At 72.4% G+C, this 56,274-nt stretch carries 51 protein-coding genes, 1 tRNA gene and 1 riboswitch (2 of these 53 only partly in view); of the genes, 19 read left to right on the forward strand and 33 right to left on the reverse strand.

Annotated features, from left to right (window positions below; all coding sequences use genetic code 11):
• The 4 genes from ACFYE3_RS09395 to ACFYE3_RS09410 all read right to left on the reverse strand — a co-directional run.
• Positions 1–826 carry the 5' portion of a Gfo/Idh/MocA family protein gene (locus ACFYE3_RS09395; RefSeq protein WP_387608353.1) on the reverse strand. 239 nt of this gene lie to the left of the window's left edge, so only the first 826 of its 1,065 coding nucleotides appear in the window; its start codon is at positions 824–826; the stop codon falls past the left edge of the window.
• 82 nt (positions 827–908) lie between these two features.
• Positions 909–1,829, reverse strand: coding sequence for an ATP-binding cassette domain-containing protein (locus tag ACFYE3_RS09400; RefSeq protein ID WP_387608355.1), 921 nt, complete (start codon positions 1,827–1,829; stop codon positions 909–911).
• On the reverse strand, positions 1,830–2,930 hold the full coding sequence (locus ACFYE3_RS09405) for an ABC transporter permease (protein WP_387608358.1): 1,101 nt from the start codon (positions 2,928–2,930) through the stop codon (positions 1,830–1,832).
• A gap of 29 nt (positions 2,931–2,959) precedes the next feature.
• A complete protein-coding gene (locus tag ACFYE3_RS09410; RefSeq protein ID WP_387608360.1) occupies positions 2,960–3,988 on the reverse strand; it encodes a substrate-binding domain-containing protein in 1,029 nt (342 codons plus the stop codon).
• A gap of 190 nt (positions 3,989–4,178) precedes the next feature.
• On the opposite strand from ACFYE3_RS09410, the gene ACFYE3_RS09415 reads away from it, so the two are divergent.
• From ACFYE3_RS09415 to ACFYE3_RS09430, 4 genes are all read left to right on the forward strand, one after another.
• Complete coding sequence (locus ACFYE3_RS09415) at positions 4,179–4,919, forward strand: GntR family transcriptional regulator (RefSeq protein ID WP_387608362.1); 741 nt, start codon at positions 4,179–4,181, stop codon at positions 4,917–4,919.
• A 65-nt stretch (positions 4,920–4,984) separates the two neighbouring features.
• On the forward strand, positions 4,985–5,902 hold the full coding sequence (gene iolB, locus ACFYE3_RS09420) for a 5-deoxy-glucuronate isomerase (RefSeq protein ID WP_387608364.1): 918 nt from the start codon (positions 4,985–4,987) through the stop codon (positions 5,900–5,902).
• 8 nt (positions 5,903–5,910) lie between these two features.
• Positions 5,911–7,398, forward strand: a complete 1,488-nt coding sequence (locus ACFYE3_RS09425; protein ID WP_387608365.1) for an MFS transporter — start codon at positions 5,911–5,913, stop codon at positions 7,396–7,398.
• Positions 7,395–8,225, forward strand: a complete 831-nt coding sequence (locus ACFYE3_RS09430) for an aldo/keto reductase (protein WP_387608366.1) — start codon at positions 7,395–7,397, stop codon at positions 8,223–8,225. The genes ACFYE3_RS09425 and ACFYE3_RS09430 overlap by 4 nt, the downstream gene beginning before the upstream one ends.
• Positions 8,226–8,303: 78 nt before the next feature.
• On the opposite strand, the gene ACFYE3_RS09435 is transcribed toward ACFYE3_RS09430, so the two are convergent.
• Positions 8,304–9,311, reverse strand: a complete 1,008-nt coding sequence (locus ACFYE3_RS09435; protein WP_387608367.1) for a sugar phosphate isomerase/epimerase family protein — start codon at positions 9,309–9,311, stop codon at positions 8,304–8,306.
• Positions 9,308–10,486: a Gfo/Idh/MocA family protein gene (locus tag ACFYE3_RS09440; RefSeq protein WP_387608368.1), complete on the reverse strand. Its 1,179-nt coding sequence runs from the start codon at positions 10,484–10,486 to the stop codon at positions 9,308–9,310. The genes ACFYE3_RS09435 and ACFYE3_RS09440 overlap by 4 nt, the downstream gene beginning before the upstream one ends.
• Positions 10,487–10,677: 191 nt before the next feature.
• Between ACFYE3_RS09440 and ACFYE3_RS09445 the strand changes: the two genes are divergently transcribed.
• Positions 10,678–11,685: a LacI family DNA-binding transcriptional regulator gene (locus tag ACFYE3_RS09445; RefSeq protein ID WP_387608369.1), complete on the forward strand. Its 1,008-nt coding sequence runs from the start codon at positions 10,678–10,680 to the stop codon at positions 11,683–11,685.
• 102 nt (positions 11,686–11,787) lie between these two features.
• Here ACFYE3_RS09445 and ACFYE3_RS09450 read toward each other — a convergent pair whose 3' ends face one another.
• The 7 genes from ACFYE3_RS09450 to ACFYE3_RS09480 all read right to left on the reverse strand — a co-directional run bounded on the left by ACFYE3_RS09450 (position 11,788) and on the right by ACFYE3_RS09480 (position 20,315).
• Positions 11,788–12,825 carry a Gfo/Idh/MocA family protein gene (locus ACFYE3_RS09450; RefSeq protein ID WP_387608370.1) on the reverse strand — a complete coding sequence of 346 codons (1,038 nt, stop codon included), beginning with the start codon at positions 12,823–12,825 and terminating at the stop codon, positions 11,788–11,790.
• A gap of 166 nt (positions 12,826–12,991) precedes the next feature.
• The gene (locus ACFYE3_RS09455; RefSeq protein ID WP_387608372.1) at positions 12,992–14,527 is read right to left on the reverse strand and encodes a CoA-acylating methylmalonate-semialdehyde dehydrogenase; all 1,536 of its coding nucleotides are present in this window, start codon (positions 14,525–14,527) and stop codon (positions 12,992–12,994) included.
• Positions 14,528–14,539: 12 nt separating this feature from the next.
• The gene (gene iolD / locus ACFYE3_RS09460) at positions 14,540–16,495 is read right to left on the reverse strand and encodes a 3D-(3,5/4)-trihydroxycyclohexane-1,2-dione acylhydrolase (decyclizing) (protein ID WP_387608374.1); all 1,956 of its coding nucleotides are present in this window, start codon (positions 16,493–16,495) and stop codon (positions 14,540–14,542) included.
• Positions 16,492–17,430, reverse strand: coding sequence for a Cgl0159 family (beta/alpha)8-fold protein (locus tag ACFYE3_RS09465; protein ID WP_387608376.1), 939 nt, complete (start codon positions 17,428–17,430; stop codon positions 16,492–16,494). The genes iolD and ACFYE3_RS09465 overlap by 4 nt, the downstream gene beginning before the upstream one ends.
• Entirely contained in the window at positions 17,427–18,413 is a 987-nt protein-coding gene (gene iolC / locus ACFYE3_RS09470) for a 5-dehydro-2-deoxygluconokinase (protein ID WP_387608378.1), read from the reverse strand. Before iolC ends, ACFYE3_RS09465 begins: the two co-directional genes overlap by 4 nt.
• Positions 18,410–19,321, reverse strand: coding sequence for a sugar phosphate isomerase/epimerase family protein (locus tag ACFYE3_RS09475; RefSeq protein ID WP_387608381.1), 912 nt, complete (start codon positions 19,319–19,321; stop codon positions 18,410–18,412). The genes iolC and ACFYE3_RS09475 overlap by 4 nt, the downstream gene beginning before the upstream one ends.
• 34 nt (positions 19,322–19,355) lie before the next feature.
• Complete coding sequence (locus ACFYE3_RS09480) at positions 19,356–20,315, reverse strand: sugar phosphate isomerase/epimerase family protein (RefSeq protein ID WP_387608384.1); 960 nt, start codon at positions 20,313–20,315, stop codon at positions 19,356–19,358.
• Between the two features lie 458 nt (positions 20,316–20,773).
• Between ACFYE3_RS09480 and ACFYE3_RS09485 the strand changes: the two genes are divergently transcribed.
• A complete protein-coding gene (locus ACFYE3_RS09485) occupies positions 20,774–21,166 on the forward strand; it encodes a tautomerase family protein (protein ID WP_387608387.1) in 393 nt (130 codons plus the stop codon).
• 110 nt (positions 21,167–21,276) lie between these two features.
• Here the strand turns inward: ACFYE3_RS09485 and sucD are convergent, their stop codons facing one another.
• Entirely contained in the window at positions 21,277–22,194 is a 918-nt protein-coding gene (gene sucD, locus ACFYE3_RS09490; RefSeq protein WP_387608389.1) for a succinate--CoA ligase subunit alpha, read from the reverse strand.
• 39 nt (positions 22,195–22,233) lie between these two features.
• A complete protein-coding gene (gene sucC, locus ACFYE3_RS09495) occupies positions 22,234–23,403 on the reverse strand; it encodes an ADP-forming succinate--CoA ligase subunit beta (protein ID WP_387608392.1) in 1,170 nt (389 codons plus the stop codon).
• Between the two features lie 261 nt (positions 23,404–23,664).
• Between sucC and ACFYE3_RS09500 the strand changes: the two genes are divergently transcribed.
• Together ACFYE3_RS09500 and ACFYE3_RS09505 are read left to right on the forward strand one after the other, a co-directional pair.
• Complete coding sequence (locus ACFYE3_RS09500; RefSeq protein WP_387608394.1) at positions 23,665–24,417, forward strand: hypothetical protein; 753 nt, start codon at positions 23,665–23,667, stop codon at positions 24,415–24,417.
• A gap of 357 nt (positions 24,418–24,774) precedes the next feature.
• Entirely contained in the window at positions 24,775–26,223 is a 1,449-nt protein-coding gene (locus ACFYE3_RS09505; protein WP_387608397.1) for a sugar porter family MFS transporter, read from the forward strand.
• Between the two features lie 178 nt (positions 26,224–26,401).
• Here ACFYE3_RS09505 and pcrA read toward each other — a convergent pair whose 3' ends face one another.
• Entirely contained in the window at positions 26,402–28,873 is a 2,472-nt protein-coding gene (pcrA, locus tag ACFYE3_RS09510) for a DNA helicase PcrA (RefSeq protein WP_387608400.1), read from the reverse strand.
• 55 nt (positions 28,874–28,928) lie between these two features.
• On the reverse strand, positions 28,929–29,657 hold the full coding sequence (locus ACFYE3_RS09515; RefSeq protein WP_368832393.1) for an integrase: 729 nt from the start codon (positions 29,655–29,657) through the stop codon (positions 28,929–28,931).
• 151 nt (positions 29,658–29,808) lie between these two features.
• Here ACFYE3_RS09515 and ACFYE3_RS09520 point away from each other — a divergent pair, with 151 nt between their 5' ends.
• Positions 29,809–30,489, forward strand: coding sequence for a hypothetical protein (locus ACFYE3_RS09520; protein ID WP_387608403.1), 681 nt, complete (start codon positions 29,809–29,811; stop codon positions 30,487–30,489).
• Positions 30,490–30,604: 115 nt separating this feature from the next.
• On the opposite strand, the gene ACFYE3_RS09525 is transcribed toward ACFYE3_RS09520, so the two are convergent.
• Positions 30,605–30,677, reverse strand: a tRNA-Arg gene (locus ACFYE3_RS09525).
• 63 nt (positions 30,678–30,740) lie between these two features.
• Between ACFYE3_RS09525 and ACFYE3_RS09530 the strand changes: the two genes are divergently transcribed.
• Entirely contained in the window at positions 30,741–32,132 is a 1,392-nt protein-coding gene (locus ACFYE3_RS09530) for a DUF4031 domain-containing protein (protein ID WP_387608406.1), read from the forward strand.
• On the opposite strand, the gene ACFYE3_RS09535 is transcribed toward ACFYE3_RS09530, so the two are convergent.
• From ACFYE3_RS09535 to ACFYE3_RS09550, 4 genes are all read right to left on the reverse strand, one after another.
• On the reverse strand, positions 32,050–32,316 hold the full coding sequence (locus ACFYE3_RS09535) for a hypothetical protein (protein ID WP_387608408.1): 267 nt from the start codon (positions 32,314–32,316) through the stop codon (positions 32,050–32,052). The two genes, ACFYE3_RS09530 and ACFYE3_RS09535, sit on opposite strands and share 83 nt — an antisense overlap.
• Before the next feature lie 131 nt (positions 32,317–32,447).
• Positions 32,448–33,344 (reverse strand): C40 family peptidase, encoded by an 897-nt coding sequence (locus ACFYE3_RS09540; protein ID WP_387608411.1) that lies wholly within the window; start codon positions 33,342–33,344, stop codon positions 32,448–32,450.
• A gap of 274 nt (positions 33,345–33,618) precedes the next feature.
• Positions 33,619–34,275: a C40 family peptidase gene (locus tag ACFYE3_RS09545; protein WP_387608413.1), complete on the reverse strand. Its 657-nt coding sequence runs from the start codon at positions 34,273–34,275 to the stop codon at positions 33,619–33,621.
• A gap of 5 nt (positions 34,276–34,280) precedes the next feature.
• Positions 34,281–34,429: riboswitch (cyclic di-AMP (ydaO/yuaA leader) on the reverse strand.
• Positions 34,430–34,859: 430 nt separating this feature from the next.
• On the reverse strand, positions 34,860–35,546 hold the full coding sequence (locus ACFYE3_RS09550; RefSeq protein ID WP_387608416.1) for a metal-dependent transcriptional regulator: 687 nt from the start codon (positions 35,544–35,546) through the stop codon (positions 34,860–34,862).
• Between the two features lie 234 nt (positions 35,547–35,780).
• Between ACFYE3_RS09550 and serC the strand changes: the two genes are divergently transcribed.
• Positions 35,781–36,920: a phosphoserine transaminase gene (gene serC, locus ACFYE3_RS09555; RefSeq protein WP_387608419.1), complete on the forward strand. Its 1,140-nt coding sequence runs from the start codon at positions 35,781–35,783 to the stop codon at positions 36,918–36,920.
• Here serC and ACFYE3_RS09560 read toward each other — a convergent pair.
• The 3 genes from ACFYE3_RS09560 to ACFYE3_RS09570 form a co-directional block, all read right to left on the reverse strand.
• Positions 36,917–38,137, reverse strand: coding sequence for an MFS transporter (locus tag ACFYE3_RS09560; RefSeq protein WP_387608421.1), 1,221 nt, complete (start codon positions 38,135–38,137; stop codon positions 36,917–36,919). The two genes, serC and ACFYE3_RS09560, sit on opposite strands and share 4 nt — an antisense overlap.
• Before the next feature lie 53 nt (positions 38,138–38,190).
• Complete coding sequence (locus tag ACFYE3_RS09565) at positions 38,191–38,742, reverse strand: DUF3027 domain-containing protein (protein ID WP_387608424.1); 552 nt, start codon at positions 38,740–38,742, stop codon at positions 38,191–38,193.
• A gap of 80 nt (positions 38,743–38,822) precedes the next feature.
• Complete coding sequence (locus ACFYE3_RS09570; RefSeq protein WP_368822676.1) at positions 38,823–39,206, reverse strand: cold-shock protein; 384 nt, start codon at positions 39,204–39,206, stop codon at positions 38,823–38,825.
• Positions 39,207–39,360: 154 nt separating this feature from the next.
• Between ACFYE3_RS09570 and ACFYE3_RS09575 the strand changes: the two genes are divergently transcribed.
• From ACFYE3_RS09575 to ACFYE3_RS09595, 5 genes are read left to right on the forward strand one after another with little or no spacing between them, the layout of a single operon-like run.
• The gene (locus tag ACFYE3_RS09575) at positions 39,361–39,618 is read left to right on the forward strand and encodes a hypothetical protein (RefSeq protein ID WP_387608428.1); all 258 of its coding nucleotides are present in this window, start codon (positions 39,361–39,363) and stop codon (positions 39,616–39,618) included.
• A gap of 3 nt (positions 39,619–39,621) precedes the next feature.
• On the forward strand, positions 39,622–41,736 hold the full coding sequence (locus tag ACFYE3_RS09580; protein WP_387608431.1) for a helicase-associated domain-containing protein: 2,115 nt from the start codon (positions 39,622–39,624) through the stop codon (positions 41,734–41,736).
• Positions 41,724–43,400: a DNA repair helicase XPB gene (locus ACFYE3_RS09585; RefSeq protein ID WP_387608433.1), complete on the forward strand. Its 1,677-nt coding sequence runs from the start codon at positions 41,724–41,726 to the stop codon at positions 43,398–43,400. The genes ACFYE3_RS09580 and ACFYE3_RS09585 overlap by 13 nt, the downstream gene beginning before the upstream one ends.
• Positions 43,401–43,436: 36 nt before the next feature.
• Complete coding sequence (locus tag ACFYE3_RS09590; protein ID WP_387608436.1) at positions 43,437–44,159, forward strand: response regulator transcription factor; 723 nt, start codon at positions 43,437–43,439, stop codon at positions 44,157–44,159.
• Between the two features lie 12 nt (positions 44,160–44,171).
• Entirely contained in the window at positions 44,172–45,638 is a 1,467-nt protein-coding gene (locus tag ACFYE3_RS09595) for a sensor histidine kinase (RefSeq protein ID WP_387608438.1), read from the forward strand.
• A gap of 9 nt (positions 45,639–45,647) precedes the next feature.
• Here the strand turns inward: ACFYE3_RS09595 and ACFYE3_RS09600 are convergent, their stop codons facing one another.
• The 7 genes from ACFYE3_RS09600 to ACFYE3_RS09630 form a co-directional block, all read right to left on the reverse strand.
• Complete coding sequence (locus ACFYE3_RS09600; protein WP_387608440.1) at positions 45,648–46,634, reverse strand: RNase H family protein; 987 nt, start codon at positions 46,632–46,634, stop codon at positions 45,648–45,650.
• Positions 46,635–46,678: 44 nt separating this feature from the next.
• A complete protein-coding gene (locus ACFYE3_RS09605; protein WP_387608443.1) occupies positions 46,679–47,386 on the reverse strand; it encodes an MgtC/SapB family protein in 708 nt (235 codons plus the stop codon).
• A gap of 151 nt (positions 47,387–47,537) precedes the next feature.
• A complete protein-coding gene (gene groL / locus ACFYE3_RS09610) occupies positions 47,538–49,169 on the reverse strand; it encodes a chaperonin GroEL (RefSeq protein WP_368822666.1) in 1,632 nt (543 codons plus the stop codon).
• A 250-nt stretch (positions 49,170–49,419) separates the two neighbouring features.
• The gene (locus tag ACFYE3_RS09615; protein WP_387608445.1) at positions 49,420–50,019 is read right to left on the reverse strand and encodes a GNAT family N-acetyltransferase; all 600 of its coding nucleotides are present in this window, start codon (positions 50,017–50,019) and stop codon (positions 49,420–49,422) included.
• Between the two features lie 131 nt (positions 50,020–50,150).
• Positions 50,151–50,369, reverse strand: coding sequence for a hypothetical protein (locus ACFYE3_RS09620; protein WP_387608448.1), 219 nt, complete (start codon positions 50,367–50,369; stop codon positions 50,151–50,153).
• Complete coding sequence (locus ACFYE3_RS09625; RefSeq protein ID WP_387608450.1) at positions 50,366–50,698, reverse strand: DUF3263 domain-containing protein; 333 nt, start codon at positions 50,696–50,698, stop codon at positions 50,366–50,368. The genes ACFYE3_RS09620 and ACFYE3_RS09625 overlap by 4 nt, the downstream gene beginning before the upstream one ends.
• A gap of 14 nt (positions 50,699–50,712) precedes the next feature.
• Positions 50,713–51,420, reverse strand: a complete 708-nt coding sequence (locus tag ACFYE3_RS09630) for an SDR family oxidoreductase (protein WP_387608452.1) — start codon at positions 51,418–51,420, stop codon at positions 50,713–50,715.
• Positions 51,421–51,530: 110 nt separating this feature from the next.
• Between ACFYE3_RS09630 and ACFYE3_RS09635 the strand changes: the two genes are divergently transcribed.
• From ACFYE3_RS09635 to ACFYE3_RS09645, 3 genes are all read left to right on the forward strand, one after another.
• A complete protein-coding gene (locus ACFYE3_RS09635) occupies positions 51,531–52,628 on the forward strand; it encodes a YihY/virulence factor BrkB family protein (RefSeq protein ID WP_387608455.1) in 1,098 nt (365 codons plus the stop codon).
• Positions 52,629–52,722: 94 nt separating this feature from the next.
• The gene (locus ACFYE3_RS09640) at positions 52,723–53,400 is read left to right on the forward strand and encodes a uracil-DNA glycosylase (protein ID WP_387608458.1); all 678 of its coding nucleotides are present in this window, start codon (positions 52,723–52,725) and stop codon (positions 53,398–53,400) included.
• Between the two features lie 33 nt (positions 53,401–53,433).
• Complete coding sequence (locus ACFYE3_RS09645) at positions 53,434–54,369, forward strand: siderophore-interacting protein (protein WP_387608459.1); 936 nt, start codon at positions 53,434–53,436, stop codon at positions 54,367–54,369.
• A 159-nt stretch (positions 54,370–54,528) separates the two neighbouring features.
• Here the strand turns inward: ACFYE3_RS09645 and ACFYE3_RS09650 are convergent, their stop codons facing one another.
• Positions 54,529–56,274, reverse strand: the 3' portion of a protein-coding gene (locus ACFYE3_RS09650; protein ID WP_387608462.1) for a threonine/serine exporter family protein. The gene runs 198 nt beyond the window's last position; only the last 1,746 of its 1,944 coding nucleotides appear in the window; its start codon lies off the right edge, out of view; it ends in the stop codon at positions 54,529–54,531.

Consider the following 56,274-nt stretch of genomic DNA (forward strand, 5'->3'; position numbering starts at 1 on the left):
GTCCGGCCGGGAACCCGACCCCGGGCTCGGCCGAGCGCAGGGCCATGTGCTCGTCCATCCCCACGGCCACCGAACCCTTCGAGCCCTGCAGCTCGAGCCGCACGTCGTGGCCCGCGCCGTTGTAGCGGGTCGCGGCCACGGTGGCCACCGTGCCGTCGTCGAGGGTGAGCACGGCCAGCGCGGTGTCGACGTCGCCCACCTCGCCGATCCGAGGGTCCCCGCGGTTGGACCCGCGGGCGTACACCTCGACGACCTCGCGGCCGGTGATCCACCGGAGGACGTCGACGTCGTGCACGGAGCAGTCCCGGAACAGCCCGCCGGACGTCGCCAGGAACTCGACGGGCGGCGGGGTCATGTCACCGGTCACGGCGCGCACGGTGTGCAACCAGCCCAGCTCGCCGGCCGCGTAGAGCTCCCGGGCGCGGACGTAGCCGGGGTCGAAACGGCGCTGGTGACCGATCTGGACCACGCCCTGCGCTCGTTCGATCTCGTCGAGCAGGGGCAGCGCCTCCGCCACGGACAGCGCCACCGGCTTCTCGCAGAAGACCGGCAGCCCCGCCGCCAGGCCGACCTGGATCAGCTCCGGGTGCGTGGCCGTGCCGGTCGCGACGACGAGGCCGTCCACGCCGTCGTCGAGCAGCGCCCGGACCATGGGCATCGGCACCGCACCCGTCCGGCCGGCCACGGCGACCGCCTGCTCGGGCACGGCGTCCGTGAGGCTCAACCGCACCGCCGGCTCGCCCCCGGGATCACGCAGGGCGGCGAGGTGGGCGGCGTGCATGGCGCCGATGCGGCCGGCGCCGATCAGCCCGATCCGGACGGTCATGGCAGAGTTCCTCTCGACAGGGGGCTGTGCTGTGGGACCGGTCCCGCACCCCGAGCCGTCAGGGTGCGGGACCGGGGTCTGTTCAGGCGCGGGGGCGGGCTTGGGACTCGGCCATGTCGGCCTTCACCTGCTGCATCTGGGTGGTGTGCCCGCCGAGCTGCTCGAGCTCGTGGGTGAGTTCCTCCAGTTCCGCGCCACCGGCCATCTGGGCGGTGAGGTCTCCGAGCAGGATGTCCTTCTTCTCGTAGTAGCCGATGGACCGCCCGCGCTTGAGCAGCAGGAACCGGTCCCCCACCGGGTACGCGTGGTGCGGGTTGTGGGTGATGAACACCACCCCGAGGCCGCGTTCCTTGGCCTGGAGGATGTAGCGCAGCACCACCCCGGACTGCTTCACGCCCAGGGCCGCGGTGGGCTCGTCGAGGATCAGCACCTTCGCCCCGAAGTGCACCGCCCGGGCGATGGCCACGCACTGGCGCTCACCACCGGACAGCGTGCCGATGGGCTGGTCCACGTCGCGCAGGTCGATGCCCATGTCGGCCAGTTCCTGCTTGGTGATCTCCTTCATCCTCGCCACGTCCAGGCGCTTGAACGGCCCGAACCCGGTGGTGAGCTCGGAGCCGAGGAAGAAGTTGCGCCACACCGGCATCAGCGGGACCACGGCCAGGTCCTGGTACACGGTGGCGATCCCGGCGTCGAGGGCCTGCCGGGGGGAGGTGAAGGTGGTCTCCTGCCCGTTGACCCGCAGGGTCCCGTCGGTGTGCTGGTGCAGACCGGCGATGATCTTGATCAGGGTGGACTTGCCGGCCCCGTTGTCACCGAGCACGCAGGTGACCTTCCCGGCCTCGACGGTCATGGTGACCTCGCGCAGGGCGATGATGTTGCCGTAGCGCTTGCCGACGTCCTGGAGCTCGACGAGGGCGGTCGAGCCCGGTGCGCCGTTCGGGGCGGCGGGGCGGGGGCCGGGGGTGGGTTCGGTGGGCTGGTGCGTCGTCACGGCGGTCACCTATTTCCTCTCGACGCGCTTGCGCACGTACATGTTCACGATGGTGGCCAGCAGCAGCATCAGGCCGAGGAAGAACTTGAACCAGTCCGGGTTCCACTCCGCGTAGACGATCCCGCGCGAGGCGATGCCGAAGATCAGCGCGCCCAGGGCCCCGCCGATCGCGGAGCCGAAGCCGCCGGTGAGCAGGCACCCGCCGATCACCGCGCCGATGATGTAGAGGAACTCGTTGCCCACGCCCTCCCCGGACTGCACGGAGTCGAAGGCGAAGAGGTTGTGCATGCCCAGTAGCCACCCGCACAGGCCCACGCCCATGAACAAACCGATCTTGGTGCGCGCCACCGGCACGCCCACGGCGCGGGCGGCGTTCTCGTCCCCGCCCACGGCGAAGATCCAGTTGCCGATCTTCGTCTTGAGCAGGATGAACGTGGCGACGGCCACCAGGGCGATCCAGTAGAAGACGGTGATCCGCACGTTCACCCCGGCGATGTTGACCGAGGAGGCGAAGATCGCCTTGGCGGAGGCGAACCCGTCCATGGTGCTGATCGACGGGGAGGACACCGAGCCGCCGATCAGCCGGGTCAGGGCCAGGTTGAGCCCGGTGAGCATCAGGAAGGTCGACAGGGTCACGATGAAGGAGGGCAGCTTGGTGCGCATCAGCAGCCAGCCGTTGATCAGCCCGATCGCCAGGGAGGTCAGCAGGGCGATGCCCACCCCGACCCAGACGTTGACGGCGAAGAACCAGCTGAACATCGAGGCGGCCAGCGCGGAGGTGATCACGGCCACACCGGTGGAGAGGTCGAACTCCCCGCCGATCATCAGCAGGGACACCCCGACCACCATGATCCCGATGGTCGAGGCCCCGTAGAGCACGGTGGAGATGGACTGGGCCTGGGTGATCGAGGGGGCGGCGACGGCGAAGAACAGCGCCACCACGATCGCCCCGACCAGCGCCCCGATCTCGGGGCGGGCCAGGAAGGTGCCCAGCAGGCCCTTGGTCTGGATGCGCTCGTCGGCCGGGGCCGCGGCGGTGGGCGTGGAGGGGGCTCCGGAGGAGCCGCGGTCCGGCGCCGGTGCGGCGGCCGGTGTACGGGTGGAGGTCATGGTCTTCTGCTCCTGGTTCCCGGGCCCGCTCAGCGGACGCCTTCCTGGGCGTACTGGAGGACCTGCTCGGCATTGGACGAGTCCACGACGGCGGGACCGGTGAGCGTCGGCTGGCCGCCGCCGATCTTGAAGGCGCCCCGGTGGTTCTGCCACAGGGAGTCCACGGACAGGTACCCCTGCAACCACGGCTGCTGATCGATGGTGAACAGCACGTCGCCGTCGACGACGGCCTGGGCGAGGTCGCCGTTCATGTCGAAGGACGCCACGGTGACGTCGCTGCCGGCCGACTCCTTCGCCTCGAGCAGGGTCATGGTGATCGGAGCGCCGAGGCCGATGATCGCGTCCGCCTCTTGAGAGGCCTGCAGCTTGGCCGTGGCGGTGGAGGACACCTGGGTCATGTCGGTGCCCTGGACGTAGAGGATCTCCGTCTCCGGCAGCGCCTCCTTCACACCAGCACACCGGGCCTCCAGCCCCACGTGGCCCTGAGCCTGGATGACGCAGATCGGGTGCTGAATGCCCTCCTCCTTCAGCCGCTGACCGGCCGTCTCCCCGGCCAGCTGCTCGTTCGAGCCGAAGTGGGCGAAGGCGCCGAGCTCCTGGAATTCGTTCTCTCCCGCATTGAGGGAGACTACGGGGATCCCGGCCTCCTCGGCGTTGGCCAAGACATCGCGCATCGCGTCAGGCGTAGCCAGGGTTACGGCGATGCCGTCGACGTCCTGGTCGATGTACTGCTGCACGAGCTGGGCCTGGCGGCCTGCTTCGGCGTCGGAGGCGTAGAGCAGCTCGACGTTGTCTTTGGCGGCGGCCTCCTCTGCACCTGTCCGGATGGTGTCCCAAAACGTGTCCCCGGGAGGAGCGTGGGTGACCATCGCAATTTTCATCGACTCGGTCTGAGCCACCTGGCCACCCCCGCCCTCGCCCTCGGCCGCGGTCTCCCGGCCGCCCTCGGACGAGCAGCCGGCGAGCACCAGGGCCGGGGCGAGCAGTGCGGCGGCCGCCAGGAGGCGTCGGGGCGCCCTCGGCCGCGGGATCTCGGGGGAAACGCGTCGTGCAGTCATGGGAGTTCTCCTCGTGTCACTGCGGGGCCGCGCGCCTCCAGGCGCCGCCTCGGCCGTCCGCTTGGGGATCATCCTGGGTGACCCGGATCACAGATGTCAATAGAATGTATGGACATATTCACATCTCTGCGTTCACAATTGAGGAAGTCGGCGGTCCCGCCCGCTCGGATCCACCCCTTGGAGGTCCACCATGTCCGGCCCACTCCGTCTCACGGTCGACAAGACCTCCCCCGTGCCCCTCTACCACCAGGTGGCGCAGGGGCTCGAGGACGCGATCCGCAGCGGTGAGCTGCCCCCGGGAACCAAGCTGGACAACGAGATCGACCTCGCCAACCGGCTCAACCTGTCCCGCCCCACCATGCGCAAGGCCATGGACCAGCTCGTCCGTGCCGGCCTGCTGGTGCGCAAGCGCGGCGTGGGCACCCAGGTGGTGGGCAGCCAGGTCCGCCGCTCGCTGGAGCTGACCAGTCTGCACGAGGACCTCCAGCGCAGCGGAGGCAGTCCCAGCACGGACGTGCTGGACTTCGCACGGGTCCCCGCCGACGACGAGGTGGCGCTGCTGCTCGGCATCGCGCCGGGCGACGAGGTCTACCACCTCGTGCGCCTGCGGAGCACGGACGGCGAGCCGCTGGCCCTCATGGAGAACTGGATCCCCTGCTCGCTGTGCGAGCTCACGCGCGAGCAGCTCGAGCAGGAGGGGCTGTACTCCCTGATGCGCGGCCAGGGCGTCAACTTCCAGCTGGCCCACCAGCGGGTGGGCGCCGTCTCGTCGGATGCGTTCCAGGCGGAGCAGCTGGGCGTCGAGCCGGGTGCCGCGCTGGTCAGCATGCACCGCACCGCCATGGACGACCTCGGCCGGCAGGTGGAGACCGGCCGGCACGTGTACCGGGCCGACAAGTACACCTTCGAGCTGACCCTCGTCCAGCGCTGAGCGCCGGACCACCGCCGCGGCCCGAGACCACCGCACGACGACGACACCGGAAGGCACACCGACCCATGCACATCGACAGCTCCCGCCCCGAATGGGTCCACCCCAAGGACTCCGCCGCCCAGGACGGCTGGTTCGTCTCCCTGGGCGGCCACGACTCCGCCACCGAGGTCCCCGGCTGGGCCCACACGGGCCTGCGCGTGGCCGACCTCGCCCCGGGCGGACGGATCCACCTGGACGCCGCCGAGGAGGAGCGCATCGTGGTGCCCCTGGCGGGGAGCTTCACCGCCGAGACGAACGGTGAGAGCTACGACCTCGCCGGCCGCGCCTCCGTCTTCGCCGGCCCCACCGACGTCCTCTACACCGGGATCCGCCGGGACCTGACCGTGTCCACCGCGACCGGCGGCCGGGTCGCCGTGGCCTCGGCGCCGGCCCGCGCGGAGCACCCGACGCGGCTCGTGACCCGCGACGAGATCCCGGTGGAGCTGCGCGGGGCGGGCAGCTGCTCGCGGCAGGTGCACAACTTCGGGACGCCCGCCGCGCTCGAGGCCGACCGGTTCATCGTGTGCGAGGTGCTCACCCCCGCCGGCAACTGGTCCTCCTACCCCCCGCACAAGCACGACGAGGAGAAGGACGGGGAGACGGCGCTGGAGGAGATCTACTACTTCGAGACCCAGCTCGCCGAGGGCATGCCCGCCCCGGAGTCCGGCGGCACCGACCCCATGGGCTACCAGCGGGTCTACGCCTCGGACGACCGCCCCATCGACGTCAGCGCCGAGGTGCGCTCGGGCGACGTCGTCCTGGTGCCCTACGGCTGGCACGGACCCGCCATGGCGACCCCCGGCTACGACATGTACTACCTCAACGTCATGGCCGGCCCGGGCCGGGTGCGGGAGTGGCTGATCAGCGACGACCCCCACCACGGCTGGATCCGCCGGACCTGGGACGAGTCGGCCGTCGACCCCCGGCTGCCCTTCGGCCGCTGACCGGTTCCGTGCCGATCCGTCCGGGCGACCGCACCCGGAGTCGTCCCCCGGACGACGGGACCGCCCGCACGTGGAGCCGCCGGCTCGCGCTGCTCGTGTCCACCGTGCTGTTCATGGAGCACCTCGACGGCACGATCCTCGTCACCGCGGCGCCGAGCATCGCGGCCGATCTCGGCGTCGGCAGCGCCGAAATCAGCCTCGCGATGACCGTCTACCTCATCACGGTGGCCACGTTCATCCCCGTGGGCGGCTGGCTCGCCGGCCGGTTCGGGCCCCGGCGGGTGTTCTGCGCATCCATCGTCGTCTTCACGCTCGCCTCCCTCCTGTGCGCCGCCGGCGGCAGCCTCCCGGCACTGGTGGCCGCGCGGGTCCTTCAGGGCCTCGGCGGGGCCATGATGGTCCCGGTCGGGCAGCTCATCGTCCTGCGCGCCACGGACCGGCGCGATCTGCTGCGGGCCATCGCCTGGATCACGTGGCCGGCGCTGCTCGCGCCCGTGCTGGCCCCGCTCGTGGGCGGGCTGCTGACCTCCTGGGCGAGCTGGCATTGGATCTTCCTGATCAACGTCCCGGTGGGCGCGGCGGCCCTCGTCGCGGCGCTGCGGCTCGTCCGCGACACGGAGACCGAACACCGGTCCCTCGACGTGCCGGGGCTGCTGTGGTGCACGGTCGCCGTGTTCGGCCTGGTCGCCGGTCTGCAGCTCGTCCCGCACGCCGGGTGGGCCGGCACCGCGGTCGGGCTGCTGTGTGTCGCGGCCCTCAGCGGGGCCGTCGCCGTGCGCTGGCTGCTGCGCACCGCGAACCCCCTGCTGGACCTGCGGGTCTACCGGATCGCTGGCTACCGGGCGGCGAACTCGGGCGGCTTCGTCTACCGGGCGGTCGTCAGCTCGGTCCCGTTCCTGCTGCCGCTGCTGCTCCAGGACGGCTTCGGCCGGTCGCCCGTGGAGTCCGGTCTGCTCGTCACGGCGGTGTTCCTCGGCAACGTGGGCGTCAAGCCGGCCACCACCCCGCTGCTGCGCCGGTTCGGGTTCCGCACCGTCCTCATCGCCTCCGTGTCCGGCGGCGCGGTCTGCATCGCGGCGTTCCTGCTCCTGGCTCCGGGCACGCCCCTGTGGCTCGTCGCCATGCTGCTGCTGGCCAGCGGGGCGCTGCGCTCGATCGGGTTCACCGCCTACAACTCCCTGCAGTTCGCCGACGTGGAACCGGCGCAGATCTCCTCAGCGAACACCCTGTCCGCCACCAGCGCGCAGCTGGCCACCGGGCTGGGGATCGCCGTGGGAGCCCTCGTCCTGCAGCTGGCCTCGGCCGGTGCCGGAATTCTCCCCGAGGCCGGGGCCCTGCTCCCGTACCGGGCGGCCTTCGCCGTCATGGCGGCCCTGCTCCTGCTGCCCCTGGTCAGTGCGCTGCTGCTCCCACCTTCGGTGGCCGAGCACGTCAGCGGGCACGCCACCACCGTCCCGGCGCCACCCCGCCCCCCTTCAGGAAAGAGGACACCATGACCGCTCTGCCCGAACGCCCGCTCAGCGACGCCACGACCCTGCCGGCCCTCGGCTTCGGCACCTTCCCGCACGAAGAGGTGGACTCCGCCGCAGTCACCGAGCACGCCTTGCATCTGGGCTACCGGCTGCTGGACACCGCCCTGAGCTACGGCAACGAGCAGGCCGTGGGCCGCGGCATCGCCCGCTCGTTCGTCCCGCGAGAGGAGATCGTGGTGACCACCAAGATCCCCGGCCGCCACCACGGCTACGAGGGGGCTCGGGAGTCCGTGCGCACCTCTCTGGAGCACCTCGGCCTGGAGCGCATCGACCTGCTGCTCATCCACTGGCCCCTGCCCCGGCTCGACCGCTACGTCGACACCTGGCGGGCCATGATCGAGATGCGCGAGGAAGGACTGGTCCGCTCCATCGGCGTCTCCAACTTCACCTCCGCCCACATCACCCACCTGCAGGAGGCCACCGGGGTGACCCCGGCGGTGAACCAGATCGAGATGCACCCCTATTTCGGACAGCGCCCGCAGCGGCAGTTCCACGCCGAGCACGGCATCCTCACGCAGAGCTGGAGCCCGCTCGGGCGGGGCGGGGCCCTGCTGGCCGAACCGGCGCTGGAGGAGATCGCCCGCGCCCATGGCGTCGGGACCGGTCAGGTCGTGCTGCGCTGGCACGTCCAGCAGGGGGTCGTCCCGATCCCCACCTCCGCGAATCCGGAGCGACGCCGCGTCAACCGGGAACTGAACTTCGAGCTCAGTCCCGAGCAGGTGGCCGCCGTCGACAGGTTGGAGCAGGGTCGCATCTGGGGCCAGGACCCCGAGGAGTACGAGGAGTTCTGAGCCCCCGCTCCACCGGCCCAGGTGCGCGACAGGGCCCCCTCCACCCGGAGGGGGCCCTGTCGTCGTCCGTGGACGGTGTCAGCGCAGGGCGCCGACGGACGCAGCGGCGTCCTTCAGGACGCCGGCGGCGATCTCGAGACCCTCGATGCGGCCCAGGGAGACGTCCTCGTGCTCGATGTTGACCGCCATGTCCGGGTCCACCTCGTGCAGGGCGGTGAGGAACTCGGCCCAGTACGCGGTGTCGTGGCCGCGGCCCAGCGCCACGAAGTCCCAGGCGGAGTTCTTCGGCCACTCGTTGGCCCACTCGTCGCCACCAAGGTTGGTACGGTCCTCCTCGGGCGCGAGGCGGCGGAAGCTGTTGTCCAGCACACCGTAGAGCGCGGCGTTCTCCGTGTTGATCCGCACGTCCTTCGCGGCCGCGTGGAAGATCAGCGGGCCGAGTTCGCGGACCACGGCGACCGGGTCCATCTGTTGCCAGAACAGGTGCGAGGCGTCGAGCTCGACGCCCACGTGCGTGGCGCCGGTCAGGTCGATGAGCTTGCGGACATCGGCGGTGTTGAACACGACGTTCTGCGGGTGCAGCTCCAGGGCCACCTTCACGCCGTGGTCGGCGGCCAGGCGGTCGGTCTCCCGCCAGAAGTCGGCGACGAGACCCCACTGGTAGTCCAGGATGTCCAGGGCGCCGGAGTTCCAGGCGTTGACTACCCAGTTGGGCACGGTGGCCCCCGGCTCCCCGCCGGGCAGCCCGGACATGGTGACCACCCGGGTCTCACCCAGGCGCTCGGCCAGCTGGATGGAGCGGCGGATGTCCTCGGCGTGCTTCTCGCCGATCTCCGGCTTGGGGTGCAGCGGATTGCCGTTGCAGTTGAGGCCGGCGATCGAGACGCCGGTGCCCTCAAAGATCGCGAGATAGTCGTCGCGGGCCGCGTCGCTCTCCAGGATCTGATCCATGTTCGGCACGTGGACGGCCGGCAGGAACCCGCCGGTGTTGATCTCGATGCCGGTCAGACCCAGGTCCGCGATGACCTTCAAAGCCTCGGGCAGGGGTCGGTCGTGCAGGATCGCGTTGTAGACACCGAGCTTCACAGGACGACCTTCTTTCCGTGATTGGCAGCCGAATCCACAGCGGCCGCCAGGATCTCCATGTTGTGCACACCCTCGTCGAAGGAGGCGTTGCGCGGCAGCGAGACGGACTCGTCAACACCGGCGACCTCCTCGAGGAAGGCGCGGGCCTGGTAGCCGAAGGCGTCGTTCTGGCCGAACCCGACGCCGGGGGCGTCCATGGCCAGCCCCTGCGACAGGTAGGCATGGCCGGGGCCCAGGTTGACGGTGCGGTAGCCGTTGGTGGCCTCCGCTCCCTCGTGGAGGAACAGCTCGATCTCGGCCGGGCGCAGCTGGTTGAACCGCGCCGCGCCCTTCTCGCAGAACACCTCGAAGGTCAGGGTGTTCGGGTGCCCGGCGGCCACCCGGGAGACCTCGAGGCTGCCGGCGCCGGAGGCGAACTCCGCCGAGAACGCGGCGTAGTCGTCGTTCTCCACCGGCTCGAACGTGTCGCTGACCTCCACCAGGTGGTGGCCGGTCACCGCGCCCAGCGGCAGCGGCCGCTCGGTAACGGCCGTGGCCAGCCGGCCGCCGGACACGGAGGCGATGTCGCCGCAGAGGAACTCCGCGACGTAGGCCAGGTGGCTGCCGACGTCGGCCAGGGCCCCGGAGCCGGGACCGCCCTTGTAGCGCCAGCTCATCGGGGCCTTCGGGTTGAACCCGTAGTCGGTCCAGTAGCGGCCGCTGAAGTGCAGGACCTTGCCCAGGGTGCCGTCCTGGATGAGATCGCGGATCGCGGCGATGCCGGGCGTGCGCCGGAAGGTGAAGCCGATCCGGGCGATGGATTCGGCCCGCTCGGCGGCGCGGGCCATGGCCTGGGCGTCCTCGAGGGTGTCGCTGAGCGGCTTCTCGCACAGGACGTGCTTGCCGGCCTCCAGCAGCCCCTCGACGGCCCGGCGGTGGAAGCGGTTCGCGATGACGACGCTGACCACGTCGATCTCCGGGTCCTCCGCGACCGCCTCCCAGGACCTCAGGGCCTTCTCGTAGCCGTAGCGGCGGGCCACGTGAGCCCCCAGCGTCTCGTTGACGTCGCCGATGGCGACGTAGCGCAGCGGCGGCAGGACGGGGTCGTAGAGCGTGGGGGCCACGCGGTAGGCGGCCGCGTGGGCCTGGCCTGCCATGCCGGCGCCGATGACGGCGATGCCGATGCTGTCGGTCATGTTTTTCTCCTGGACTGGGGACGGGACGAGGACGGTTCGGGAACGGGAGGAACACGAAGGAAGAGCGGCCGTCGTGCCGGGCCCTGTGGCACCGGTCACGATTGGAGCGCTCCAACGAGCGTAGAATCTTCCTCGGACCGGGTCAAGAGATTTGTCAGGACAAATTCGGGAGAGCGATCGGGGAGAATGCTGTGGTGAACACTCGACCGCCCACCATCTACGACGTCGCCCGGAGCGCGGGCGTCTCCAAGTCCTTGGTGTCCCTCGTCCTGCGCGGCTCCCCCAGCGTCTCGGAGGCCCGGCGGACCGCCGTCCTGGAGGCGGTGGAGCGGCTGGGCTACCGCCCCAGCCAGGCCGCCGCGGCGCTGGCCGGGGCGACGACGCGCACCATCGGGGTGGTCATCGACGACTGGCGGAACCTGTGGTTCGTGGAGCTGCTGCGCGGTCTGCAGGAGGGCCTGGGGCCGCACGGGCTGCGGATCGCGGTCGCCGACCACACGCTCAACGCGCACGTGGAGGCGCACCCGCTGGACGGCTTCCTGTCGATGCGCGTCGACGGGCTGGTGATCGCCACCGAACCGACCGGGGCCATGCGCGTGCCCGAGGGGCTGCCCGTCGTGGTGGCCGGCCACCGGGAGGGCGTGGTGCCGGGTGCCGAGGTCGTCGCTAACGACGACCGACTCGGCGCGCGCCTGGCGACGGAGCACCTGATCGGCCTCGGCCACCGCGGCATCGGCCACCTCACGGGCGGCGGCGGAGCGGCCCGGCTGCGGGCGGAGGGCTTCGCGGCGGCGATGGCCGCGGCCGGCCTCGACCCCCGCACCGTCGCCGGACACGGTGCCACCACGGAGGAGGACGGCTACGTCGCCGCGGTGCGCCTGCTCGACGCCGCTCCGGAGACCACGGCGGTCTTCGCCGCCAACGACACCATGGCCATGGGGGCGCTCGCGGCGGCCGGTGAGCGCGGAATGCGCGTGCCGCAGGAGCTCTCGGTGGTCGGCTACGACGACTCCCCCATCGCCTCCACCCACCTCCTGCGGCTGACCACCGTCGACAGCCGCAACGCGGAGATCGGCGCGGTGGCCGCCGAGCGGCTGGTGGCCCGGATCGGCGGGGGCCCGGACACGGGGGCGGCGGTCCTGCTCGAGCCCGAGCTGGTCGTCCGCGGCTCCACGGCGGCACCCCGCGCGACCGGGTGACGGCGGGGCCCTGCCAGCGCCCCGCCGCCGCGCCGGGGAAACGCGTCAGGGCGCGGCGGGGCCGTCGCCCCGCCGCGCCCTGACGCCGGCCCCCGCTGCCGCTCAGGCGCGGGCGGCCACCGGTGCCGTGCTGTAGAGCTCCGGCCTGGGCTGCATCCGCACGGGCACGATCTCCCCGCTGGTCTGCGCCCGGACGCCGGCCTCGCAGCACGCGGCCGTGGCGTAGCCGTCCCACGCCGAGGGACCGCCGATCTGCCCGCGCGCAGCCGCGTCGACCCACGCCTGGATCTCCCGGTCGTAGGCCTCGACGAAGCGCTCCTCGAAGCCCGGGGTGACGCTGCCGCCCCAGGTGCCGGCCGTGCGGACGTAGGGCTCGGTGTCGCCGCCGATGCCCACCACGCCGGTCTCGAAGGACGCCTGCGTGGCGACCTGATAGCCGAACTGCGCGTTGACGTAGGCCTCCACCTGGGCGAGGATCCCGGACTCGGTCTCCATCAGCACCAGCTGCGGGTCCTTCTGGCCCTCCGGGGCGTTGCGGGTGGAGCGCCCGATCCGGACCTGGACCGAGGTGATCTCCTCCCCGGTGAAGAAGCGCACGGCGTCGAACTCGTGCACCACGGAGTCGTTGATGATCATCTCGTTGGTGAACCCGGGCGGGGTGGTCGGGTTGCGGTGCTGGTGGTGCAGGGTCAGCAGCTCCCCGTAGGTCTGCTCCTCGATCATCCGGCGCAGGGCGAGATAGCCCGCGTCGAAGCGGCGCATGAAGCCGACCTGGATCAGCTGCCGGCCGGCGGCCACCTCGGCCTCGACCACGCGCCAGGAGGACTCCGCGTCCGGGGTCAGCGGCTTCTCGCACAGCGTGGGCAGCCCGTGCTCGATCGCGGACAGCAGCACCTGCTCGTGCAGGAACCCCGGGGTGGCGATCAGGGCGGCGTCGACGTCGTCCCGGTCGAGCACCTCCTGGAAGTCCGTGTGGGCCACCGCGCCGGGGATGTGGGCGACGGCGGCCTCGGCCCGGTCCCGGTCGATGTCGACGACGGCGGCGATCTCGGCGCCGTTGATCCGGTGGTGGATCCGCTCGATGTGGTCGGCGCCCATGCGGCCTGCTCCGACCACGGCTACGCGCAGAGTCTTGGTCATGATGAATCTCCTTCCGCCCGCTGGGGGCGTGTGGACCCGGTCGGTCCGGATGGTGGTGAAAGCTGCGTCGCTCCGTCCCTGCCGCACCTTCGCGGGCGGGACGGGGACGGAGACCCGAGGTCCAGGCACAGCGGCTGGGAGCCGCTGTGCCTGGGACGGGCTGGACTCAGTGGTCGGAGGAGGACGGGAAGGCGAAGGACGCCCCGGACTCGTGGTGCGGCTCGGGCCACCGCTCGGTGACGGCCTTGCCACGGGTGTAGAAGCGCACCCCGTCGGGTCCGTAGATGTGGTGGTCGCCGAACAGGGAGGCCTTCCAGCCGCCGAAGGAGTGCCAGGCGACGGGCACGGGGATCGGGACGTTGATCCCGATCATGCCCACGGTCACCTGCCGCTTGAACTGGCGGGCGTAGGCGCCCGAGGAGGTGAAGATGGCGGTGCCGTTGCCGTACGGGTTGGCGTTGATGACCTCGATGCCCTCGTCGAGGGTGTCCACGCGCAGCACCACGAGGACGGGCCCGAAGATCTCCTCCTCGTAGGCCTGCATGTCCGTAGCCACCTTGTCGAGGACGGTGGGGCCCACGAAGAAGCCGTCCTCGTGGTCGGCCACGATCAGGTCACGGCCGTCCACGACGACGGCGGCGCCGGCCTCCTCGGCGTCGGTGACGATCCGGCGCACGCGGTCCCGGGAGGCGGGGGTGATGACCGGGCCCATGTCGGAGGAGGCGTCCATGCCGTTGCCGACGGTGATGTCCTTGGCCCGGGCGGCGAGCTTGTCCACCAGCAGGTCCGCGGCCTCGCCCACGGCCACGGCCACGGACACGGCCATGCAGCGCTCCCCGGCGGAGCCGAAGGCGGCCGCCGTGAGGTTGTCGGCCGCGGAGTCCATGTCCGCGTCCGGCAGCACGATCGCGTGGTTCTTCGCCCCGCCAAGTGCCTGGACGCGCTTGCCGTGCTTGGTCGCGGTCTCGTGCACGTACTGGGCGATCGGGGTCGAGCCCACGAACGAGATGCCGTCCACGTCCGGGTGGGTCAGCAGCCCGTCCACGGCCTCCTTGCCGCCGTGCAGGACCTGGAACACGCCGTCCGGCAGGCCGGCCCGCTGCCACAGCTCGGCGATCAGCAGGGCCGGGGAGGGGTCGCGCTCGGAGGGCTTGAGGATGAACGCGTTGCCGGTGGCGATGGCGACGGGGGCCATCCACAGCGGCACCATGACGGGGAAGTTGAACGGGGTGATGCCCGCGACCACGCCGAGGGGCTGGCGGAAGGAGTAGACGTCGATGCCGGTGGAGAACTGGTCGGAGAACTCCCCCTTGAGCTGCTCGGCGATGCCGCAGGCGAACTCGACGACCTCGAGGCCGCGGCCCACCTCGCCCTTGGCGTCGGAGAGCACCTTGCCGTGCTCGGCGGTGATCAGCCGGGCGAGGTCGTCGGTGTGGGCGGCCACGAGCTCCCTGAACTTGAACAGCACGGCGGTGCGCTTCGAGAGGGACACGTCGCCCCACGAGTCCGCGGCCTTCCGGGCCGCGGCCACCGTGGTCTGCAGGTCCTCGTCGGTGGCCAGGTGCAGGATGCCGGACACCTCGCCGGTGGCGGGGTTGTAGATCTCCTGGGTGCGGTCCCCGGTGCCGGGGGTGCGCTTGCCGTTGATGAAGTGCTCGACGTGCTGGATCTGCTGGTCGGTCTTGTCGATCTGCTGAGTCATGGGATTCCTCCTTCAGTTGCCGAGCAGCGGACGCTGCCGGGCCTTGTGCTGCTGGTAGACCTCGTAGGCCTCGTTCGTGGACCCGAGGGTGGCGGTGCCGGTGACGGGCACGTCCCACCAGGACTCGGAGCTGGGCGCGTCGATCAGCGGGTCGGACTCCACGTGCACGAGCACGGGACCGGAGCCCTCGGGCACGGCCTTGGCCTGCGCCACGGCGGCCTTCAGCCGGTCGATGACGCCCTCGCCGGGCTCGACGCGCAGCACCCGCACCCCGAGGGACTCCGCGTTGGTGGCGAGGTCGATCGGCAGCGTCGAGCCGTCGTCGAAGCTGTGCCGCTGCCCGTCCAGGTAGCGGTACTTCGTGCCGAAGCGCTGGGACCCCAGCTGCTCCGACAGGGCACCGATGGAGGCGTAGCCGTGGTTCTGGATCAGCACGACCACGAGCTTGAGCCCCTCGGCCACGGCCGTGACGAGCTCGGTGTGCATCATCAGGTAGGAGCCGTCGCCGACCATGACGACGACGTCGCGCGCGTCCTGCGGTGTCCCGGCCCGTTCGGCCTCGGCCACGGCGGCACGCTTGACCCCGAGCCCGCCGGCGATCTCGTAGCCCATGCAGGAGAACGCGTACTCGACGTGGTAGCCGTAGGCGTCCTTGACCCGCCACATCTTGTGCAGGTCGCCGGGCAGCGAGCCCGCCGCGCACACGACGACGTCGCGGTCGTCCATGGCCTCGTTGACGGCCCCGATGATCTCGTTCTGGCTGGGCAGCGGCAGGTGCCGCTCGGCGAACGCCGCGTCCACCGTGGTGTCCCAGCGCTGCTTCTCGGCCTCCACGGTCTCGGCGAGGTCCGCACCGACCCGGTACCCGCCCAGCGCCGTGGTCAGTTCGACGAGCGTCTTGCGCGCGTCGGCGACGATCGGCACGGCGGTGCCCTGCTTGTACGCGTCGAACGCCGCGACGTTGATGTTGACGAAGCGCACGTCCGGGTGCTGGAAGGCGGTGCGGGACGCGGTGGTGAAGTCCTCGTACCGGGTGCCGATGCCGATGACCAGGTCGGCGTCGGCGACCACGGCGTTGGACGCCGTGGAGCCCGTGGACCCGACGGCCCCGAGGCACAGCGGGTGGTCCCAGTCCAGGACGCCCACCGCCGCCTGGGTGTAGGTCACGGGGATCCCGGTGGCCTCGGCGAACTCCCGGAGCGCCTCGGTCGCGAAGGCGTAGTGCACCCCGCCGCCGGCGATGATCACCGGCCGCTCGGCCGCGCGGATGGCCGCGACGGCGGCGCGGACGTCCTCCTCCTCCGGGGCGGGCCGGCGGATCCGCCACTCCCGGGGCGCGAGGAACTCCTCGGGCACCTCGAGCGGCTCGGCCTGCACGTCCTGCGGGAGCGCGATCGTCACGGCACCGGTCTCGGCCGGGTCCGTGAGCACCCGCATGCCGTTGAGCAGCGCGGAGAAGAGCTGCTCGGGCCGCCAGACGCGGTCGAAGTAGCGGCTGACCGGCCGGAAGACGTCGTTGACGGTGATGTCGTTGGCGTCGGGGCGCTCGAGCTGCTGCAGCACCGGGTCCGGGGCCCGGGAGGCGAACTGGTCCGAGGGGAACAGCAGCGCGGGCAGCCGGTTCGTGGTGGCCAGGGCGGCGCCCGTGACCATGTTGGTGGCCCCCGGACCGATCGAGGTGGACACCGCGAAGGTGGCCCGGCGCCGGGTGTGCCGGGCGTAGCCGACGGCCTGGTGCACCTGCGCCTGTTCGTTGCGGCCCTGGTAGTAGGGCATCACGGAGGGGTCCTCGGCCTGGTATTGCTTCAGGGCCTGGCCCACGCCGGCCACGTTGCCGTGGCCGAAGATGCCGAACATGCCCGGGATCGTGCGCTGCCGGTACTCCTCGGCGCCGATCCGGTCCACGGTCCACTGGTTGGCCAGGAACTCCACCAGTGCCTGGGAGACGGAGAGGGTGCGAGTGCTCATCGGGCGGCTCCTTCCTCGACGGGGTGCCCCTTGAGCAGGGACGCTGCGGTGGCCACGGCGCCGGCGACGTCGCCGTCCTCGGGGTAGAGCAGGGTGCGTCCGACCGTCAGGCCCTGGACGCCGGGCAGCGCGAGCGCGGCCTCCCAGGTCGCGAACACCTCGTCGGGCCGGCCGCTCGGATCACCGCCCAGCAGGACGGTGGGCAGGGTCGTGGAGGCCATGACGCGCTCCATGTCCTCGACCACGGGCAGCTTCATCCAGGTGTGCGCCGACGTGCCCCCGAGGCCCTGGGCGATGGCCACGGACCGGATCACGGCGTCGGCGGAGAGGTCGTTGACGATGCCGGTGCCGGTGGTCCGGGAGATGAACGGCTCGACCATCGCGATGAGGCCCAGGGCGGCCAGGGAGTCCACGGCCTTGGCGGTGTTCTCCAGCACGGAGGTCGTGTGCGGGTCCTCGAAGCAGATGCGGGTGAGCATCTTGCCGCCGTCGGCGCCGATCCGGTTCAGCGCCTCGGCGGTGTGACCGGTGAAGCGGTCGTCGATCTCGTTGACCAGCCCGGGCAGTCCGCCGCGGTTCATGGAGCCGAAGACGAGCTTGCCCTCGAGCGCCCCGAGCAGCAGCAGGTCGTCCAGCACGTCCGGTGAGGCGAGCACGCCGTCGACCTTGGGGTCCGCGAGGGCGATCTGCAGGCGGTCGAGCAGGCTGCGCCGGTCGGCCATGGCGCCGCCCTCGTCGCGCACCCTCAGGGCGCCGCGGGCCGCGTGGTCCGCGGCGACGACGAAGTTCTGCCGTCCGTGCACGGCTCCGGGGTGGCGACGACGGGAGTCGGCGGCGCGCTGGACGGCGCGGGGGTCCTCGAGCCGGACCCGGGTCAGGTGCTCGTAGCGGCGCGGGTCCGCCGTGTCGAGCTCGAGGGGGGTGGTGGTGGTCATCGGGTGACTCCTTCGGGTACGGCGCGGCCGCGCTCGCGCAGCAGCTGGAAGACCTCGTCGGGGGTGGGCATGGCGTCGGAGCAGGAGATCTTCGACGCCACGATCGCGCCGGAGGCGTTGGCGTAGTCGAGGACCTGCTCGAGGCTCCAGCCCTGGTTGATGCCGTGGCAGAACGCTCCGCCGAAGGAGTCCCCGGCGCCGAGGCCGTTGACGGTCTCCACCGGGACCGGCGCCGAGACCACCCGCTCCTCGCGGGTCTTGGCCATGACCCCCTCGGGGCCGAGCTTGACCACGGCGATCCGCACGCCGGCCTCGAGCAGCCGGTCGGCCTGCTCGTCGGGGGTGCCCTCCCCCACGGCCACCGCGCACTCCTTGTCGTTGCCGATCGCGATGCTCACGTGGCCGAGCAGCTCGTGGACCTGCGCCCGGGCGTCCTCCTCGGACTCCCAGAACATGGGCCGGTAGTCGAGGTCGAGGATCGTGTGCTGATCGGCCCGCAGCTGCTCGCGCGGACGGGCCTCGTGCGCGGCGAAGTGGGCGGCGCGGGACGGCTCCTGGCACAGGCCCGTGACGGTGGACCACAGGATGCGCGCATCGGCCACGACCTCGGCGTCGATCTCCTCGGGGCGGATCTGCAGGTCCGGGGCCGTGGGGAAGCGTCCGTAGAAGTACAGCGGGAAGTCCTCCGGCGGGCGGATCGCGCAGAACGTGGCGGGGGTCTGCAGCCCCGGCACGGCGCTCACGAACCGGTCGTCCACGCCGTAGCGGGTGAGCTCGCGGTGCAGGTAGGTGCCGAACGGGTCGTCGCCGGTGCGGGTGATCACCGCGGTGGACTCGCCGTGGCGGGCCGCGGCGACCGCCACGTTCGACGGCGATCCACCGAGGTACTTGCGGAACGTGGTCACGTCCTCGAGGCCGACGCCGATGTCGTCGGGGTAGATGTCGACGCTGATGCGTCCGAGGGTCACGACGTCGTAGCTCATGCGTGGGCCTCCGCCTTCTGCGCGTTCTGCTGCTGCGTGCGAGCCGTGGCGGCGCGCTCGGTCATCTGCTCCAGCTGGTAGCGGGAGACCTCCACGGCGTTCTCGTTCTCGGCGAAGACCGAGGAGACCATCACGGAGTCCTCGCGGTCCAGGAAGCCGTTGGTGGCGAGCCCGTCGAAGAACTCGTCCCAGTCGACGTCGCCGTCGCCGATCTTCAGGTGCTGGTGCACCCGGGCGGCGTTGCCCGGGGGGTTGGTGATGTAGCGCAACCCGTGCGAGCGGTGGTGGTCCATGCTGTCGGCGACGTGGACGACGCGCAGCCGGTCCCCCACCGCGGCCATGATCTCGCCCGGGGCGTCCGCCATGTGGAAGGTGTGCGGCGCCACGTAGGCGAAGCCGAGGTTCGGGGAGTTCACGCCCCGGATCACCCGCCAGGCGGCCAGTCCCTGCTCCACGAAGTCGTCGGGGTGCGGGTCGATGGCGATGTGCACGCCCTCGCGCTCGATGAGGGGCAGCAGCTCCTCCATCGAGCGGTAGAACGCCCGCTCCGACTCCTCGGCCAGCTCGGGCCGGCCCTGGAACTCGGTGTTCATCTGCTGCACCCCGAGGTCCACGGTCATCCGGATGGCGCGCTTCCAGTACCGCACGGCCGCCTCGCGGGCGTCGGGGTCCGGGGCGGACCAGCGCAGCACGGGCAGCACGGAGGCGATCTGCACCCCGGCGGCGCGGCAGGCCGCCCGCAGGTCCGCGACGAGCCGGTCGTCGGCCTTGGGGTGGTTGAAGAAGGGCAGGAAGTCGGCGTGGGGCGTCAGCTGCAGGTGGTCGTAGCCCAGGTCCGCCGCGAGCTGCGGGAACTCCAGCAGCGAGTGGGTGGAGTGGAACGGTGTGGGATCGAGGGCGATCTTCATGGACGGTTCTCCAGGTCGGTGGGGCGCGGACGGGTCAGCGGACGCGGGTGCGGGAGCCGCAGCCGAGCAGATAGGAGCGCGTGCGGGTGGCGATGGGCAGCGGGACGTCGAAGGAGGAGACGGGGTACATGTCCTGCTCGACGATGCCGAAGATCGGCCGGTCCAGCTTCTCGACCTCCGTGATGACCTCCGCGAGGTCCGGCAGGCCGGCGGGCGGCTCGACCATGACACCGGCCAGGTTGGCCGCCGCCCAGGTCAGGTTCTCGCGCCGCACGCGCTCCATGATCACGGGGTCGATCTGCTTCAGGTGCAGGTAGCCGATCCGCTCCGGGTACTTGCGGATGAGGTCCGCGGAGGACGCGCCGCCGTACTCGGCGTGGCCGGTGTCCAGGCACAGGGTGACCAGCTCGGGGTCGGTGCGCTGGAGGAAGGTCTCGATGTCGGGCTGGCCGCACACGTGGGAGTCCGCGTGGGAGTGGAACTGCTGCTGGAGGCCGTACTCCTCGCGCAGCACCTTCCCCAGCCGGTCGTGTCCCGCGCAGAGGGCGTTCCACTGCTCGGTGCTCAGGTGCTCGTTCTCGAGGGCCTCGCCCGTCACGTCGTCGCGCCACATGGCCGGGATGACCACGATGTGCTCGCCGCCCATGGCGGCGGTCAGCTCGGCGACCTTCCGCGCGGGCTCCCACGCCTCGCGCCACTGGTCGGCACCGCGGTGGAACGCCGTGAAGACCGTGCCCGCCGAGACCTGCAGGTTCCGCTGGGCCAGCTCGTCCGCGAGCCGGGCGGGGTCCGTGGGCAGGTAGCCGTAGGGGCCCAGCTCGATCCAGGAGTAGCCGGCCTCGGCGACCTCGTCGAGGAAGCGCTCCCACGGCGTCTGCCGGGGGTCGTCGGCGAACCAGACGCCCCACGAGTCCGGGGCGGTGCCGATCAGCACGGGGTTCTTCTGCTGGGCCGCCGCGTCGGCGGTCGTGGTGGTCGGGTTCTGCTGCGCCATGGTGACCTGCTTTCTGGTGCTGGACCGACGTCCGGGGAAAGACGCCGGGCGCCCGGCCGATCAGTGGTCCGGATCACAACCAGAATACGACATCAGGTCAGTTTGTAAAGACATACCGTCTAACCCTGACGAGAGAAGTGATGCCGCACGCAGCTCGGGACCGCGCCCGGCAGGAATACGCCGACAACAGTTCCGTCCGCTTTTGTCCTAATGTCTTGACATGTCTTCCGGCCCGGTGGGACAGTGGCTCCGGACGAGGTGCGGCAGGACCCGACGCTCGGCATCCGGACATCCCGGCCGCAGCACGGCCCCCGCGCGCTCCGCACCCGTCGCTCGTCCCCGCGCTGCCCTTCCCCGCCGGCCGCCGGCCGACGTGCTCCCCGGGCTCCGGCCTGCTTCCGCCACGGAGCGCGCTGCGACCGCTCCCCGCACGCGCCACCCACCGAAAGGACCCGCTCATGCCCCTCGTGCGCATCGACGTCACCGAGAACCGCCGCTCCCCCGCACAGCTCCGCGACCTGGCCGACACCGTCCAGGACGTCATGCTCGACACCTTCGCCGCTCCGCCCCGCGACCGCTACCAGATCGTCACGGAGCACAAGCCCGGCCAGATCATCGCCGAGGACACCGGTCTCGGCTTCACCCGCACCGATGACCTCGTGATCATCCAGGTCGTCCAGCAGGGCCGCAGCGAGGCCCAGAAGCAGGCCATGTACCGGGCACTGGCCGACCGCCTCGAGCAGCGCACCGGGCTGTCCCCGCAGGACCTCATCGTCTCCGTCACCGAGAACACCCGGGAGGACTGGTCCTTCGGCGAGGGCGTCGCGCAGTTCCTCGAGGGTCAGCTCTGAGTTCTCGGACGCCCCGACCACGAGGAAGCCCGACCACGAGGAAGCCCCGTCCACGGGCATCGTGGACGGGGCTTCCCGTGTACCGGGTGGACGGGCGGGAGCCCGTCGGATCACTTGGTCTCGATGATCTCCCGCATCAGCTGGGCGGTCTCGGACGGGGTCTTGCCGACCTTCACGCCCGCGGCCTCGAGGGCCTCCTTCTTGGCCTGCGCCGTGCCCGAGGAGCCGGAGACGATGGCGCCGGCGTGGCCCATGGTCTTGCCCTCGGGAGCGGTGAAGCCGGCGACGTAGCCGACGACCGGCTTGGACACGTTCGCCTTGATGAAGTCCGCGGCGCGCTCCTCCGCGTCGCCGCCGATCTCGCCGATCATCACGATGGCCTCGGTCTCGGGGTCCGCCTCGAACGCCTCGAGGGCGTCGATGTGGGTGGTCCCGATGACCGGGTCGCCGCCGATGCCGATGGCGGTGGTGAAGCCGATGTCGCGCAGCTCGTACATCATCTGGTAGGTCAGGGTGCCGGACTTGGAGACCAGGCCGATCTTGCCCTTGCCCGTGATGTTCGCCGGGGTGATGCCCACGAGCGACTCGCCCGGCGTGATGATGCCGGGGCAGTTCGGGCCGATGATGCGGGTGGTCTGCTTGCCGTCCGCACCGGTCTTCGACTTCGCGTAGGCCCAGAACTCGGCGGAGTCCTGCACCGGGATGCCCTCGGTGATGACGACCACCAGCGGGACCGAGGCGTCGATGGCCTCGATCACGGCGTCCTTCGTGAAGGCCGGCGGCACGAAGACGATCGACACGTCCGCGCCGGTCTTCTCGACGGCCTCGGCGACGGTGCCGAACACCGGCAGCTCGACGCTGTTGCCGTCCTTGTCCTGATGGGCCACGGTGGTGCCCGCCTTGCGGGCGTTGACGCCGCCCATGACCTGGGTGCCCGCGGCGAGCATGCGACCGGTGTGCTTGGTGCCCTCGCCGCCGGTGATGCCCTGAACGATGACCTTGGAGTCCTTGTTCAAAAAGATTGACATTGCTGTTCGTTCCTTAGAAGTGTTCGTCCGGTCGGCGGATCAGTTGGCGGCGTGGGCGAGCTCGGCGGCCTTGTCCGCGCCCTCGTCCATGGTCTCGGCGAGGGTGACGAGCGGGTGGTTGGCGCCGGCGAGGATGCGCCGGCCCTCCTCGACGTTGTTGCCGTCCAGTCGGACCACGAGCGGCTTGTCCTCCTCGTCCCCGAGGATCTCGAGGGCCTTCACGATGCCGTTGGCCACGGCGTCGCACGCGGTGATGCCGCCGAAGACGTTGACGAACACGGACTTCACCTGCGGGTCGTTGAGGATCACGTCCAGACCGGCCGCCATGATCTCGGCCGACGCGCCGCCGCCGATGTCCAGGAAGTTGGCCGGCTTGACGTTGCCGTGCTTCTCGCCGGCGTAGGCGACGACGTCCAGGGTGGACATGACCAGGCCCGCGCCGTTGCCGATGATGCCGACCTCGCCGTCGAGCTTGACGTAGTTGAGGTCGTGCTCCTTGGCCTTCTCCTCGAGGGGATCGGCGCTGGACTTGTCCGCGAGCGCGGCGTGCTCCGACTGGCGGAACTCGGCGTTCTCGTCGAGGGTGACCTTGCCGTCGAGGGCGATGACCTGCCCGTCGCCGGTCTTCACCAGCGGGTTGACCTCGACGAGCGTGGCGTCCTCCTTCTTGAAGACGTCCCACAGCTTGACCAGGACCGGGACGACCTTGGCCGCGGTCTCCTCGTCGAAGGCGGCCTGCTGCACGATCTCCTGGGCCTTGGCCTCGGTGATGCCCTCGGTCGGGACGACCTCGACGCGGGCCAGGGCCTCGGGCCGCTCGACAGCGAGCTGCTCGATCTCCACGCCGCCCTCGACGGAGCACATGGCCAGGTACGAGCGGTTGGCGCGGTCCAGCAGGATCGAGAAGTAGTACTCCTCGGCGATGTCCGCGCCCTGGGCGATCATGACCCGGTGGACGGTGTGGCCCTTGATGTCCATGCCGAGGATCTGCTGGGCGTACTCGTAGGCCTCGTCGGCGGTCTTGGCGACCTTGACGCCGCCGGCCTTGCCGCGGCCTCCGACCTTGACCTGAGCCTTCACGACGGTGACTCCGCCGATCTTCTCGGCGGCGGCCCTTGCTTCTTCGGGGGTGGTCGCGACGATGCCCTGGAGCACGGGGACGCCGTGCTTCTCGAACAGGTCGCGTGCCTGGTATTCGAACAGGTCCACGGGTGAATGCCCTTCTTCGTCGAAGTCGTGGGCGGCGGCGACCCGGGCAGTGTGCGGGTCGTCCTCCGACCTGGTGGTGAACGGAGCACTCCGCATCCTCCCGACCGAGGCCGGAGGATGCGTCCGGGCCGTTCCGCGAAGCCGTTCCGGGCGCGGGACTTTCCGGTGCACTCCCTGTACGAGACTGTAGTGCATGCCGATTCGGCGGCCACAACCGGGGGCGCGCGCGTGCGGCCCCGTGTTTCTTGATTGACTGGCCCCATGAGCTCTGTCGACTCCCCCGAGAACCGGGCGTTCGCCCCCGCCGATCCCGGCTTCCTCGTCTCGATCGCGACCTTCGCGTTCGTGGCCCTCGGACTGGAGGCCGTCGTCGACGGCACGGTGCTCACCTTCACCGGCGAGATCCCCGGCGTCTATCCGCTGGGCTGGCAGGTCTTCGCCTGGCTGTGCCTCGGCGCGGCGTGGTTCGGGATCCAGCGGGGCCTCGTGGTGTGGCTGCGCCACCGGGCGGCGGACCCCGTGGCCCCTCCGCCCTCGCCCTCCCCCCCCGCCTCCCCCGCGGCCGACCACCGACGGACCACGACCGCTCTGGGCGTGTTCGTGCTGGCCGTCCTGCTCGGGGTGATCCTGCCCGTCTTCCTCGTGGGCGAGGCGCGCGTGCAGCCGGTCCAGCTCTACCTGGATCTCTACGCCGAGTACGGCGCGGGCGCCTGGCTCGGCATGGTGGGCTTCGCCGCCTACCACGTGGGCCGGGCACTGCTCCTCGCACTGGTCCTGACGTGCGTGCAGCGGGCCGTGGAGCTGCGCCGGCCGGTCCCGTGGACGCAGGTGGCCCCCGTGGGCGGGCTCGTCCTCGGGCTCCTGCTCGCGCTGCCCGGGCTGATCCTCGGCGGATGGGCCTCCGTCGCTACGGCCGTGGTCTGCTGCACGCTGCTGGGGGTGGTGCACAACCTCACCGGCAGGTCGCTGCGCTGGACGGCCCCCGCGGCCGTGGCGGTCCTGCTGTTCGTCTAGCGGCACTCGACCCGGACGGTGGCGCCCCCGGGGCCCCGCCGTCCGGCTGCGGCGGCGCGGACGGACGTGCCCATGCCCGGCGCCCGATGCGCCCGTCGGCCCCTCGGCCCTGAAGCCGCCCCTCCCGCCCCGGTTCGGACCCCGACCCCGACCCCGACTCCGACGAGGACGACGAGGACGACGGATGTTGCGGCCGTCACAGAAACTCCCGACGCAGGGTTCCCTCCCAACTCCATATGTCCTAACATAAGGACATCAAGACCAGTGAGACGTGCGTCACGCCTCGAGTGACCCGTCCGACCGACCCATCAGCACCCTGAAGCGCGCACCGGCTGCGCACGAACAAAGGAACTCCCGATGGCCACCTCCTCACCCCGGGAAGCAGCTGCTGCGCTGCCCCCGCTCACCTCCGGACCGCATCGCAAGCGCCTCGGTCTCATCTCCGTGATCGCCTGCTTCGGCGGCCTGCTCTTCGGCTACGACACCGGTGTGATCAACGGTGCGCTGCGTCCTATGTCGGAGGAGCTCGGTCTCACCCCGCTCACCGAGGGCGTGGTCACCAGCTCCCTGGTCTTCGCCGCGGCCGTCGGCGCCCTGTCCTGCGGGCGCCTCTCCGACGCCTGGGGACGCCGGAAGACCATCCTCCTGCTGGCTGTCCTGTTCTTCGTCGGGACCCTGGTCGTGGTGTTCACCCCCAACTACGAGATCCTCGTGGTCGGGCGCATCCTGCTGGGACTGGCCGTGGGCGGCGCCTCGGCCGTGGTGCCGGTGTTCCTGGCGGAAATGGCCCCCTACGAGATCCGCGGCTCGATCGCGGGCCGCAACGAGGTGGCCATCGTGATCGGCCAGCTCTCCGCGTTCATCATCAACGCGATCATCGGCAACGTCTTCAGCGAGTCCGTGGGCGTGTGGCGTGTCATGTTCGCGATCTGTGCGCTGCCGGCCGTGGCGCTGTTCATCGGGATGCTGCGGATGCCGGAGTCCCCGCGCTGGCTGGTCGAGAAGGGCCGGCACGCGGAGGCCCTCGAGGTGCTCAAGACGGTGCGCTCCGAGGACCGGGCGATCGCCGAGCTCGGCGAGGTCGAGCACATCACCGAGGAGGAGCGGGCCGAGAACCAGATTGGGCTGGGCGCCATCCTGACCAACAAGCACCTGGTGCGGATCATGCTGGTCGGCATCGGCCTCGGCATCGTCCAGCAGTTCACCGGCATCAACTCGATCATGTACTACGGGCAGATCGTGCTCATCGAATCGGGCTTCGAGGCGGGCGCGGCCCTGATCGCCAACATCGCCCCCGGCGTGATCGCCGTGGTCGGCGGCCTCATCGCGCTGTACATGATGGACCGGCTCGACCGGCGCAAGACCTTCATGATCGGCCTGAGCCTCACGACCACCTGCCACCTGCTCATCGGGACCGCCGCGATGACGCTGGCGGTGGACAACCCGCTGCGGCCCTGGGTGATCCTGGCCCTCGTGGTGGCCTTCGTCGGCTCCATGCAGACCTTCCTCAACGTCGCGGTCTGGGTGTACCTCTCCGAGGTGTTCCCCCTGCACATGCGCGGCTTCGGGATCGGCGTGTCCATCTTCATGCTCTGGGTGGCCAACGGCGTGCTTTCGCTCTACTTCCCCTCCCTGGTCGACGCGGTCGGGATCACCGGGACGTTCTTCCTCTTCGCCGGGTTCGGCGTGCTGTCGCTGATCTTCGTCTACACCCAGGTCCCGGAGACCCGGGGACGCACGCTCGAGGCGCTCGAGGAGGACGTCTCGACCGGCGCGATCTACACGGTCAAGGCGAAGTCCTCCTAGAGGTCCCCCTGAGAGGTCAGCGGCGGGAACGCCCTGACACGCGGAGAGCCTCCGGTCGGAGTGTGGGCCAGACCCACACTCCGACCGGAGGCTCTCTTCGCGTTCCGCCCCGTCTCTCGCACAGGACGGGAGGCGAGGCCGGCGTGACCTCTCCGGGTGCGTCCGGGACCGCTGCGGCTCAGCCGACCTTCGTCAGCGGCGCGTAGCGCAGCAGCAGCCGCTTCTCGTCGGCCCCGAACCGCACCTTCGCCACGGTCTTGTCGCCGGCGCCCTCCACGGAGACCACGGTGCCCTTGCCGAAGGCCTTGTGGTCCACGGTGTCGCCGACGGACAGGCTGGGGATCTCCTTGTTGGGCTGGACCCGACCCGCCGTGGTGGCCCGCGACGGCGCCAACCGCTCGAAGGCCGCGTTCGACGCCGCCGCGGCGCCCCAGTACGAGCCCCGCATCGGGTCCCGCTGCCCGGAGCCGCCGCCGTGCAGCGAAGAGCCCCACGACGCCGGGGCCGAGGACCCCTCGCGCTTCCAGTCGAGGAGCTCGGCCGGGATCTCGTCGAGGAACGGGCTGGCCGGGTTGTACTGGGACTGGCCCCACATGGAGCGGAACTCGGAGCGGGTGAGGTAGAGGCGCTCGCGGGCGCGGGTGAGCCCCACGTAGGCGAGGCGCCGCTCCTCCTCCATCTCCTTCTCGTCCGTGAGGGAGCGCTGGTGCGGGAACAGCCCGTGCTCCATGCCCGTCAGGAAGACCACAGGGAACTCGAGGCCCTTGGCGGTGTGCAGGGTCATGAGGGTGACCACGCCCTGGGCGCGGGCCTCGGCGACCTCCGCCGCGATCTGCTCGGCGCTCGGCCCGCCCTCGGTGCCGGCTGCGGGCCGGTTCGGGATCTGGTCGGCGTCGGCCACGAGGGAGACGTGCTCGAGGAACTCGGGCAGCCCGGCGTCAGGGTGGTCCCGCTCGAACTCCCGGACCACGGCCACGAGCTCCGCGAGGTTCTCGACCCGGGACTCGTCCTGGGGATCCTGCGACTGGCGCAGGGCGGCGAGGTACCCGGACTGCTCCAGGACGGCCTCGAGGACGCTGGCGGCCCCCGAACCCTCGGCGACCGAGACGAGATCGTCCATGAGCTGGACGAAGGCCTTGACCGCGTTCAGGGAGCGGGTGGCCATGCCGGGCGCCTCGTCGGCACGGCGCAGCGCGGCCATGAAGGAGACCCGCTCACGCTCGGCGAGAGCCGCGGCGGCGCCCTCCGCGCGGTCGCCGATGCCGCGCTTGGGCTCGTTCACGATCCGGCGCACGTTGATGTCGTCGTCCGGGTTCACGATCGCGCGCAGGTAGGACAGGGCGTCCTTGATCTCCTTGCGCTCGTAGAAACGGGTGCCGCCCACCACCTTGTAGGGCAGGCCCACGCGCATGAGGATCTCCTCGAGGGAGCGCGACTGCGCGTTGGTGCGGTAGAACACGGCGACGTCGCCGGGGCGGTACCCGTCCTCGTCCTGGAGCCGGTCGATCTCCTCGGCGATGAAGCGGGCCTCCTCGTGCTCGTTCTCGGCGGCGTAGCCGGTGATCTTCTCACCGCTGCCGGAGGCCGTCCACAGCCGCTTCTCCCGGCGGCCCTTGTTCTTGGCGATCACCGCGTTGGCCGCGGTGAGAATGTTCTGGGTGGACCGGTAGTTCTGCTCCAGCAGGATGGTGCGGGCCTGGGGGTAGTCCTGCTCGAAGTCGACGATGTTGCGGATGTCGGCCCCGCGGAACGCGTAGATCGACTGGTCCGAGTCGCCCACGACGGTCAGCTCGGCGGGCGGCACGGGGCTCGCTCCCGGCCCGTCCCCGGCGTCCGCCCCGGTGCCGACGAGCTCGCGGACCAGTGCGTACTGCGCGTGGTTGGTGTCCTGGTACTCGTCGATGAGCACGTGCCGGTACCGCCGCCGGTAGTACCCGGCGACCTGCGGGAACGCCCGGAGCATGTGCACGGTCTGGGCGATCAGGTCGTCGAAGTCCATGGCGTTGGCCGCGCGCAGCCGCTCCGTGTAGCCGCGGTAGACCTGGGCCACGGCGCTTTCGAAGGGGTCTGTCTCGGAGACCCGGGACAGGTACGTCTCGTCGTCGACGAGCTCGTTCTTCAGTGCGGAGATCCGGTGCTGGATGCTCTTGGGCGCGAAGCGCTTGGGGTCGAGATCGTGCTGCTTGGCCACGAGCGTGAGGAGCCGCAGGGAGTCGGCGGAGTCGTAGATGGAGAAGGTCGACCTCAGGCCCACGCTCGCCGCCTCCCGCCGCAGCACGCGCACGCAGAAGGAGTGGAAGGTGGAGATCGACATCGACCTCGCGGAGTCCCCCACCAGCTCGACCACGCGCTCGCGCATCTCGGCGGCGGCCTTGTTCGTGAACGTGATCGCGAGGATCTCGCCCTGGTGGGCCCGTCCGGTGGCCAGCAGGTGCGCGATCCGGTGGGTCAGCACGCGGGTCTTGCCGGAGCCGGCGCCGGCGACGATCAGCAGCGGCGAGCCGGAGTGCTCCACGGCGGCCCGCTGCGGGTCGTTGAGCCCGTCCACGAGGGCATCGGCGGAGACGGTGCCCCGCCGTGGCCGGGTGTCGGTGCCGGGTCGGGCCACGGAGGCGGAGGGCAGGAGCGGATTGTCGAAGAGGTAGTCCATCGTGGGCCCAGTCTACCGAGGCCAGGCGACAGGGGGGTCGGCCGCGGGACGGCCCTCAGACGAAGTGCAGTTCGAGCCGGTGCCGGCCGTTGTCGTCCTCGACCCACAGCTCCGAGTCGGCGACCGTGACCCGGACGGGCCGCTGCAGCTCGATGTCGTCGTCGAACTCGACGGAGCCCTCGGTCCCACCGCCGTAGACGGTGTCGAGCTCCCGGCTGGCCGGGTCCAGGTGCCGGATGGCGTCGTTGCCGGTGTCGGCGATCACGATGGAGCCGTCGTAGAGGATCTGCAGGTCCTCGGGGTGGTCCAGCTGGGCCACGTCCGCGGGCCCGTCCGCGAAGCCCGCGCCCGCCCGGCCGACCACGGTGCAGACCTGCGGGCCCCCGTCGGGCTTGTCGGTGTCGATCTCGATGCAGCGCAGGGACGAGGAGTCCCGGTCGATGAGCCACAGCGTGCCGTCGCCGTCCTCGGTGATGGAGACGGTGGCCGCGAACTTGGCCTGCGCCGCCTTCCCGTCCCGCCGCCCGGACTCGCCCGTGCCCGCGAACTCGTACAGCACGTCGGTGTACGGGTCCCAGCGGAAGAGCCGGTGCAGGGAGGGCACCGCCACGATCACGGCCGAGAGCTTGTGCGACCACACCATGTCGGCCATGGGGGCGCCGCCGAGGACGGAGCAGTCCACCGTGCGGCGCACCGTCTCGTGGTCCTTCTCGAACAGCGTCAGCACGTTGCCCTCGGTCAGCCGCATGAGCAGGCCGTCCGGGAGTCCGATGGACAGTTCCATGACCGGCACCTCCGTGTCGTCCTCGTCGAGCGGCCGGTCGTCGTCGGCCGGTCCGCCCCCCGTGCGGTCCGTCAGGACCGGTGCGGGTGGCCCCAGCCTACCCCTGCGCTCCCGGCGTTGGGCGGCGGGCGCGCGACCGGATAATGGGGGCATGGGACTGACACGCGCGCAGAAGGCACGCAAGCACGGCGCCACCACGGCGCCCCCGGGGCCGGCCCGGGGAACGCGCCTGCACCAGGCGGGACCCGGCGAGCTCCGCCCCGAGCCCACGAGGTCCAGTTCGGGTCTCGTGGTGGGCGTGGCCATGTCCGTCTCGGCGGCCCTGTGGCTGTACGTGCACGCCTGGGTCCTCCCCCGGTTCGGCGCCGCCGCAGCCGGCGGGCTGACGCTGCCCGAGTGGATGCCGGTCGGATTCGGCCAGGAGCACGCCCAGCGGCTCGCCGCGGCGCTGGGCGAGCCGGGACTCGCCCAGTACGAGGGGGTGCACCGCTCCTCCGGACTGCTGGCCCCGCTGCTCGTGGGGCTGGCGTGGCTGCTGTTCGTGGCGGTCAACACGGAGTCCCGCGCCCGCCGGTGGAGGCGCTCGGCCGTGGTGCTCGGCTTCGCGGTCGTCTCCCTGGCCGGCAACGCGGCGATCGACGCCGCTCTCGCCGACCCCGGGGTCGGCGCCGCCGTGACCGTGGCGTCCGTGCTGGTGATCGCCCGCTGGGTGCTGCTCGTGCTGCTGCTCGCCGTGACCGCGACCGTGGCCGTGGAGGCCCTGCGGCGCCGGTCGAGGAGCGTCGTTGTCGACGCCCCGCCGCAGGACGGACCGCCCGCACCGCGGCGGTGACCGGTGCTCCTCGCCGTCGGAGGGACCCCGGCCGCTCGGGTGCTGTCCGGTTCCGCGGCGGCTCGGTCCCGGACGGAAGGACGCCCCGGACCGTGCGGTCCGGGGCGTCCGTGCGTGCCCCCGATTGGATTCGAACCAACGACACCGGCTTTAGGAGAGCCGTGCTCTATCCCCTGAGCTACGAGGGCGACGCGAACAGTCTAGGGGGTCCCCCGGACCCCCGCTAACCGGCCGCGTCTAGGATCGGTCGCATGCCCGTCTACATCGACCCGCCGCTGTGGCCCGCCCACGGGACGCACTTCTCCCACCTGGTCTCCGACACGTCCTACGAGGAGCTGCACGACTTCGCGGACCGGCTGGGCGTGGCCCGGCGCGCCTTCGACCGGGACCACTACGACGTGCGGGAGGACCTGTACCACGAGGCGGTCGCCGCGGGTGCGCTGCCGGTCGACGGCCGGCAGCTCACGCGCGTGCTCGTGCGCAGCGGGCTGCGCGTCCCGGCGCGGGCGCGTCCGGAGCGGATCGCCCGGGTGCTGCGGCGGCGGTGGACCGCCCGTTTCCCGGCGCACCCCGAGCTGGGGGCGGAGCTTGTGGACCGGTGGAGCGAGCCGCACCGGCACTACCACGGCCCCGCCCACCTGCTGGCGGTGCTCGAGGCCGTCGATCTGCTCCGGACGGGGAGCGGCCTCGATCCCGCCCGGGCCGAGGCTCTCGTCCTGGCCGCGTGGTTCCACGACGCGGTCTACCGGGGCCGCCCCGGGGCGGACGAGCGGGAGTCGGCGGAACTGGCCCGCTCCCGGCTGCTCGCCGCCGGCTTCCCCGAACCGCTCGTGGCGGAGGTCGAGCGGCTGGTCCTGCTCACCCTCGGGCACCGGAACGCGGACGAGGACACCGTCGGAGCGGTGCTCCTGGACGCCGACCTCGCGGTGCTCGGCGCGGACCCGGCCGGCTACGCGGCCTACGTGGCGGGTGTGCGGGAGGAGTACGCGCACGTGCCCGGCCCACTGTTCGCGCAGGCCCGGCTGCGCGTGCTGGAGGACCTCCAGGGCCGGCACCCGCTGTTCCGGACCGCCGCGGCCCAGCGCCGCTGGGGTCCGGCGGCGGCCCGCAACCTCGAGGCCGAGATCGGCCGGCTGCGCGTCGCCGTCGCAGGGCCCCCCGACGGCCTGCCGGCGGACGCCGAGGTGCTGACCATCACCGCCGTGTGCCTGTGGGACGACGACGGGGCGCTGCTGACGGTGCGCAAGCGCGGCACGGAGCGCTTCATGCTGGTGGGCGGCAAGCTGGACCCGGGCGAGTCCCCGGCGGCGGCGGCCGTGCGGGAGACGGCGGAGGAGGTCGGCCTGCGGCTGGACACCGCTCAGCTGCGCCCGCTCGGGGTGTTCGTGGCGCCGGCCGCGAACGAGGCCGGTGCGTGGGTGCGCTGCACGGTGTTCACGGCGCCCCTGACGGGGCGGCCCGTGCCGCTCGCGGAGATCCAGGAGCTGCGCTGGCAGCCGGTGGACGAGGACTCCCCCGGCGCGCTCCCCGCGGATCTCGCCCCGCTGCTGCGGGACCACGTCATTCCGGCGCTGCGCCGCGCTCCAGGGGGTCCGCGGTCCCGGCCGAGACGTGCCGCCTCCGGTGGAGCAGGATCCCGGTGACCAGGCCGAGCACGATCCCGATGCCGCCGAGGACGGACAGCCACATCGCCGCGTGGCCCACGAACGCGGCCACGACGAAACCGGCCACGATGCCGGGCACGGCGCCGGCGATCATGCCGTAGGCCATGTAGGCGAACTCGCGATCGAGGCTCGTGCGGGCGTTGCGGCTGAAGTCGGTGGACATGGGCCCAGTCTATCGGCCACCGGCAGGGCGCCGTGGCGACCGGCGCGGTGGACGCCGGGACGACAGCGGGTGCGCGGTTCCCGTCTGGCCGACCAGGAACCGCGCACCCGAAGCGGTGCTCTCGCGTGCGGTCAGCGCACGCGGACGAAGACGGGGCCGGAGCCCACGTTGACGCCGGAGATGGCGGTGGTACCGCCGTTCCAGCCGCCGTGGACGGCCTTGCCGCCACCGATGTAGACCGCGATGTGAGCCGCGCCCATGCCGCCGTCGGCGTAGTAGACGAGGTCGCCGGGCTGCGCCTGGCCGGCGGAGACCTGCGAGCCGAGGCTCAGGTAGGAGGCCGGCCAGCCGTGGTGGTTGATGCCGGCGGCGCGCAGGGCGTTCGTGACGAGCGCGGTGCAGTCCTGGCCCACACCGAGCTGACCCATGGCGGCGGAGGAGATGGTCGCGCCCTTGCCGGAGGCAGAGCTCTGCGGGCTGACGGTGCGCTCAGCGGCCGGAGCGGCCTGCACGGCGGGCTTGGGGGCCGCCTGGACGGCCGGCCTGGGAGCGGCGGCCGGGGCGGGAGCGGCGACGGGCCTCGGGGCCGGGGCCGCCTGGACGGCCGGCTTCGAGGCGGGAGCGGCGACGGGCTTCGGGGCCGGGGCCGCCTGGACGGCCTTCGGGGCCGGAGCGGCGACCGGGGCGGGAGCGGCGACGGCGGGCGCCGCGACGACCGGGGTCTCGGCCTTCTTCTGGGCCTTCTCAGGCCTGGTCTCGGTCTTCTTCGTGGCCTTCCGGTCCGCCTGCGTCTCGGCCTTGGTCACGTGGGCGACCGGCTCGAGGGACACGGTGGGTGCCGCGGTGGGAGTGGCTGCGGCGACGGCGGACAGCGGGGCGTCGGCAGCGGCGTCCTGGGCCGGGGCGGCCTGCACGGAGACGGTGGTGGCGAGGGCCAGGCCGGAGAAGGCGGCGACGGCGGCCACGGTGCGGGCCTTGCCGGAGAGGAGCGAGCCGATGCCGTTCGAGGGGGTCAGGTCACGAGTCATGAGAAGTTCAGACGACTTTCTTTCGGAGCCGGCCTGCCGGAGGGCGCGGATGACAGCACGGATCACCCCGGGCAGCGCACGGGGTGGGACCGGTGTCCGGCAGGAGTGCGTTCCGGGATCGGGAACGGCGGCCGGGCGAGCGGAGGGAGGACGGACGCCGTCCGGTCGGACAGCATGCACCACCGAGAACCGGGAGAGCGGGTCTCGGCGTGCCGGGGGGGGGTGATCAGGGGCCGCCCGCGACGAGCGGGATCGTCGCGGGCGGCGGACCGGATCAGAAGGTGTAGTAGCCGTCCAGCTGCATGGCGTTGACGGAGTGGACCTGGGTGCCCTGGGCCGGGTTGAGGGCGGAGATCATTTTGCCGCCGCCGATGTAGATGCCCACGTGCGCGCCGCCGTTCTGGGAGACGAGGTCGCCGGGCTGCGGGTTGGCGGTGGGGGTGCCCGCCGCGAACTGGGACCAGGTGGTGCGGGGCAGGTCGATGCCGTTCTGGGCGAAGACCCACTGGGTGAAGCCGGAGCAGTCCCAGGCGCCGTAGGCGGTGCCGCCGTAGACGTAGCCCGCACCCTGCGCCGACATCGCGGTGCCCACGACGCCGCCGGAGGAGGCCGGGGCGATCTCGGTGGTAGCGGTGGACTGCGGGGTCACGCTCGAGGTGGCGGCGGCCTGCTGCGGGGCCGGGGCCTCGTAGGCGGGAGCGGCGGGCTGCGCGGCGACCGGAGCCTGGTAGGTGTACGAGGAGTACTGGGCCAGCGAGGCCGGGGCTGAGTAGGCCGCGCCGGTCTCGACGGGGGCCTGGGCGAAGGCCTGGGCCGGGGCGACGGAGCCGATCATCGCGGCACCGGCAGCGGCGGCGATGGTGGTGTTGCGCACGGCGTGCGAGGTGGTCTCGGCACGGTGGCGGGCAGCGTTCAGCTTGAAAAGCGACATGGTTGAGTTCCTCCCTTTGCCTACGAGGTGAGCTGTCGGATTCGGGTGGGAGACACCCGGCCGCAGAACGCACGCGCTCTGACGACTTAACCCCAAGGACCCGGATACCGGGACCGAAATTGGTTCCCCCGCTTCTGCCAAGCAGTTTCTGTGTAGAGGCCACGGGCACCGGCAGAATTCGGCGATGTGCTCCGAGGGCGCCGATCCGACCAGTGATCGGCACGGGTTGAACAGTACATGACAGATTACGGAAGTGTCACGTTTTGATCACGACCGATAACGACCCTGCAACAGCCTGAGTCTCAATACCAGCTCATTAATCCATGGGATCTTATGAGTTCTCGAGTGTGACGAGCTGTGCAGGGCGTTCGGGGACCCGAGGAACCCGCGCCCCACCAGGGCGTCTCCGACTCCGCAGCCCCGGCCGGGCCGGACTGGCGAAAAGTACCTTGTGAATGTCCACACACTCGGATCGAGACGCTCGCCGGAGCGCTCCGAGGACACCCCACAGGCCTCCTCAGGGGCCGCGTCGCGGACGTGGCCGCAGCCGCCCTGCGGACGTCACCGGGGCGTCCGCCGGTCCCTCAGGGGGCGAGGACGCGGATCGCCGCGGCGGTGCGCAGGTCGACCTCCGCGGACCGCCCGGTGGCCGCCACCTCGATGCGCACGGTCTGGCCGTCCACCCGGGCTCGGACCTCCGCCCCGGTGAGCACTCCCACGTCGCTCAGCACGCCCAGGAGGTCGGCGTCCGCCTGGACCACCTCCGGCAGCAGCGCCACGGTGTGCGGCCCGTCCGGGTCGCGGCGGGCGGCGTCGAGCAGGGAGGGGTGTGCCGCGGCGGGGCTCTCCTCGACGCCGAGGGCTGCCAGACCCGGGATCGGCGTGCCGTACGGCGAGTATCGGGGGCTGTGCAACAGGTCCACCAACCGCCGCTCGACCTGTTCGCTCATCACGTGCTCCCACCGGCACGCCTCGTCGTGCACCTGGGCCAGGTCCAGGCCGATGACGTCGGCGAGCAGCCGCTCCGCCAGCCGGTGCTTGCGCATCACCTGCACGGCCCGCTCCCGGCCCGCCGGGGTGAGCAGCAACGACCGGTCCTGGCCCACCGTCAGCAGCCCGTCCCGCTCCATCCTGGACACCGTCTGCGAGACCGTGGGCCCGGAGTGGTCGAGGCGCTCGACGATCCGCGCCCGCATCGGCGTGATCCCCTCCTCCTCGAGCTCGAGGACGGTCCGCAGGTACATCTCCGTGGTGTCGATCAGCTCGCTCATGCCTCAGTCATCCTTCGTCCGGCCGTCCGGGCCCGGGGATCCCGCCCGGTCCGGTCTTCCCGCCCGAGCTTAGTGCGCGAGCCCAGCGACGGCCCGGACGGGAGGTGGCGCCCGCGGAGTCCGCGCCCAGCAGGTGGGGCAGAATGGGCCGAGGCGCAAGGCGCGAGCACCCCTTCGCGTCGGTCGCGCCCGCCGCACGTCACCCGCCGCACGTCACCCACGAGGGAGCGCCCGTTGCCCGCACACGTCACCATCCCCCAGCACCTGCTGCCCGCCGACGGCCGGTTCGGTGCCGGGCCCTCGAAGATCCGCCCGGCGCAGGTCGAGGCCGTCGCCCGCGCCGGCGCGGGCCTGCTCGGCACCTCCCACCGCCAGGCGCCGGTGCAGGAGCTCGTGGGCTCGGTGCGCGAGGGCCTCGCGCAGTTCCTCGGCCTCCCCGAGGGCCACGAGGTGCTCCTGGGCCTGGGCGGTGCCACCGCCTTCTGGGACGCGGCCGCCCTCGGGCTCGTCGAGCGGAAGGCCCAGCACCAGGTGTTCGGGGAGTTCGGGGCGAAGTTCGCCCAGGCCACCGGCGGCGCCCCGTTCCTGGAGGCCTCCTCGATCGTGGAGGCCGCCCCCGGCACCCGCCCGGAGGCCCGGGCCGAGGAGGGCGTGGACGTCTACGCGTGGCCCCAGAACGAGACCTCCACCGGGGTCGCCGCCCCCGTGGCCCGGCCCGCCGGGATCGCGGACGACGCGCTGGTGCTGGTGGACGCGACCTCGGCCGCGGGCGGGATGGCCGCGGAGGTGGCCGCGACGGACGTCTACTACTTCTCCCCGCAGAAGAACTTCGGCTCGGACGGCGGGCTGTGGCTGGGCGCGTTCTCCCCCGCCGCGATCGAGCGGATCGAGCGGATCGGCGCCTCCGGGCGGTGGATCCCGGACTTCCTGCGGCTCACCACGGCGCTGGAGAACTCCCGCAAGAACCAGACCTACAACACCCCGGCGCTGGCCACCCTGGTGCTGCTCGACGAGCAGGTCCGCTGGCTCAACGACCAGGGCGGCATGGCGTGGGCCGCGGCCCGCACGAAGACCTCCTCGGACCTGGTCTACGCGTGGGCCGAGGCCTCGTCCTTCGCGACCCCGTTCGTGGCCCGCCCGGAGGACCGCTCCACCGTGATCACCACCGTGGACTTCGACGACGCCGTGGACGCGGCCGGCGTCGCGGCGGTCCTGCGCGCCCACGGGGTGGTCGACGTCGAGCCCTACCGCAAGCTCGGGCGCAACCAGCTGCGGATCGCCACGTTCGTCTCCATCGAGCCCGACGACGTCGCCCGGCTCCTGGCCTGCGTGGACCACGTCGTCGAGCAGCTCCGCGGACGGCCCGCCCGCTAGCCGGACTCCTCGACGGCTGCGCGCTCCGCGCGCAGCCGGAGCCAGACGACGAAGCCGACCAGGGCTCCGCCGAGTCCCGCCGCCACGGCGACCCCCATGCCCCAGCGCGCACCGAGGGCGTCGGTGATCCAGCCGACGACCGGTGCCCCGATCGGGGTGCCACCCATGAAGATGGCCATGTAGAGGCTCATGACGCGTCCGCGCATCACCGGCGAGGTGGTGGACTGCACGTACGCGTTGGCGGTGGTCATGATCGTCAGCGAGGACAGTCCGCAGGGGATCAGCCACAGCGCGAACAGCGGGAGGGTGGGTGCCGTCGCCGCTCCCAGGCAGCTGAGGGCGAAGACGGCGCTACCCCCGTAGACGTAGCGCAGCCGGGCGCTGCGGCGCCGGGCCGAGAGCAGGGCCCCCGCCACCGTGCCGACCGCGAGGACCGAGTTGAGCAGCCCGAAGGTCTCCGGGCCCCGGCCGAACTCGGGGCCGGCCATGGCGGCCAGGAACACGGCGAAGTTCAGCCCGAAGGTGCCGATGAGGAAGATGGTGACCAGCACCGCCACGATGTCCGGTCGGCTGCCCACGTAGGCCAGTCCTTCCCGGATCTGGCCCCGTCCCCGGCCGGAGCGCGGCATCCCGCGCAGCTCGTCCGTGCGGATCGCGAGGACGGCGGCGAGCATGGCGCCGAAGGTCAGCGTGTTGAGGAGGAACACCCAGCCCGACCCGATCGAGGCCACGAGCACGCCCGCCACGGCGGGCCCGATCATCCGGGCGGTGTTGAACGAGGTCGCGTTCAGGGCCACGGCGTTGGAGAGGTAGGCGTCGTCGACCATCTCCGAGACGAAGGTCTGGCGCACGGGGGCGTCGAACGTGGAGACGACGCCCAGGGCGAGTGCGAAGCCGTAGACGTGCCACAGGGTGGCCGCGTCGGCCAGGACCAGCGCCCCGAGGCCGGCAGCCAGCACCGCCATGGCCGTCTGCGTCCACAGCAGCAGGCGCCGCCGGTCGAGGCGGTCCGCGAGCACGCCGGCCCAGGGCGCGAGGAAGAGCTGGGGCAGGAACTGCAGGGCCGTCACCACGCCCATGGCGGTGGCGTCGTGGTCCGAGAGCTCGTCGAAGACGAACCACGACTGGGCCGTGCGCTGCATCCACGTCCCGATGTTGGACACGAGCGCCCCCAGGAACCACAGCCGGTAGTTGCGGAACCGGAAGGACCGGAACATCCCGCGCGCGGGCTCCGGGGCGTCGTCCGTCCTCGCGGCCCCCGGCGGAGCGGTCAGGACCCCTCGCCCTCCTGCGGCGGGACGGGCCCGTCCTCGGCCGCGGAACGGTCGGCGGGCACCGGCTCGCCGCCGGAGCCCTCGGGTCCGCCGGCCGCGGCGTGCTCCGCGGCCTCGTCCTCGGCCCGGTCCTGCTCCTCCTGGGCCTTCTCCTCAGGGCTCACGCGGGCGGACCACGGGACCCACTCGGGCGCCAGCAGCGCGTCCTCCCCGGGCAGCAGGCCGACCTCGCAGACCGTCACCGCCTTGCTGCGCGGGGCGCGGGCCAGGCTCGCGAACCAGTTCCAGCCCTGATACCCGGGCAGCGTGCACTCGAAGAGGTGGACGACCAGCCGGTCCTCCTCCACCGTCACGCGGTGACCGGAACCGATCTGCCAGGGCTCCGCGATCTGCTCCACCCCGGCGCGGGCCGTGGCGACGTCGGCCACGAGCAGGGGGTCCTGCTTCGGGGCCCGCCGGCGGCGGGGTGCCGCTGCCGCCGGTGCCGCCGGTTCGGGCGCCGGGGGCACCTCCTCGGCGGGCGCGTCCTGGACGGTCTCCTCGGTCACTGCTGGTCTCCCTCGTGGTGGGTGCCGGCGGGTGCCGGCGGTGGGTGCTCGGGATCGGTGGGTGGACGGGCGCGGCGGCCTCAGACGTCCAGGTTGTCGGCCACCGTGCGCAGGATCGCGGCGATCTTCTTCCCGTGCGCGGAGTCCGGGTAGCGGCCCCGGTGCAGCCCGTTGGACATCTCGTCCAGGAGCTTGATGAGGTCCTCCGTGATGACCGCCATCTCGTCGGCGGGCTTCCGGACGTTCTTCGCGACCGACGGGGTCCGGTCGAGGATCCGGGCGGAGAGCGCCTGCGCACCGCGCCGCCCCTGCGCCACCCCGAACTCCATCCGTGTGCCCGGCTTCACCGTGGTGGCACCGGAGGGCAGCGCGGAGGAGGGCAGGAACACTTCCTGGCCGTCGTCGGCCGCCAGGAACCCGAAGCCCTTCTTCGCATCGAACCACTTGACCTTGCCGGTGGGCACGCTGTCTCCCTCGTCCTCGTGTTCGTGGAGGGGTGGCCCGTCGGTCGCTGCCGCCGGGCCACCCTGTGGAACCTCCCATTCTAGCCCTGCTCCGCGGGTGGCGGCCGCCGGGGCGCGGTCACCGGCACACCGTCCCGCTCGGTATTCTGGAGTCATGCCTGCTTCCGACGACCGTGCGGCCGCGCCCGTGAACCGCACTGCCCGACGCCCGGGGATCGACGTCCTCGGCGTCTGCGCGGTCGTGCTCGGCCTGGTCTGCGCCGTGTGCCTCGCCCTGCTGCTCGTGCTCAAGGCCGTCGGCGCGGACCCCTGGGACGGGCTCACGGTCGTACCGTGGTTCGCGTTCCCCGTGGCCTTCCTGCTGTTCTGCGCGGTCCTCGTGCGCTCCCTGCTGCGCCGCCGCCGGGCCTGACCCGTGCTCCCGGACGGGCTGCTCCGGGATCTCGCGTCCCGCTCCCCCGCAGAGCTGGGCGAGCTGCTCGCCGCCCGGCCCGACGCCGCGCGCCCGGGCACGGAGTCCGTCGAGGACCTCGCCGAGGCGCTGCTGTCCCGGGCGGGACTGCGCCGGGCCCTCGACGCCCTCTCCCGGCCCGAGCTGGACGCCGTCGAGCGCGCCGTGGTGCTGGGCCCGCCGGACGAGCCCGTCGCGCGGCTGCTGTCCGGTCCGCCCTGGGACCGGCTGCACCGCCTGGGCCTCGTCCACCGGGACGGCGGGGCACTGCGGCTCGTGCCCGGGCTGGCGGAGGCCCTCGGCCGGTATCCGGCGGGCCTCGGCCGCCCGCGACCGGTGCTCGCCGCCCTCGCCGCCCGGTTGCGCGGCGAAGCACCCGCCGCGCCGGGTGCCGGGGCCGGGCCCCGCACCGCCGAGGAGCTCGCGCAGTGGCCCGCCCCGGCGCGGGAGGTCCTCGAGCGGTTCCGCTCCCGTCCCGTGGGCGCCCTGCCCGACGCCCTGCGCCGTGTCGACCCGGCCGCCGACGCCGACGCCCGGCCCGTCGACTGGCTCCTGGCCCACGGCGTCCTCCTCCCCGTGGACTCCCGCCACGTGGAGCTCCCCCGGGAGGTCGGCCTGCTGCTGCGCGGGCCCGACCCCTGGGCCGCGACCTCCCCGGAGCCGCCGGTCCCACCGGCGGCGCGCGTGCCCGACCGGTTGCGGGACAACGCCGCCGCGGCCGCGGTCGAGCAGCTGCTGCGCCGGACCGCGGCGCTGCGCGCCGAGCTGCGGGCCCGGCCGCTGGCCACCCTGCGGGCGGGCGGGATCGGCGTGCGCGAGCTGCGCCGGCTGCGCTCGGCCCTGGGGGTCGAGCACGCCGAGCTCGTCCGTCTCCTCGGCCTGGGCGAGCTGGCCGGGCTCGTGCGGCTGGACCCGGACACCTCGGCCTGGCGCCCCGCGCCGGCGCCGTTCGAGGACGCCGGGCGCACCGACCAGTGGTGGCACGTGGTGCGGTCGTGGCTGGCCTCCGACGTCGTCCCCTCCGCGGTGGGCCTGCCCCTCGCGGACGGAACGGTCGTCGGGGTCCTCACCCGCGGCACGCACGCCCCGGAGGCCCCGGCGGTGCGCCAGGCGCTGCTCGCCGCCCACGCCGAGCTCGCCGAGCGGGCGCCGGGGGGCCACGGCCCCGAGGACGTCCTGGCGCTCGCCCGCTGGCGGCGCCCGCGCCTCGCCCGGGCCCTGGACCGGTGGGGCCCGGGGATGCTGACGGAGGCCACCGAGCTCGGCCTGGTGGGCGCCGACGCCCTCACGGGGCCCGGCCGGGCCCTCGCGGAGGGCCGGCCCGAGGACGCCGTCCGCTCCGTGGCCGGGTGGCTGCCCGCGCCCTCGCGGACGGTGCTGCTGCAGAGCGACCTCACGGCGACGGCCACCGGCTACCTCGCGCCCGACGTGGCCCGCGCCCTCGACCGGCTGGCGGAGCCGGAAGGCCACGGGCCGGTCCCACGGCACCGCTTCAGCGAGCAGTCCCTGCACCGCGCGCTCGACACCGGATGGACGCCGCCCTCGATCCTGGCGTGGCTCGCGGAGCACAGCCGGGGCCCGGTGCCGCAGGCCCTGGCCTACCTCGTCGAGGAGGCCGGCCGGGGGCACGGGCGGATCCGGATCACCCGGGCGGACTGGGTGCTGACCGGCGAGGAGGAGCTGCTGGAGGCGCTCGCCGGCTCCCCGGACCTCGCGGGACGGCGGCTGCGCCGGCCCGCTCCCGGCGTGCTCGTGGTCGACGCCGGTGAGGAGGTCCCCGGCCGGCGCCGGGGACCGGCCGGTCGGGACCACGAGCTCCGGGAGCTCGCGGCCGCCGTCCGGGCCACGGGCACGGAGCCCGCGCTCGACGTCGCCCCCGCGGAGCCCGCCCCGCCGGACACCGCCGCCGACCCGACCCTGCTGCTCGAGGTCCCCGCCCCGCGCCTGTCCGTCCCCTCCGCGGAGGAGATCCAGGACCTGGTGGACCGGCTCACGGGCCGGGACCGTGGGCGGCGCCCGCCGGACGACCCGACCGACGACCCGACCGACAGTGGAGGAGACGCCCCGTGGGACCCCTGATCGTCCAGAGCGACCGGACCGTGCTGCTCGAGCTCGACCACGAGGACGCCGACGACGCCCGTCGGGAGCTCGCCGCCTTCGCCGAGCTCGAGCGCGCCCCGGAGCACGTGCACACCTACCGCATCACCCCGCTGGGGCTGTGGAACGCTCGGGCCGCCGGGCTGGACGCCGAGCAGGTGCTCGACGTCCTCCTCACCCGCTCCCGCTTCCCGGTCCCCCACGCCCTGCTCCTGGACATCGACGAGACGATGTCCCGCTACGGCCGCCTGGTGCTCGAGAAGGACTCCGTGCACGGGCTCGTGCTGCGCAGCCACGACGCCCCCGTCCTCGAGGAGATCGCCCGGCACCGCAGGATCGCCCCGCTGCTCGGGCCCCGCATCGACGGGGCCACCACGGTGGTGCACGCGAGCGCCCGCGGCCAGCTCAAGCAGCTACTGCTCACCGTGGGGTGGCCGGCGGAGGACCGGGCCGGCTACGTGGACGGCACGCCCCACCCCGTCGCCCTGACGGAGACGGATCCGCTCACGGGCGAGGCCTGGGCCCTGCGGCCGTACCAGCGCCACGCGGTGGAGAACTTCTGGGCGGGCGGCAGCGGCGTCGTCGTCCTGCCCTGCGGCGCGGGCAAGACGCTGGTGGGCGCCGGGGTGATGGCCGCGAGCTCGACGACGACGCTCGTCCTGGTCACGAGCACGGTCTCGGCGCGGCAGTGGAAGGCCGAGCTGCTGCGCCGCACCACCCTGACGGCGGAGGAGATCGGCGAGTACTCCGGGGCCGTCAAGGAGGTCCGCCCCGTGACGATCGCCACCTACCAGGTGCTGACGGCACGCCGCGGCGGGATCCACCCCCACCTGGAGCTGCTCGACGACCACGACTGGGGGCTGATCGTGTACGACGAGGTGCACCTGCTGCCCGCCCCGGTGTTCCGGATGACCGCCGAGCTGCAGGCGCGGCGACGGCTCGGCCTCACGGCCACCCTGGTGCGCGAGGACCACCGCGAGGGCGAGGTGTTCTCCCTCATCGGCCCCAAGCGCTACGACGCGCCGTGGCGGGAGATCGAGGCCCAGGGCCACATCGCCCCCGCCGACTGCGTCGAGGTCCGGGTGGAGCTGCCCCTCGCGGACCGGATGGCCTACGCCTCCGCGGAGGACGCCGACCGGCACCGCCTCGCCTCGTCCTCCGCGCACAAGCTCGACGTCGTGGCCCGGCTCGTGGCGCGCCACCGCGGGGAGCCGGTGCTCGTGATCGGGCAGTTCCTGGACCAGCTCGACGAGCTGGGCGCGCTGCTCCACGCCCCGGTGCTCAATGGCAGCACCGGCACCGCCCGGCGGGAGAAGCTCTTCACCGCGTTCCGGGCCGGGGAGCTGCCGGTCCTCGTGGTGTCCAAGGTCGCGAACTTCTCGGTGGACCTGCCGGAGGCCTCGGTCGCGGTGCAGGTCTCGGGGGCCTTCGGCTCGCGCCAGGAGGAGGCGCAGCGCCTGGGCCGGCTGCTGCGGCCCAAGCACGACGGCCGGCCGGCGACCTTCTACACCGTGGTGGCCCGCGACACCGTGGACGCCGACTACGCGGCCCGGCGCCGCCGCTTCCTCGCGGAGCAGGGCTACGCCTACCGGATCGTCGACGCCGCGGCCGTCGAGTCCCCCGGCGAACTCCCCGAGGACCGGTGAGCGCCGTTCAGCCGACGTTCAGGATGTTCCGAGAAAATGGGCGGCGTGAAGAACGACAACCCCGAAGCAAAGCTGCTCGTCGTCGACGACGAGCCCAACATCCTCGAGCTGCTGGCCACGTCCCTGCGCTTCGCCGGCTTCGAGGTGGTCACCGCCGCCAACGGCCGTGACGCCCTCGCCAAGGCGGAGTCCGAGAACCCGGACCTCGCGGTGCTCGACGTCATGCTGCCGGACATGGACGGCTTCTCCGTGACCCGCAAGCTGCGCGCGTCCGGGCGGCACTTCCCCATCCTCTTCCTCACGGCCAAGGACGAGACCGAGGACAAGGTCACCGGGCTGACCGTGGGCGGTGACGACTACGTCACCAAGCCCTTCAGCCTCGACGAGGTCGTCGCCCGCATCCGCGCGGTCCTGCGCCGCACGCAGCCCGCCGAGGAGGACGACTCCCGGCTGCGCGTGGACGACCTGGTCCTCGACGACGACGCGCACGAGGTGTTCCGCGGCGAGCGCGAGATCGACCTGTCCCCGACCGAGTTCAAGCTGCTGCGCTATCTCATGCTCAACCCGAACCGGGTGCTGTCCAAAGCGCAGATCCTCGACCACGTGTGGGAGTACGACTTCAACGGGGACGCCTCGATCGTGGAGTCCTACATCTCGTACCTGCGCCGGAAGATCGACAACGACCCGGAGCTTCCCCCGCTGATCCACACCAAGCGCGGCGTCGGCTACCTCCTGCGGTCCCAGCACAAGAACCACTGACCCGGTCCCGGGATGCACACCCTGTCCTCCCGGTGGCGCTCGGCCTCGCTGCGCTCGCAGCTCATGGTGCTCACGGGCCTGCTCCTGGCGCTGTCCATCCTGGTGACGAGCTTCGTGGCGATCTCGGTGCTGCGCACCTCGCTCCTGAACGACATCGACCGCGGCCTGCGGGACTCCGTCCAGGGGGTCTCCGCGGTGCTGGTGGCCGACATGGGCGGCGCGCAGGGCGTCCCGGTCCCGCACGCCGGGTTCCTCCTCGACGCCGAGGGGGAGATGCTCGCCGAGGCGGTGCACACTCCGGACGGCCCGCTCGAGCGGCGGCCCGACCTGTCGCAGATCGACCTCGAGCACGTGCGGGAGAACCCCTTCCAGCCGACGACCGTGGGTTCCGTGGACGCCCCGGAGCACCGGTGGCGGGTGGTCGCGGCCGAGACGGAACGGCTGAACCTCGTGGTGGCGGTCGCCGAGCCGCTCGACGAGATGAACGAGATGCTCAGCGCGGTGACCCTCCTGACGCTGAGCTTCGGCGTGGCGACGCTGTTCGCGGCCATGGCCGTCGGCTGGGTCCTGGTCACGCGGGCGTTCGCGCCCCTGCACCGGGTGGAGCAGACCGCCGCCCGGATCGCGGAGGGCGACCTCTCCCAGCGCATGGAGGGCTACAACCGGCAGACGGAGATCGGCCAGCTCTCGGCCAGTCTCAACGCCATGCTCGGACACATCGAGGACGCCTTCGACGCCCGCACCCGGTCCGAGACCAAGCTGCGGCGGTTCGTGGCCGACGCCTCCCACGAGCTGCGCACGCCCCTGGTGACCATCCGGGGCTACTCGGAGCTCTACCGGCACGGCGCCCTGCAGGAGCCCGAGGACGTGGCCGGCGCGATGTCCCGGATCGAGTCCGAGGCGAAGCGTATGACGCAGCTCGTGGAGGACCTGCTGATGCTCGCGCGCCTCGACGAGCGGCGGCCCGCCGAGAACGTCGACGTGGACCTGCTCCACCTCGCGTTCGACGCGGCCGGGGACGCCCGCGCCTCCGCCCCCGACCGGTGGATCGAGGTCGGGGGACTGCGGGGCGGGGGCCCGGTCTCCGCGTGGGTGCACGGCGACGAGTTCCGGCTGCGCCAGGTCGTGGCGAACCTCGTGACCAACGCCCTGCGCTACACCCCGGAGGGCACCCCGATCGAGATCGCGGTGGGCGTGGAGCGCTCGGTCGACGACTCCTTCAACGCCGTCCTGCAGGTGCGCGACCACGGGCCGGGCATCCAGGGCGAGGACGCGGAGCGCGTCTTCGAGCGCTTCTACCGGGCCGACTCCTCCCGCACGCGCGAGACCGGCGGCACGGGGCTGGGGCTCTCGATCGTGGCCGCGATCGTCCAGCAGCACGACGGCACCGTGCGGCTCACGGAGACCCCCGGCGGCGGGGCCACGATGACCGTGCGCGTGCCGGGCATCGAGCCCGCCGACGACGCCCCCGAGGTGTGAGCGGGACCGTCAGGACTCGTAGGTGCCCTGGTGGAAGCGCAGCTGCCAGGGCCCCAGCTCGTTGCGGGAGTCCTCCCGGACCCACAGGGAGCTGCGCAGGCTCGTGCGGTCCCCCGCCGTGAGCCGGTAGACGAGGTGCACGGCCGCACCGCCGAGCTCGACGGCCTCGAGCACGTGCACGTCCACCGATCCGAGCCCCGGTTCGCGCGGCAGCCGGTCGAGGACGTCCTGCCGGGACCACCACGACCCCGAGGCCCCGACCTCGGCGAAGGCCTCGTGCAGGAGCTGGCCCAGCCGCCCCGGGTCCGCCCGGACCTCCGGGCGCAGCAGGTCCCGCTCGAGCGCCTGGACGGTCTCCCCCGCCGACCGACCGCGGGCCAGCTCCTCCTCGTGGGCGAGCAGCTCGCTCAGCAGGTCGGGGTCGTGGGGGTCCTCGAACGCGTCGGGATCCGGATCCTCCACCGGCGGCGCGACGTCGACCGGCGCAGCAGCCGGGGTCCGGGGGCCGGCGCCGTCCGGGTGCCGGGAGGCGCCGTCGAAACCGGGGCCCTCGGGCGCGGGGCGCCCGGTCTGGAACGCGGTGGCCACGGCCCGGGCGCGGAGGTCGGCCGCCTCGTTGAGCTCGTGGCCGGCGTGGCCCTTGACCCACTCGAAGTGCACGTTGCGGCCCGCCATCGCGGCGTCCAGCGCCTTCATGAGCTCCACGTTGAGGACGGGCTTGCCGTCCCGCTTCTTCCAGCCCTTCTTCTTCCAGCCGGGCATCCACTTCGTGATCGAGTTGATGACGTACTGGCTGTCGCACAGCACCCGCAGGGGTTCGTCGGGGCAGTGGGCCGTGGCCTCGAGCAGGTCCAGGACGGCCTTGAGCTCGCCCATGTTGTTGGTGCCGTGGGGCCATCCGCCGGCCCGCCAGGTGTTGTCGTCGATGTACCAGGCCCATCCCGCGGGACCGGGGTTGCCCAGCGCGGAGCCGTCGGCGGCAGCAGTGATCGTCATGGCACTCATCTTTTCACGGCGCCACGACCCCGGACGCCACGGCCTCAGTCGCCGGGCTCCTGCTCGAGCTGCTGCTGGGCGACGTCGCGCACCCCGGCGACCTGCGACAGCTGCACGGCCGCGGTGCGCAGGTCCGTCTTGCCGTCCAGGCGCAGCAGCAGCTCCACCTCGGCACCCCCGGGGCCCTCGACCGTCCGGCTCGAGACCACGGAGGCGGTGAGCTGGAGCTCGTCGACCACGGTGAGGACCTTCCGCAGCACGCCGTGCCCGTCCTCGTAGCGCAGCCGGAGGCCCTGCGGGGCCACCATCCCGGGCAGGCGGCGGGAGATGGGGGTCAGCAGGAGCGCGGAGACGAAGTGCAGGCCGGTGGCGACGACGGCGAGCGGCACGAGCCCGGCCCCGCAGGCCATGCCGATGGCGGCGGAGAGCCAGATGCTCGCGGCCGTGGTCAGACCGTGCACCACGTCCCGGTTGGTGAAGATCACGCCCGCGCCCAGGAAGCCGATGCCCGTGATGATCTGGGCCGCCACGCGGGAGGGGTCGGGACCGGCGTCGATGCCGGGCAGGGCACCGAAGCCGTAGGCGGACACGAGGGTGAACACCGCCGACCCGGTGCCGACCAGGGCGTGGGTGCGCAGTCCGGCGCTCTTGCGACGCAGCCGCCGTTCGAGGCCCACCAGCGACGTGAGCCCGAAGGCGATCAGCACGAGAGCGACCTGGACGGGGACCGCGTCCCACACGACGACGCCCACGGCACCTCCTCCGGCAGCTGGTCCCTATGATTGAACACCACTTCGGGCCCCGCGGCACCGGGTGCGGGGACGACGACGGGCCGGGCACCTCACCGAGGTGCCCGGCCCGTGCCGGATGCGTGCTGGGCACGCTCGACGGGTCAGCCGTCGATCACATCATGCCGCCCATGCCACCCATGCCGTCGTCGGCACCGGCGCCGGCGCCCGCGGGCTCCGGCTTGTCGGCCACGACGGCCTCGGTGGTGAGGAACAGCCCGGCGATGGACGCCGCGTTCTGCAGCGCGGACCGGGTGACCTTGACCGGGTCGTTGATGCCCGCGGCCATCAGGTCCTCGTACTCGCCGGTGGCGGCGTTGAGGCCGTGCCCCTGGGGCAGGCCGCGGACCTTGTCCACGACCACGCCGGCCTCGAGGCCCGAGTTGAGGGCGATCTGCTTGAGCGGGGCGTCGATGGCGACCTTCACGATGTTCGCGCCGGTGGCCTCGTCGCCGGTGAGCTGCAGCTTGTCGAACGCCTTCTGGCCGGCCTGGATCAGGGCCACGCCGCCGCCGGCGACGATGCCCTCCTCCACGGCGGCCTTCGCGTTGCGCACGGCGTCCTCGATGCGGTGCTTGCGCTCCTTGAGCTCGACCTCGGTGGCGGCACCCGCCTTGAGGACGGCCACGCCGCCGGCCAGCTTGGCCAGGCGCTCCTGCAGCTTCTCGCGGTCGTAGTCCGAGTCCGAGTTGTTGATCTCGGCGCGGATCTGGGCCACGCGGCCCTCGATCTCCTCGGCGGTGCCGGCGCCGTCGACGATGGTGGTCTCGTCCTTCGTCACGACGACCTTGCGGGCCTGGCCCAGCAGGTCCACGGTGGCCGTCTCGAGGGAGAGCCCGACCTCCTCGGTGATGACCTGGCCACCGGTGAGGATGGCGATGTCGGCCAGCTGCGCCTTGCGGCGGTCGCCGAAGCCGGGGGCCTTGACGGCCACGGACTTGATGGAGCCGCGCATCTTGTTGAGCACCAGCAGGGCCAGGGCCTCGCCCTCGACGTCCTCGGAGATGATCAGCAGCGGCTTGCCGGCCTGCATGACCTTCTCGAGCACGGGGACCAGGTCCTTGACCGCGGAGATCTTGGAGTTGACCACGAGGATGTAGGGATCCTCGAGGACGGCCTCCTGGCGGTCGGCGTCGGTGACGAAGTACCCGGACAGGTAGCCCTTGTCGAAGCGCATGCCCTCGGTCAGCTCGAGGTCCAGCCCGAAGGTGTTGGACTCCTCGACCGTGATCACGCCCTCCTTGCCGACCTTCTCCATCGCCTGGGCGATGAGACGGCCGATCTCGGGGTCGCCGGCGGAGATCGACGCCGTGGCGGCGATCTGCTCCTCGGTCTCGACCTCCTTGGCGGAGGCCAGCAGCTCCTCGGTGACCGCGGCGACGGCCTTCTCGATGCCGCGCTTGAGGCTCAGCGGGTCGGCGCCGGCGGCCACGTTGCGCAGGCCCTCCTTGACGAGCGCCTGGGCGAGCACGGTGGCGGTGGTGGTGCCGTCACCGGCGATGTCGTCGGTCTTCTTGGCGACCTCCTTGACCAGCTCGGCGCCGATCTTCTCGAACGGCTCGTCGAGCTCGATCTCCTTGGCGATGGACACGCCGTCGTTGGTGATCGTGGGGGCGCCCCAGGCCTTCTCGAGGACCACGTTGCGGCCGCGCGGGCCGAGGGTGACCTTGACGGCGTCGGCCAGGGTGTTCAGGCCCCGCTCGAGTCCGCGGCGTGCCTCTTCGTCGAAAGCAATCATCTTTGCCATGTGACTTCGTCCCTCCTGGACGGTAGACAAACGGTCGACCTCCACGGTGCCCGCGACGGACGGCGCGCACGGCGGCGGACTCTTCCCGACGCCGTGCGGCACCTCACCGTGGTGGTTGAGGTGTCACTCCTGTGCCGGTGGCTGCCCGGGTCGGGCCGGGGACCGAGCCATTGGCAGTCCACACGACTGAGTGCTAATCGCAATCTTGGCACTCGTCCTCGGAGAGTGCAAACCCCTGAGCCGATTGCGCTCAGCCCTGCCACTCCTCGCGGAGCACGCCGTAGACCATGCGGTCGTAGTACTCGCCGCCGACCTTGCGGGCCCGGCGGATCCGGGCCTCCTCTGTGAAGCCCAGCTTCAACGCAACGCGGCACATGCCCACGTTGCCGCTCCACGTCTCGAGGTCGAGGCGGTGGGAGTCGGAGTGGGCGAAGAGGTAGTCGATCCACAGGCGCATCGCCTCGGTGCCGTAGCCGCCGCTCCAGTGCTCCGGGGAGTACACGGTGATGCCCAGGGAGCGCAGCGGCAGCAGGTGCGTGCCGTCGCCCGGGTCCTCGGTGGGCTTCTCCGACCAGTACCAGGACACCTGCCCGATGAACCGGTCGTCGGCGGCGTCCGCGATCACCATCGTCTCGCGCGGGTCCGGCCAGTCCCCCGCGATCACGTGCTCCCGGAGGGTGCCCAGCCAGCGCTGGGCGCCCTCGGCGGTGAAGTTCGGGTAGAACGGGCCGTCCGTGCGCTGCCACTCGTGCTCGCCGCCGCCCTCGGGCGGCATGATCCACGCCTCGTAGGCGGCGAGGTCCTCCTCGGTCCAGTCGCGGACGCGGACTCGGCTTCCTTCGATCTGCACGGTGGTTCCTTCCGGTGGCGTCGGGGGTGAACGGCGTCGGGGGTGAACAGCGTCGGGGGTGAACGGCGTCGGCAGTCGGTACCGACCGGGGCGGCACCGGGGGCCAGGGCGGCACAGGGGGCCGGACAGGCTCAGGGGCCCGGGAACGTGACCCCCGGTGACGGGGCGGCCTCGCCGGGGGCGTTCAGGAACGAGAACACGCCGACGCCGAGGGTCAGCGCTCCGGCCAGGAGGATGGCGGTGAGCTCCCGGGCGCCCACGCGGACGGTCGGGCGGACTCCGCGGTGGGCGCCCTGGCGGGGCCCGTCCTCGGGGACGTCGTCGAACTCGTCGTAGGGGTACTGGGTCATCCGTGGTCTCCTCGCTGCCGACGCAGCCTGGCCACGAGCATCGGGTCGTGTTCGAGGGCGGCGCGGGTGTCGATCAGGACGTTGAGCCGCTGGTAGTAGTGGGTGGGCGAGAGGTTCAGGCGGCGGCGGATCTCCATCTCCTTCGCCCCCTGGTACTTCCACTGCAGGTTCTCGAGCGCCAGGATCTCGCGGTCCACGGCACCCAGCCCGGCCCCTTCGCCGGCCGGCCCCCCGTCCGGCGCCGGCTCCGCGCGGGATGCAGTGTCCTCGCCCGGCGACGGCTCCTCGCCGGGTGAGGTGTCGTCGGCGGGCACGGTGTCCTCGGGCACGGCGTCCTCGCCGGTCACCGCGACTCGGCCCGGGGCCGCACGGAGACGGTGGTCAGCTGCGCGTCCTCGCCCGCGTCCACGACGGCGCGCACCGCCGCCGCCACGGACTCCGGGCGGATGTAGCGCTCCGGGACGTACTCGTTGCCCAGGCCGGCCTGGATGTTTCGCTGCATCTGCGTGTCGACCGGCCCGGGGTGCACCGAGCTGACCACGATGCCGTCGGCCTCGACCTCCTGGCGGAGCGAGTCGGCGAGCGCGCGCAGCGCGAACTTCGAGGCCGCGTAGACGGCGTCCCCGGCGCGGGCCGTGAATCCCGAGCCGGAGTTGAGGAACACGACCTTGCCCCGGGCGGCCCGCAGGGCCGGCAGCAGGAGCCGGGTCAGCTCCGCGGGGACCACCACGTTGAGCTCGAGCTGCGCCCGCCAGTCCGCCACGGAGGCGGCCTCCACGGTGGTGCGCCCCGCCACGGCCGCCGAGTGCACGAGGACGTCGACCCGGTCCAGATCGGCCACCACGTCCGGCAGGGCCGCGACGTCGGTCAGGTCGGCGGCGCGGACGGTGACGTGCGGGAGGTCGGCGAGCTCGGCCAGCCGGGCGGCGTCGCGGCCCAGCGCCAGGACGTCGTGGTCGCGGGCGAGGTCCACCACGCACGCGCGGCCGATGCCTCCGGTGGCCCCGGTGACGACGGCGCGGGGGCGGGTCTCGGTGGGGGAAGCGCTCATGCGCCCACTCTAGCCAGTCCGGCGCCGGTCGCGCCCGCCCTCGACGGAACGGGCCGGGGCTGTGACGGCCCCGGTATCCTGGCCCGCAGCCGACCACGCGGAGGAGCCCCATGGCAGCCGACCCTCACGCCGCGGGAGATCCCGGGGCGGACCCGGACAGCGCGGAGAAGCCCTCGTCGCCGGCGCAGATCACGAGGCCCTCGTGGGGCTACATCCTGCGCCGGTCCGTCCACGAGTTCCGTCGCGACGAGTGCACGGACTCGGCGGCGGTGATGACGTTCTTCGCCGTGCTGTCCATCTTCCCGGGGCTGCTCACGGTGGTGTCGGTGCTCGGCGTCGTCGGCCAGGCGGAGGCGACCACCAGGACGCTGCTGCGCCTGCTCGACGAGTTCGGGGCCCCGGAGGGGGCCGTGGCCGTGCTCGAGGGGCCGATCGGCGAGCTCACCGGTTTCCCGTCCGCGGGGCTGGCGCTGGTCAGCGGCCTGGTCGGCGCCCTGTGGACGGCCTCGGGCTACGTGCGGGCCTTCGGGCGGTCCATGAACCGGATCTACGAGGTCGAGGAGGGCCGCCCCGTCTGGAAGCTCTACCCCCTGATGATCGGGGTGACGTTGTCCCTGGTGGTCCTGGTGGTGGGCATGATGCTGCTCCTGCTGCTCTCCGGGCCGGTCGCCGAGCGCCTCGGCGGGCTGATCGGCCTGGGCGGGCCGGCCCTCCAGCTCTGGCAGGCCGCCCGGGTCCCGGCCCTGCTGGTGCTGCTCGTCCTCGTGATCGCCCTGCTCTACTACGCCACCCCGAACATCCGGCAACCGAGGTTCCGGTGGCTCAGCATCGGCTCGGTGGTCGCCATCGTGGTCATGGCCGCGGCGACCGCCGGGTTCAGCTTCTACGTGTCCAACTTCAACGACTACAACGCCACCTACGGCGCCATCGGTGGCGTGATCGTCCTGCTGCTGTGGATCTGGATCATGAACATCGTGCTGCTCGCCGGGGCCGAGCTCAACGCCGAGATCGAGCGCGGACGCCAGCTGCAGGCCGGGATCGAGGCCGAGGAAAGGCTGCGGCTGCCGCCACGGGACCTCCGGGGCGTCCGGAAGCTGCAGGCGAAGGAGCAGGAGCTGGTCGAGGAGGGCCGCGCCCTGCGCCGTCGGCACTCCGGGCCGGACCACCGGGCGGACGGCCGGGCCGGAGACGGCGCGGCACCGGCCTAGAGTGGTGTCCGGCACACCCGCTTCCACACCCGCCGGCACACCGACACCAGCACCGACACCCGCACCAGCACCGACACCCGCACCGAGGAGCACCGTGAGCGAGCCCCAGCCCCTGGACAGGATCATGGCCCCCGACTGGGCGGAAGCCCTGGCCCCGGTGGAACCGCAGATCCGGCAGATGGGCCGGTTCCTGCGCGAGGAGCACGCCGACGGGCACCGCACGCTCCCGGAGGGCGCGGCGGTCCTGCGGGCGTTCCAGGAACCGCTCGAGCAGGTCAAGGTGCTGGTCGTCGGGCAGGACCCCTACCCGACGCCCGGCCACGCCATGGGCCTCTCCTTCTCCGTACAGCCCCACGTGCGCCCCGTGCCGCGCTCCCTGCAGAACATCTACAAAGAGCTGCGGGAGGACCTCGGCGTCGAGCCGCCGGAGCACGGGGACCTCACCGCGTGGTCGCGGCAGGGCGTGATGCTCCTGAACAGGGTCCTCACCGTGCGCGAGGGCATCCCCGCCTCCCACCGAGGCAAGGGCTGGGAGGCCGTCACGGAGCGCGCCATCCAGGTCCTCGCCGCCCGCGGGGTCCCGCTCGTGGCCATCCTGTGGGGCCGGGACGCGCGGAACACCGCCGCGTGGCTGGACGGCTTCCCCACGGTCGAGTCCGCGCACCCGTCCCCGCTGTCCGCGTCCCGGGGCTTCTTCGGCTCCCGGCCGTTCTCCCGCACCAACCAGCTCCTGGAGCAGCAGGGCGCGGAGCCCGTCGACTGGCGGCTGTGACCCCGGCGGACCTCCGTGAGTAGGGTGGGCGGCATGACGACGACCCCCGGGGCCCGGCCCGCCAGACCCCGCAAGCCGCAGCTGAACCTGACGGTGCGCTCCCGCGAGCTGCTGTCCCCGTCGATGGTCCGGGTAGTCCTGGTCCTCGACGATCCCGAGCGCTACGCGGACATCGCGCCGCCCGAGAAGTACGTCAAGCTCGTCTTCCTCCGGCCCGACCCCGAGCACCCCGGCACCGAGCACCCCGGCACGGCGGCTCGTGGCTCGGCGCGCCCGGGAGCTGCGGACACGGTCGCGGAGCGCCCGGACACGGAGCCCGGAGAGAACCCGGACTACTGGGAGCTCAAGGAGACCCTGCCGGGCGACCGGCAGCCCGTCACCCGCCACCTCACCGTCCGCCGGTACGTGCCCGAGCGGCACGAGCTGTGGATGGACTTCGTGCTGCACGGCGACGAGGGCTTCGCCGGCCCGTGGGCGGCCCGCGCCGAGCCCGGGGACCGCATCATCGCCCTGGGCCCCGGTGGAAGGTGGACACCGGCCCCGGATGCCGCGTGGACCCTGATCGCCGCCGACGACGCCGCCATCCCCGCCGCTCTCGCCGTCCTGGAGGCTCTCCCCGCGTCCGCGCGCGGCGAGGTGCTGCTGGAGGTGGACTCGCCCCGCGACGTCCAGCCCGTGTCCGCCCCGGCGGGGATGGCGGTGCGCTGGGTGTTCCGCGCGGACGGCGGGCCCGAGGAGGACCCGGCCCTGGTGCGGGCCGTGCGCGAGGCGGTGTGGCCCGCAGCCCCGGAAGGGGTGCAGGTCTTCGCCCACGGCGAGCGGGAGGTCATGAAGGCTCTGCGCGAGGAGCTGTTCACCCGTCGCCGGCTGGAGCGGGACCAGGTCTCCTTGTCCGGCTACTGGGCGCGGGGCCGCACCGAGGACGTCTTCCAGGCGGAGAAGAAACTGCCGGTGGGGCAGATCCTCTGACCCGGATCCGCGCGTGCCGGTCGATCGGCCCGGAAGAGCGGCGGAGCACCTCCGGGGCCCGGACCCCGGGGGCCGCCTCCGTTCCGAGCCGGCTCGGCGACGGCGAACCACTGACCACGGAGACGCCTCCCGCACCGTCGGAGCGACAGTCCCGGCCGGTCAGCGGCGTCGGTTGCGCCGGGAGCTGGTGCCGTTGAGGTGGCCCACGAAGGGCCGCATGAGGTATTTGGCGAGCACCACTCCGGAGGCCAGGGCCATGATGGTGGCCATGGCATTGGCCAGGAGCACGATGCCCGCGGCGTAGCTCTCCGTCTCCACGGTGAGCATGTACATGCCCCGGAAGATGGACAGGCCCGGCAACAGGAACGTCAGGGCGGGGATCGCCACGATCAGCTGGGGCACCCGGTGGTAGGCCGCCAGCAGGGTCGCCACGGAGGCACTGACCACGGCGGCGAGGGCGGTGTCCATGCGCTCGCCGAGACCGACGGCGATCCCCGCGTGGTAGACCACCAGCCCGGCGAAGCCTGCGAGCGCGCTGGAGAGCACGTGCTGGGGCTTCGCGTGCACCGAGAGGGCGAGCAGAGCTGTGCCCACCAGCATGAAGACCGTGTTGACCACCGGGGAGGCCGGGACGAATGTGCCCTGGGCGACGTCGACGCGGGGCATGCCGAGGTAACCGGCGAGCGACACGCCGCCGGCGATGCCGGCGACGAGGCCGAGGAAGGCCATGGCCGTGGACAGCAGGCGGCCGGCCGCCGTGACGGGGAACCCGTTGATGGCGTCCTGCATCGTGGAGACCATCCGGGTGGTCGGCAGCAGCAGGATGATCCCGCCCGCGATGACCAGGGCCGGGGAGAGGTCCAAGCCCGTCCAGGAGAGCAGGAGGGCGAAGACCGTGGCGATCCCGGACTGGGTCGCCAGGACGAAGAACTCGGGGATCCGCCAGGTGCGCAGGCGACCGGCGACCGACTGCACCACCACCCACGACACCCCGGCGACCCCGGCTCCCGTGGGGCTGCCGCCCATACCGATCGTCAGGGCCATCACGGCCACGACGAGGGCGGCCGAGACCATCCACCGCGAGTACGGCTTGGGCTTCGCGTTGATCGCGTCGAGGCGTCGCTCCGCCTCCGCCCGGGGCATCTCCCCGCCCGCAATCTCAGTGACCAGCTGGTGGGTCTCCCCCAGTCCGGCGTAGTTGTCGGTCCATGACCGCACCACGCGCATCACCGTGTGGCTCGAGGTGTCGGGATCGTTGAAGACGTCCTCGCGGGTGCCCCCACCGTCCTCGGTGTCCTCCACGTAGTTGATCGTCACGGCCTGGTTGGTGATGTCCACCTCGACGTTCTCGACGCCGTAGGTGGCGCACACGGCGATGATGGCGTTCTCGACGTCGAGGGCGTCCGCGCCGTAGTGGAACATCGTCTCCGCGAGCCGCAGCGCGAAGTTGAGGGTGCGCCGGGCCTGCCGGCTGGTGGACTCCCCGAACCGGCGCAGGTTGGCGAAGGGCGAGGCGTTGAGCCGTTCCACCACGCGCATGGGGGCGGTCGGGGCGGCCTCGCCCTGCAGGATGGAGCGCAGCCGGGCGCGCCCGCCGGGCCGGGTGCTCTGCGCCCGGGTGGACGGGTAGGCGCCCCGCTGCATCCGGTCGGAGCTCTTGCCGGGAGCCGGGAGGGGCCCGATCGTCGTCGTCTCCGGGCGGGAGACGGGGACCGTGTCGGTGCGGCGCCGTCGGCGTGCCGACGCCGCCAGGGGCACGGTCTCGGCGGCCGAGAGCAGCTCCCGGCGCTTCTCCGGCTCGGGGGTGTCCCCGTACCGGCGGATCAGGCTCGTGCTGAGCACGGGCAGGGCCTGCGGGGCGTCGGGCACGATGTCGAGCGCGGTGGTGCCCGCGCGGCGCCGGGC

Source organism: Kocuria arenosa, assembly GCF_042879215.1.
GTDB classification, from domain to species: domain Bacteria; phylum Actinomycetota; class Actinomycetes; order Actinomycetales; family Micrococcaceae; genus Kocuria; species Kocuria arenosa.

Coding starts and splice junctions, on each gene's coding strand:
- ACFYE3_RS09410 (WP_387608360.1), bottom strand. CDS start 3,988: ATGACTGCACGACGCGTTTCCCCCGAGATCCCGCGGCCGAGGGCGCCC.
- ACFYE3_RS09590 (WP_387608436.1), top strand. CDS start 43,437: ATGGGCGGCGTGAAGAACGACAACCCCGAAGCAAAGCTGCTCGTCGTC.
- ACFYE3_RS09430 (WP_387608366.1), top strand. CDS start 7,395: ATGACCGCTCTGCCCGAACGCCCGCTCAGCGACGCCACGACCCTGCCG.
- iolB (WP_387608364.1), top strand. CDS start 4,985: ATGCACATCGACAGCTCCCGCCCCGAATGGGTCCACCCCAAGGACTCC.
- ACFYE3_RS09475 (WP_387608381.1), bottom strand. CDS start 19,321: ATGAAGATCGCCCTCGATCCCACACCGTTCCACTCCACCCACTCGCTG.
- groL (WP_368822666.1), bottom strand. CDS start 49,169: ATGGCAAAGATGATTGCTTTCGACGAAGAGGCACGCCGCGGACTCGAG.
- ACFYE3_RS09520 (WP_387608403.1), top strand. CDS start 29,809: ATGGGACTGACACGCGCGCAGAAGGCACGCAAGCACGGCGCCACCACG.
- ACFYE3_RS09600 (WP_387608440.1), bottom strand. CDS start 46,634: ATGACGATCACTGCTGCCGCCGACGGCTCCGCGCTGGGCAACCCCGGT.
- pcrA (WP_387608400.1), bottom strand. CDS start 28,873: ATGGACTACCTCTTCGACAATCCGCTCCTGCCCTCCGCCTCCGTGGCC.
- ACFYE3_RS09645 (WP_387608459.1), top strand. CDS start 53,434: ATGACGACGACCCCCGGGGCCCGGCCCGCCAGACCCCGCAAGCCGCAG.
- ACFYE3_RS09450 (WP_387608370.1), bottom strand. CDS start 12,825: ATGACCAAGACTCTGCGCGTAGCCGTGGTCGGAGCAGGCCGCATGGGC.
- ACFYE3_RS09540 (WP_387608411.1), bottom strand. CDS start 33,344: ATGACTCGTGACCTGACCCCCTCGAACGGCATCGGCTCGCTCCTCTCC.
- sucD (WP_387608389.1), bottom strand. CDS start 22,194: ATGTCAATCTTTTTGAACAAGGACTCCAAGGTCATCGTTCAGGGCATC.
- ACFYE3_RS09515 (WP_368832393.1), bottom strand. CDS start 29,657: ATGGAACTGTCCATCGGACTCCCGGACGGCCTGCTCATGCGGCTGACC.
- ACFYE3_RS09550 (WP_387608416.1), bottom strand. CDS start 35,546: ATGAGCGAGCTGATCGACACCACGGAGATGTACCTGCGGACCGTCCTC.
- ACFYE3_RS09405 (WP_387608358.1), bottom strand. CDS start 2,930: ATGACCTCCACCCGTACACCGGCCGCCGCACCGGCGCCGGACCGCGGC.
- ACFYE3_RS09465 (WP_387608376.1), bottom strand. CDS start 17,430: ATGACCACCACCACCCCCCTCGAGCTCGACACGGCGGACCCGCGCCGC.
- ACFYE3_RS09480 (WP_387608384.1), bottom strand. CDS start 20,315: ATGGCGCAGCAGAACCCGACCACCACGACCGCCGACGCGGCGGCCCAG.
- ACFYE3_RS09575 (WP_387608428.1), top strand. CDS start 39,361: ATGCCTGCTTCCGACGACCGTGCGGCCGCGCCCGTGAACCGCACTGCC.
- ACFYE3_RS09560 (WP_387608421.1), bottom strand. CDS start 38,137: ATGTTCCGGTCCTTCCGGTTCCGCAACTACCGGCTGTGGTTCCTGGGG.
- ACFYE3_RS09500 (WP_387608394.1), top strand. CDS start 23,665: ATGAGCTCTGTCGACTCCCCCGAGAACCGGGCGTTCGCCCCCGCCGAT.
- ACFYE3_RS09630 (WP_387608452.1), bottom strand. CDS start 51,420: ATGAGCGCTTCCCCCACCGAGACCCGCCCCCGCGCCGTCGTCACCGGG.
- ACFYE3_RS09505 (WP_387608397.1), top strand. CDS start 24,775: ATGGCCACCTCCTCACCCCGGGAAGCAGCTGCTGCGCTGCCCCCGCTC.
- ACFYE3_RS09440 (WP_387608368.1), bottom strand. CDS start 10,486: ATGACCGACAGCATCGGCATCGCCGTCATCGGCGCCGGCATGGCAGGC.
- ACFYE3_RS09485 (WP_387608387.1), top strand. CDS start 20,774: ATGCCCCTCGTGCGCATCGACGTCACCGAGAACCGCCGCTCCCCCGCA.
- iolC (WP_387608378.1), bottom strand. CDS start 18,413: ATGAGCTACGACGTCGTGACCCTCGGACGCATCAGCGTCGACATCTAC.
- ACFYE3_RS09535 (WP_387608408.1), bottom strand. CDS start 32,316: ATGTCCACCGACTTCAGCCGCAACGCCCGCACGAGCCTCGATCGCGAG.
- ACFYE3_RS09545 (WP_387608413.1), bottom strand. CDS start 34,275: ATGTCGCTTTTCAAGCTGAACGCTGCCCGCCACCGTGCCGAGACCACC.
- ACFYE3_RS09530 (WP_387608406.1), top strand. CDS start 30,741: ATGCCCGTCTACATCGACCCGCCGCTGTGGCCCGCCCACGGGACGCAC.
- ACFYE3_RS09415 (WP_387608362.1), top strand. CDS start 4,179: ATGTCCGGCCCACTCCGTCTCACGGTCGACAAGACCTCCCCCGTGCCC.
- ACFYE3_RS09455 (WP_387608372.1), bottom strand. CDS start 14,527: ATGACTCAGCAGATCGACAAGACCGACCAGCAGATCCAGCACGTCGAG.
- ACFYE3_RS09635 (WP_387608455.1), top strand. CDS start 51,531: ATGGCAGCCGACCCTCACGCCGCGGGAGATCCCGGGGCGGACCCGGAC.
- ACFYE3_RS09620 (WP_387608448.1), bottom strand. CDS start 50,369: ATGACCCAGTACCCCTACGACGAGTTCGACGACGTCCCCGAGGACGGG.
- ACFYE3_RS09595 (WP_387608438.1), top strand. CDS start 44,172: ATGCACACCCTGTCCTCCCGGTGGCGCTCGGCCTCGCTGCGCTCGCAG.
- iolD (WP_387608374.1), bottom strand. CDS start 16,495: ATGAGCACTCGCACCCTCTCCGTCTCCCAGGCACTGGTGGAGTTCCTG.